This is a genomic window from Cuniculiplasma divulgatum (assembly GCF_900083515.1).
GTDB lineage: Archaea > Thermoplasmatota > Thermoplasmata > Thermoplasmatales > Thermoplasmataceae > Cuniculiplasma > Cuniculiplasma divulgatum.
In genome coordinates, this window is the sequence record NZ_LT671858.1 from 690,867 (window position 1) to 748,537 (window position 57,671).

The following is a 57,671-nucleotide window of genomic DNA, read 5'->3' on the forward strand; positions in this document are numbered from 1 at the left end:
TTCAATTCCCGGACCCGGCCCTTTCTTAGTAGTCTGGTGTGTTTCCGGGATTTATAAAAGTAAATTAAGACATGCTATTATAAAGAGAAAGATGTGAGCATTCACAGGGATAATAAGATTAAAAAGAGAGAGGTTTTGATTGCAATAAAAGGTTGCCTCATCGAATCATATTGAATAATTTATGTTATTTCGTCATTTCCTTCCTCATGGATTAAAGGAGACTTTTCCTACGTCACACTTTCAGACAATAGCTGACGCGTAATCTCAATAAATTTTGATCAAATAAAAGCATTGATAAATAATCGCATAGGTTCTATAATGGAATTAAGATTCCTATTCCTCGAATGCTTTTCACTATCCTCTGTCCATGACATTATAATGATGGAGTGAAGATATTTTAGTTTCTTCTAGTACAAGCATAAACGCATTTTCGAGAACCAGGGTAAAATGCCCAGATCATGGATCAAAGATTGCAAATGTCCTCTGAGAAAAGCGGAATCCAGTTTACACAGATGGATCTAAATTCTGGCATATTAGTTAGAGACAACGAATGCTGGATTAATTCAGTTTAACTCTTCGGAGTTGATATATTCCATTCATTAGAAGAGAATAAGACATTTTATAGATGAAAATGTGACACAGATATTCAATGCGTATTGAGGTACCTTTTAATCGTTTTTTGGTGAGATCAGGAAATGAATAATTTAAACTATATATTTGAAACTATCTTGATGGTTTCCAGAAGTGCAACAATTATGAAAACTGTCCCGAGGAAATAATAAATAGTCTTGTCTTTCATTCCAAGAGCTCTTTTGGCAAAATAAAGTCCAGAAACCAGTGATACCAGACCTATAATTATCCCTCCAATTAGATCAATATCATTGATTATGAAATAAACGGCAGTTCCACTTAATGCCGAGACAAACATGGACAGTGTAGCGGTCCCCACCATGGTTTTCGCATCCAGTGAATAAAGGAGCATCATAACAGCGATAAACATTATGCCACCACTTGTTCCGAGTGTGCCAGTCATAATCCCTATTGGTAAACTGATTAGAAACCCGAGGTAGTTCGGATGGGAAATATCACGATGTCTGATCTTTAACCCCTTTTTTGCCCGTTGGAATGACTGCTCCGCCATTATCAATGCAACTACAGTAAAGATTATCTCAAGTGGTGTGTCACTTATGAAAAGAGCAACATGCGCACCAATTTGTGCACCTATTAATGCTCCCCCTCCGAGAATTAGTCCTATGCGCCACTCAATCTTTTTTCCCTTTGTATAAATATACACTACCGAGGCAGTTGTGATTACATCAATAAACAGACTCGTACCTACTGCAATATGAAAGGAATATCCGAGGAATGTCATGCTAGGAACAACAATTATAACCCCACTTGCACCAGTTATTCCAGTGAGTATACCTGTTATTATCCCTATAAGGGCAAAAACCCCAATGCTTTCTATCATCTTATTCACCTTTTTCCTGAAGCCATAATGATTGAATCTGGGCTTTTCCTCAACTTCAACATGCTTATTATTCCTATAAGCGGTCCAAGACTCAACAATGAAAATGCATATCTCCACCCAACAATAGGGATTATATAACCAATAAGGTTAATTGACCCAACAGTCAGGAGAAATCCGACAGCCATCTGGAAGGTAAGTGCACTACCAACATATTCACTGGGGGCAAGCTCTGTTACGGCAGTTGAAAACTGTGCTGAATCTGATATTACAGTTATCCCCCAAATAAATGCAACCGCAAAGGTAATGATCGGAATATCACCAAATGTAATTCCAATTATCACTGCACACAATCCGCTTATGAGCATTGAGCCTGCTGTCTCAGCAGTTCTTCCAATTTTATCTGCAATATGCCCCCCAATGACAGCACCTATTATTCCAGCAACTCCTATAGATACGAAGGAGGCAATCGTGGAATATTCTAATAGGGATTGACCAGTGAAATAATCATTCCAACTGAGATACAAAAAGGTCGGTAACCATGTCCACATGGCATAAAGTTCCCACATATGACCAAAATATCCGACATTATCATACATCAATGACCTGTTTTTTATAATTTTTGAAACACTACTCAATTTAAACTTTTGTGTTCTGATACTTATTGGCGCATCATGAAATGTTATGATTGAAATTATTGCCGCGATAAATGCTAAACCCGAGCTTATCATAATCAGTGTGTTCCATGTTCCTGCAAAAGCTAGGCCTACGACAAATTCTGGAAGCGCCGATCCGAGTGTCAGTCCACCTATTAAAATGCCTATGGCCAATCCTCTTCTCTTCGGGAACCATAAGGATATAAACTGTACTGCAACCGGATATATTCCCGCGAGGAACATGCCCGTGAGGAATCGAAGTATAAATCCAAGTATAACTATGTGCACTTCGAATACAAAGAGCAAATTAAAAACCGATGCCAGAACCGCAGATGCTGGAAATAAAAAACGAGGATTTACTCTGTCCTGTATTCCGAATATTGCGCTTAACATTGCCCCAACAACGAATCCTATCTGAACAGATGCTGTAATCCAGGGCACCTGAAAAGGAGAAAGTTTCATAACGGTAGCAAGAGTACTCGACACTGCCGAGGCGCTAAACCATAGACTCATTGCAAGAACTTCCGCGATAGTTACCCAGATCAGTATTCCTCCATGTTTGGTTATGTGTTTTTTCATTTTATCCAATCTTGACATTTTGTTAAATGTCGGTAAAAGGGATTAGTAGAAAATATTCTTAGCGGCCTTCTTTTGCTAAACTTCAAACGAGTTATTAGTGGTTCGGATTGAAGAATTTGTCTATTTTTTCTTAAATTAGTCATATACGTCTAAATGTGAATTATTAAAGGACTAATAAATGGGATAGAACGAAATTCTGAACCTAGTTTAACAAATTAAATTAGCACAGGTAAATAATTCCTCATAATAGATTTAACCTATCGTTATAAGTTTGCGTAACAATTGTACTCAATCCATTTAAACAACGGAATGAGATTTTCTCTAAGTTCATTCCCGCTACTTGTTAGTGAATATTTAACAGAAACGGGACGTGAATTCATGACCTTTCTCTTAATAATGCCCGTATATTCCATTTCCTTGAGTCTCATTGAAAGAAGATTTGATCGGGGACAGCCTACTGACTTCTTTATGTCATTAAAACTCATCTCAGTATTATTTCCAAGAATCCCAATAATCAACAATGTATATTTCTTACCAAGAATCTTGAGTACTTCCTCAGACTTTGTTATACAGATTGTTTCACCATTATGCATTATGATGACATTGTTATGGTTCGACATTTGAATTTCTCCCACATGCCATCATGATAGTATACTTCATAAGGTTTGAGAATTCTGAACAATGCCGAAAAATTCTCGAACATAACAATAATACCATAAAAATTGATTAAGCGTGAAGAGTTGGAAAGTACCAGAGCATATCTTCTTCACGCCATGAAGTTCTCAGTGAAAAAAACAGCACAATAAATGAATCAGTTTCTTTAATAATGGAATATAGAAATTAGAAAGCTCCAATTTTAAATTACTTACTTGGCAATATCTCCTTGAAAAGTTTATTCATACTAGAGAATTTGTTAAATCATGTGGCCTATAGCATAATATTTATAATTTTTTAACCTCAATTAACATCTTTATCGTATAAGTTCTTGATTCAGGAGATTAAGTTGTATTACGGTCAACACCAATGTAAGTTTCAGATTTTATTATAGTATTCTCTGGAACATTCATGGGAATTTATGTAAAATCCCTGTCAAACTCGATCTGGTGTAAATTCTCAATATCATTCCGAACTGATAATTTATGGCAAAGTAAGAGATGGTACAGTTATTATCATGTCTTCACGATTGAGCTTGATCCCCTGTGCCGATATGATCGGCTTTACGCTTTTAACTTTCCTAACATTTTCGCTTCTTAAGCATTTCCTTAAAATTTAGTTGGATATCACTTAACTCAAATCAAATTGTTTGACATCTCTTGATTAGAAGGGTCCTGTGATTTATGATAAACTGTACTATCTGTGTTTCCTTGCTAAGCTCAAAGGCCAATCCTTTCCATGACGGGCATTATATACCAATATGGTACATTACTCTGGTCCTCTATAGATTTCCTGACAATTTCAAGCGGCAAGGCCATAACAGTTGATATAAACTTGGAATGTGTCCGCAGTGCTGGAAGTTTTCTCTTCAAAGGAAGAAATTTGTTCATAGGTCGAAAGAGATATATCCATTTGTCCTGCTAATCATATGAAATATACCTATCTTCGGATTAACATCAAATAGAAGATTCACATGATCTCAGACGACCTCCATTTCAGGTATTTTATATCTGTAATCATCTTGTTTTTCAAGAATAAGCCGCTTCAGCTTTTCATTAACTGGCGTATTTAAAGCACTTCGTCTGTAGATAGGCAGAATAACACACAATATTGGCAACTGTATGATGTGTGCAGGTCATCTATTATGCATTAGAAAAATAACAAACCATATAACATATTAAAACACTTAAAAGAAAACTAGAACATTTGGCCTATAATAAATAGATAAACTCCTAGTTTAATAATATAAAGCATCTATGACGGTATATTAACCGTAGTTGTGTTAAACAAAATAAGCGTTGGAGAGTGAAATTTAGGAACCAACTCCAACCTCCAAATTATGATAAATGCATTACATTCCAATTTCATTTGATAGATATTAATTTTATTATAACTATTTCTAAAACTGATGTTTGGATTATTAAGGAAACAGAAATCAGACGATATTGTAAAATATTATTTTACAATATACCAAAATTGGAAAAAATAGATTTTGAAAATGTGGTTCTATCTAAGAGGATTTGGGTCATAACAATCCTCTCTTCAATGGGTGTCTTTATGGATGGATATGCGCTTTCTATATTCTCCAGTGCATATATTTATCTTAAATACAGTTTCTTAAGTGTTTCTATAATTACATCCATAGCAGCATCTTCCATCTATATAGGAATGTTTGTTGGAAGTATAGTATTAGGAAGATTATCAGACCTGCTAGGTAGAAAGAGAATTTATGTGTATGATTTACTCATCACAGCGATTTTTCTCATACTTACGGGTATTTCTCACAATTTCATAGAATTTGTGGCGTTCCAAATTCTGGCAGGATTGGGGATAGGTGCAGACTATCCTATTAGCTCATCTATTCAAGCCGAATTTTCACCAAAGAAAACTAGGGGGAAACTGTTAGTTTTCAACATATTCTCATGGACATTTGGTTCTATTGCATTCTATTTAATTTCAATACCCATCGTTATGTTTTTTGGAGATGTTTCATGGAGAATTATGTACATTACCGGTGCCGTAATTCCATTAATTGTAATCATCTCCAGAAGAAATATACCAGAAAGTCCCTACTGGTTAATGCTGAACAGGTCTGAAGAAGAGGCAGAGACTGTAGTTAATGAAGTTAAGTCAGTGAACACTAAGGAGATAGTTTCACCTCCATCTGTACAAAGGGGGGAGCCAGAAATGAGGGGGAAGAATGGTGTATACCGGCTGATCCTTTTCACATCCGTAGCGTGGTTCTGCTATGACGTGGCAAGTTATGGTGTCTGGAATTATACACCTTCCCTTTTTATTCAGGAAGGTTCGTCTTACGTAGCAACAATTCTCTCAACACTGCTTGAAGAGATTCCAGTTTTCGCTGGTACAATTGTGTGTCTTCTAGCAATTGATAAGGTAGGAAGAAAAAAACTGGAATCTGCGGGATTTCTTCTCGCCGGAATTTCACTTATTGTCTTTGGCGTCATATCATTCCACTCAGTGCTTCCATTCTTTATGATATTCTCAGCATTTGCTTTAATGCATTTCTTCCACAACACAGGGCCAACAAATATAACCTATCTATATCCAGCAGAAATATTTCCAACTAGGATCAGAGGAACAGCCATGGGAGTTTCAACTGCTGCTTCACGATTGGGAGCCATACTTGGAGTGTTTGCCTTTCCAATCCTTATAAGTGGATTGAACATAACCTATGGTCTTCTTTTCTTTGCTATCTTCGAGATAATTGGCTTTGGTTTTACAGTGGTTCTGGCTCCAGAAACCAGAGGTAAATCGCTATCCTGAGCCAATACTACTTGAATCATATCTCGTTTAACAAACACTTTCTAGTAATTTGGCTCTTGAAGCCCGTTTATACCAAATTTAAATAGAAAAACTTTAAAACCTTTTAGCTATGTGGAAAAAAAGGTGAAACATTGGGTCGATTTCAGGGTAGATCATCTAAAAAATTTACAGGTGGAAGATACAAACAATACAGAGCAAAGAGAAGATCGGAGATAGGTAGGGAACCTACATTTACGAGAGTGAATCCAACTCAGAGGAAAGTTCTCAGGATAAGAGGAGGCAATCTTAAGGCAGCTTTGTTGAATGATAATTTTGCAAACGTGTATGATTCAAAACAGAAGAAAACAACAAAATCACAAATCAAAACTGTTAAAGCGAATCCAGCAAACCCACACTATGTACAGAGAAACCTAATGAACAAAGGAACTATTATAGTAACAGAATTAGGCGAAGCAAGGATTACTTCAAGACCAGGACAGGACGGAGTTATTAACGCTGTTCTTCTATGAAAGTAACTTTATATTCCCAATATTTTAACCCAAAAAATAGTAGAAGGCTGGGTAGGAAGATACCCTTAGAAGCAGCCAAGAAGTTCTCTGATCAAAAATTGCAGGATATCCTTAAAACACTTCGTATAGATTATGAAATAAAGGAGGGCTATTATCCAAGGGTACCCTATGAAAAATGCAATATATACAATATTGAGAGTAACCTCAAGAAAGGAACCGTTATAAAGATGATAGAAAGAAAGCTATAATCTATTTTTTTGCCTTTTTCTTCATTTTGTAGTAGGTTAGTGGATGAGTCATAAATTCTTTATGACATAGTTCGTCATTATCCCAGTAGCACAGGTGATTTGACCTAAGTGTAACACATTTTGGTGGGGAATACTTTGTTCCGGATATCTCTCCAATTATGTGTCTAACCTGATATTCAGTAACTTTCTTGCTGAAATCAGGAACTGTTCCAAATGATTCTATTATTCCCTGTTCATTCATTCCTATATTGTTCAGAAATGAAACAACAGTGAACCTTGCAAGATGTGGCAGGTTAACACCCCCTTTGATATCATTTAGAAAATGTATAATGCATGGTGGGAAGCAAGATGAATCAACACCTCCAAGATCAGTGGATTTACTTTGTTCCTTGAGAATGGACCTTATTTCTTCTATTCTATCACTAAATGGTAGAAATAACTCTCTTGCCCTATCTGGGTCTATAGCTGAGGTTTCTTCTCTAAGCTGAACGGCAAAATACTCTCTCAGCATCTTTATAACTGCATTTTTCCCTATTATTACGTCGCCTCCATAGAAGGACTGAAAGGTTAGCCTGTACTCAAATCCTGAGATCCTCGAACAGTATTTCGTGAACTCAAATATTGGTACCTTAAATTGATTGATCTCTCTATCGTATGTAATAGATATACCAAATTCAGCTGATTTTAACTCTATCTCACTATTTTCCATTGAATCTAGATAATGCTCATATGATTCCCTGCATGAATTTATGAACCTGTTGGAAAATACTGGATAATTAATGGACTTCATTACGAACGGCAGAAGTAATTTCCATTCATTGTACTTATTCCATTCCAGTCCTCTGATCTTAAAATTCTTCGATTTTAACTGTTCATCAATGTTATCTAAAATCCTGAATACTATGTCAACATACTCTTCATTCCGGTCGTTAAACTCATTGATCATCCCATTTACTTCGTTATATGGAATGTTTTCAGGGTCTAACATAAATACACTTAAGTTAAAAATGGAATTTAATCTTATTGAAAAAGGAATATCATATCTGGTAATGAAAGCTTATATTTTATTTTGATTTTTTTGAATAAATCTAGTTTCCGGTAAATATGATCAATGTTAAGATGGTCTTTTTCATTTAAAATAATGGGGAAAGTGCAAAACCGTCGCCTCTAGGATCTGCGCCGCCAAACAAAACACCGTTTTCTCCCCGCTTTATTATCTGACAATGTCCATGTGAACTATCAAGAAAACTGGTTTGTCTTATCCTCTTGAAATATTTTGACAGATCATAATTGAACGATGCACCTTCTTCAAATATTAGCAGATCTGGGTCTTCATATATATTTGCAGGTATATTTATTCTGGGAAGGTCAATTGCCTCCTGAGGTGTCATCCCTAAGTCTATCAATTCATGGATCTTGTTTACGTGAACCTGGGGCTGGATATCTCCACCCATAGTGCCAATAGAATATTCAAATTCGCCATTTCTTTCGACCATACCAGCACAGAGTGTGTGAAAAGTTCTCTTTTCAGGTTCAAGGTAATTATGGTGTGCAGGATCAAGTGAAAAATAGGACCCTCTATTCTGCAAGGAAAATCCTGTACCCTCAGGAACAACAGTAGATCCAAATCCAGTGTAATTACTTTGTATAATTGATATTGCATCTCCATCTGTGTTTGCTATGGTGAAGTAGGTAGTATCTCCATCCTTACCCGATGCAGATTTTCCACTCTCTGAACTATCAACCACTTTCCAGTAAAATGCTTCATCAAGATAATTGGAAGGAAGTGGCATTCTATCCGGGTCTCCAATGAATGTTCTCCTGAATTTATTTGCAATGAGGTGGCTTTTCATTATTTTTTCTTCATACGAAAGATCATCATCTTTCATGAATCTTAGAGAATTAAGGTTAAAATTTACCGTAGCTCCCTGACTGTTTGGAGGTAATTCGTAAATAATCCTATCTTCATAGAACGATTTGAGTGGATCCTGAACCTTAGGTTTATGTTTGGAAAGATCGGTTTCATCTATTACAACCTCACTTTTCTGAAACGCCTTTGAAAGCTTATCCGCAAAATTTCCTTTGTAAAAAGAATCCAGCCCATCATTGGATAGCGATTCAATAGTTGAGGCAAGATCTTCCTGAAAGAATACATCACCTTGCAGTGGGGGAAGTCCATTGCTGGAAAAGGTATCCCTGAAATTCCTATCTCTGGTTCTCCTGAGGGTCAATTCAATTGATCTTGCATAATTATGTGTTACAGGAAATCCTTCTCTGGCTATCTTAATGGCATATTTGAGTAAATCCTTTGTATCCATTGAAGAATGCCTTTCAAGTTCTTGCCATAGACCCACCAGTCCTGGTACAGTAATTGCTGCCAAAGGACCCATATATGGTATGGATTTCATGCCCTTTTTTCCATACATCTCAGCATTAATATTTCTAGATGATTTTCCGCTGCTGTTAATTGAAACGATTTTTCCATTCATTCTCAGCAATGCAAATCCATCCCCTCCAAGGCCACAAAGGTTATTCTGTGTCACTGCAAGAACAGCACTGGTTGCTATGGCAGCATCAGCAATATTACCCCCGTCTTCAAGGACTTTAACACCTGTCCTTGAGGCATAAATACTTGACGTGGAAACCATTGCATTAAGAGACATTACATCTGGTCTAGTTCTCATAACTCCTTCAGTTCCTTTGTTGCTCCGTGTGAGATTACCTCACAACCATCTTTCTTCACTATTACATCATCTTCTATTCTTACACCCAGTTTTCCCGGAAGATAAATGCCAGGTTCGTTGGTTATGGCCATATTCTCCTTTAGCGGGAAGTCAAGATTATACGAAAGTGCGCTATGATCATGGACATCTAGACCTATTCCATGACCAAGGGAATGTATGAAGCGTCCTTTGTATTTTGTAGAATCAATGACATTTCTTGCCTTTATATCCACATCCTTACCGTTGGCACCCTCTCTAATTAGTTTCATGGATTCAGATTGAGCTCTATAAACAATGTCATAAACCTCTTTCAGTTCTTCTGAGGCTCTCCCAAAACATACTGTTCTGGTCACATCAGAGCAATAGTCATTGTATAGTGCTCCATAATCTATCAGCACTCCATCGCCTTTTTTCAATTTCCTCAACCCAGGCGAATAATGGGGTTGCGATGCATTTTCTCCAAAGGCTACAATTGTGGAAAAAGAAGGCCCATCTGCACCATTTTTCATCATTTCATACACAACCTTTGAGGCTACTTCCTTTTCTGTCATCCCTTCTTTTAGGGAGAGATGGACCGCCTCTATTGAATCGCTGGCTATCTTTGCAGCCTCTTTCAGGAATTCAATTTCTTCTTTATCCTTTATTATTCTGGCTTCCTTAATTGAAACTGACACATCTACAAAATCCTTATCTGGAATGATCCTGAGCAGATTCTTATAATTTTCAAGCGATAAGGATGCATAGTTTAGTCCAACTGTGTTGTATTTCTTGAGACTATCTCTCATCATGGTTTCATATTCCTGACGGGATTTAAAAATCTTTACCTCAAGCCCCGTTCTTTTCGCTGTTTCTTCTTCAAGAATGGAAGTATAAATTGTTGAACCATCAGGTCTTGCAACTATGAAAGATCCCTCAAAAACTCCTCCAGGTGCCCTCGTTATATACTGGAATGTCTTATCGAGTGAATTTTCTCCACCATTTATAATCAAAATGGCTTCGCTTTCTCTGGCAAAATTAAAAATATCCTTTACAGCCATAATCTAACATTCCTCACTAATATTTATAATGTTCTCAGAGGTCGTGAATGGCTTTGTCAGTCATTATCTGCTTAACTCTACTCAATTTACTTAACTAAGAAAAATATAGTTCTCTGAGTAAATGGTAACCAGGAATAAAATCACACTCTTTCAGCCAGCCTGCAAGCGTGCACAGTTATTTTTGTATAGATGTCATGAAAAAAGTTCTTTTTGCCACCTTGTCATGTGATGTTAGGGGAGAGTCGGAGAGGCAGTATAAAAATAACTTGACCCATGAAGTCGCAACTTAGATTTGCTCCCCTTCGCCTCCTCATATTACAATGAAACAAAGGTGAATAGAAGACTGTCGAGTTATCTCCCTTCTTAAACAGTCACCAATCACGGAAATGATCAGAATACTGATAGGAATGGATGTACATGAATGTAACATATACATAACTGAAATGGAACATAATGCAAATGTGAATGAACAGTATGAAATTAGAAATGATGAATCTTCATGGGGTGATTTCAGGGAAATATATCTGTCAAAGTATCCTGAAATATCACTTGAAGTATCCACATCTGGAAAATATGTTGCAGGAAAAGTGAGAGATATGGGGTTTTCAATTCATCTTGCATATCCTTAAAAGATATTACTCATATTCAATACAGGAAAAAACAACCACATAATAAATCATTGAATGAATTTTCATAACAAATCCATATTCAAGGAAATCAAAAAAAGATACCCGTCTTTAGTATATTGACCCCCTGGGTTCTCACCCCTGCTAAGTCTAACTAAAACATGAAGAATGGAGAAATGTGGAGCATGTACAGAATTCAGGAGTAAGATTTGCTTTAATCAGTGACCACCCAGTAATATTGCAAAGAGCATTGTTTTTAAAAACAATGCGATTCATCATATTCGGAGTCACAAAAGAGCAATGCATATCTTATGTGACTGCCGGATCTGCAGAAATGCTCGGATCTGATAATCTTGGAACCATAGAGTGATGAAAGTGCGCATCTATGATATTCTGGAACAGGGACTCATTCCAGTATGACTCCTGTGAAAAAATGATAATGGGAGAGGAAAAAACTCTGGTTAACGAATGTTATTAAGCAATGAGTGTAAAAATATAAATTTACAAACCTTAATTTTTTCCTTATTGAACTAGTTCTAGGAATGTCCTTCTTTATAAGTATTTCTATACCGACTGGAACTATACTTTTTGAAGATGACAAATTTAATATATTCCCTACTACATGTAATTTTATATGAATAAAATAAGTAAGGGAGATTTAAAAGCGTTTTGGAGAAAATGCTTTATTTTCAGAGAGAGAGTCGAACAAAATTGTCATTTTGCTTTCCATTTTTGCATGTCTACTCATGACAGTCCCTATGACCACGTCATCCAGTTCTTGGAATAGTCAGAGTGTGGATGTTGGAGATTTTAGTGCTTCTCCATTTGTTATAGGGAGTGGCAGCAGTTCTTCCGTTTTTGGACTTCATGGTCCTATATCATGCGCATGTACAGGAGGAGGTGGAGGATCTGGAGGGGGTGGTAGTGGAAGTTCAGGACAACCACCCTCTTTATCCTCATATATGGATTGCTATAGTTCATATTTTATCCATGGAGGAACCATAAGCATTCAGGTGTCCATTAGCTCCATGGGTTCAACATCCTGCGACAGAGTATATTTGTGTTTTTCAGCATGTCGTAGTTCACTGGGTTCTACCAGTTCAGATTATTACTTTTATAAAAGTTCGCCAATCTGTGTATATTCCACGGGATCTTATAAAATGACCTTTACACCAGAAACCGGAAATTATAAAAATGTGTTATTCAACACTGAAGTGGCAAACAGCTATGGATCATCAGAATATGCCCCTAGCATAACCTATCAACATGATTTCACAGTGTTTCCTAAGGTGTCTAATCCTTCCATTGGATACGATGGGAATAATGTGATTTATCTTGCAAGTATTAATGACTCTTGTTCTGAACATGAATTTAACGCTATTAATCAGAGCAAAACCTCAGATACTGTGAAATACAGTGGTACATTGTATAACGAGGAAATATGCAACATATTAGGGCAGGGGTTTAAAATGGAAGAAGATGGACCTTATTCAAATGGAAAACAACTTCTTCACATTTGCATCTGGGATTCTATGATAGGCCTTGGTGAGATAGAACACCAACGACTTGCAAAATGTGGAAGGTTAACGTGTGAGCCGTCATCAATAACCACAAGGGTTAGCACGGTTAATGCAGAAAGTAACATGAGTAAAACAATTTGTGACTTTCCCGCTGCAAATTGCCCTAATGGGTTGGCAATTAACGTTAGCAACGCTCATATTCTATCTGAGTCCAGGGAATTGGCAGAAGCTTCCGTTGAATTCGGTGCCATGTCTTTGGCTGCCCTAGCTATTCCTGTAGCAGGCGACGCAATTTCCCCAATTCTTGGAGCTACATCCTTAGCTCTAGGCATTGGCTCACTCTTGGAATCCTTTACTTCATCTACCATTACGAATGGTAAAGGCAATTCGCCCATAGAGTTGACCCACTGTATAGATGGGGGGAACGGTAGAACAAATCTGTTTGGTTCAACCGATTACATTTCTTTGTTAGTCCCATTGTCCTCAACAACTCCTACATTCCAAGTGTTTATGAATACATCAGACAAATACAGCTTAAATTACCCTTGCGCCTCTGGCCTTGGTACCCATAGTGAAGCATCTGTAAATCTCTCCGTAAGTTCAGTCCATGCAAATTATATAACATGCGAAAGTTTCAAACTGTGTTCAGGCAATGAGAAATATATCTACATTTGTAATCCCAGCAACGGAGTTGTGTATATGGAACCATTGAAAATGGAAGGTACTTATGGTGGTTTTGGATTCTTTGCTGACCCTGGAAATCCTTATAACATATTTGCCGAAGTAGGTAACAGGCTTATCCCCATAGGAAATGTAGGATCAGGAATACTTGCCCAGAATGGTGATGATATTCTGCACCTAAAATAGAAAATAATGAGGAGGGATCTTTAGATGAATAAAGAAAAATTAAAAGGAAAAATGTGGAAAATACTGTCCATCTTTGTCGCTTTGCTCCTATTATCTTCTGTATTAATCTATTTGGATTTAGAAAGAAATAAGCCTTCATACAAGGAATATGGATCAAGTGTTATTTTGAAAGACCCGGAAGAACATCGTAGTTTGAACGGTGTTAATTCCGTATACAGGGGAGTTAACAGCTCCTCTCAGTGCTCGATCCATGGGCAAACATATTACCTAAACAGTTCTCTTTCAGACCAGTACAGCTTTTTTGGTCGGCAAGACGGAGTAACTGGTCTTTATTTTCAAGGTACTTATGATAAACCAATTCAGTTAATCGAGGTTTGCGTCTACAATAATTCTAGTATTCATAATACAATATATAGCCTATCGAGGTCTTTTTACGTTTATAAGGGAGTAAAATGTTCTTGGTTTTCCAGTACAGAAAACCGCAGGGGAATTAATAGTTGTGATCGTGCAAACATGCAAACTATAAATAACAAAACATTTTGCTTGTCCATATATCTTTATTGTTTGGAACGTTATGATATTATAATAAAAATTGAATCAACTCCTAACCTGTACAATACATACCACATTCAAGAAATACGTGAGTATGATGTTCTATTTTTTAAGGCTAATCTCGTTTGTAATAATCATAATCTTAGTAGAGAAGACTATTTGAACGAAAGTGCTAATGTAAAGAGAACAAGTCTTGAGGACTTAACAACGCATAGGTTTGTTAATATCTGTCCCATTACTCCACAGGTATCCATTCATTGCTTTAGACTTATTTCTTATTTGAACCCTGAGAATAATTATGAACTGTATTTTCAGAATGGAATTAACTTGACTCCGGTGTATTACTTTTCTTCTGCTACCCTGGAGAACTCGCTTATTAAAGGTATTACTATATTTCCCTACCTAACATATACTTTAAATGGAACAAAAACGGAATTAACTGTATCAAACTGTATCAGTTAGAGGTTATTTATGTGAATGTTATTGAACCTCTAAATCAAAATTTTAGAAAGTGATTTTACAAAGAAAATTTAGCATTAAGCGGTTCTTAATGATCCTTGTAATTTTTAATGCTCATGCTAACTATTATTCTATAGTGACCACCAGTACTTAGAATTTCTACCTCCTATATCATTTCATTGATTTTATCCCTGACTATTTTGAATTCAGACTAGGTGATTACACCCCTTGATCCGATCAAAATAAATGAGCATATCTATGGATAAACTGAATAAGTGTTATAGAGTAAAATAAACATAAAGGATCAAACCCAGACCATACGGGAAATGTTAAAACGATGTATGAGAAAACGGTAACACCATTTGGGAATTCAGGTAAGGTTGATGTTGTCAAGAAGTATATTGGAAAGAGAGTCTACTTTATAGTGCTAAAGGAATAAGAACTTCTGTTACAGAGCCATCCTATAGACGGGATATATATTTAAGTTATACATATAACTACAATATGGAAAAGAAGACAACATTTGGACCCCAGGGACAGGTAATCATTCCAAAAGATATCAGAGATAAGATCGGCATAAAGGAATATTCTGAAGTTATTGTTGATGTATTGGATGACTCAGTTATAATAAAGAAGATCAAACATGAATCAGTATAGTAAGTTGACTATTATTGTACAACTTATTCAAAAAAGCTCACCAAGAAAATAGATATCAAAAAAATTATAGAGGAACAATATGAAAGGGACATTTTACATTGATTCCAATGTTTTCCTGTACTCTGTTCTCTACAATGATCTCATAGAGTCTGAAAAAGCAAGAGAAATTTTATCACAAATAGAAGGGAAAAATATCCAAGCATATACTTCAACCTTAACTTGAGACGAGGTCTCATATGTCGTTGAAAGAACACTAGGAAAAACAGATGCTATTGAGGTGGGCAAGAAGTTTATTAATTTCCCATTCTTAAGATTCATACCAGTGGACGAAGAGATAATCCGGAGAAGCCGAGTTATCCGAGAAAAATATAATCTGAAACCACGGGATTCGATACACCTGTCTTGTGCAATCGAACGAAATATTTCTGATATTATCTCTGATGACGCAGATTTTGAAGGTATAAAAGAGATCAATAGATTGCCTATCAATGGATTGGTTTGACCTTAACACCATAGCACCAAGCTAGTGACAAGACCTTTTAATTATCTTGTATTCTATTTCGAAAGTTTCTTATCTTACCTTTCCCTGTAAAATTTACACTCTATCCCATTCTTGTCCCGATGTAGTTTTTTAATCCAGGTCCTCAAATCTTGTTTAGGGTTATTGTAACTTTTGAATCTTCTGTCTGTAAATTCCATGTCCATAGCATTGATCTCTATCTCTGCAATGCTCATCCACCTTGCATTCCTGAATGTATAATGGAATTCAACCCTCGAAAGCAGTGTATCGCTTTTTTACTTTCCAATTTCTTCTTCAAAAGAGCTCCTGAAATAGGTGTTAAGATTGTCCATTACAATGTGAATCTTCTTTCCATCTTTGTACATATTCAGAACGTCCACCAGCTTCCCAAATCTTTTAACCAATCTCATCTTTGAACACGAAAAAAGGATCAAAAAGATCAATCATGAACAATTTATGAGTAAAATTAAAGTTGTTTTTTTTTGTTTGAAAGTAATTTGCAAAGAATTATGGCAATTCTTTTTTAAACGCAAGTCATCACCTGCAGTGATAAAATCTCAGTCATTTTTTGCATATTCAAGATGCGGTTATTTAAATATAAATGGGCAGGAGATAGAATTTCCATTGGTACTGGACAGTGATAGTATACAAATAAAGGAGGATCAAATTTCACTCATGGGAGAAAGTGCAACAAAAAGAGACGTAAGTATAGGAAAAAGAACCATAACCATCGCTGAAACAGAGAATTTCATAGTTCCTATAATCAATCCACATTTTCTCAAAAGAAGCAGGCAGACAGTTAATTTCATCATGGATTTAAAGAAAATCATAGGTTATGACAAGCTCCTCTACATTCCAGGGATCTCGGATCCTTATTTGTTACCACAACTGTTCATGCTTGGAGTTGACATATTTGATGACATTAATGCAGATATGGAAGGCTCCCATGGGACACTATATACTATGATGGGCAGAATCCATAATGGGGAAGAAAATAGTAGAGAAAACGGAAAATTCCTTCAAGATCTGGTGTCCTTATTAAAAAAAGGTGTCGAATCGATGACTCTGATGGAAATGGTTGAAAGATGGAATATAAGTTCAAAGGCAAGGGAGATAATCAGGATGCTGATGGATGAAAAATCAGAAGAATTTGAAAAGGTTTATCCACGAACCACAGGATCGGTTATAGCTGGTGGCTTAGAATCACTTGAGAGGCCAGATATAGTGAGGTTTAACAGATATGTGCTGGAAGATTATAAAAAACCAAACAATCTTGAAACAATTCTTTTCTTGCCTTGCTCTGCGAGAAAGCCCTATTCTACGTCTAAATCACATCGTGAAATATTTGAGGCACTGGGTTCTCTTAGAAGGTACATTAACGAAGTGATCGTTACTTCTCCCATAACTCTCGTTCCAAGAGAGCTAGAAGAAACATATCCTGCTGGATTCTATGATATTCCTGTAACTGGTAACTGGTTCCTGGAAGAAAAGGAGAATATAATAAGATCAATTAGATCGTTCATATCAAAAAATCAGTATAAGAATACGATTTTCTTCCTTCCGGAAGATATGTTATTTGTTAAGGAAAGACTGAATCTTGGTGAAGATTTTATTCTATGGAAAAAGGGAACTGATAACCAGTTTGACGAATTAAAGGCGAGAATATCTCAAATTAGATCAGAAGAAGATGTAAGGGGGAGAAGAGATTTCATGAAGGAGAAACTTCTTTCCATAGCAAGATATCAGTTCGGCGAATGGATTATACCACACATTGAAGGTCTGAGGATAAACCGTATGTTCAATCAGTTCATGCTGGTTGATGGAAATAAGCCATTTTTTGTGTTCAATGAAAGATTGGGTAAGCTCACAATACATAAGAATGCAGCAGAGTTATTCGTAAAAACTCGTAAATTCTTAGTTGAAATTGATGACTTCAAGCCAACAGCCAGTATTTATGCAATGGGGGTGAAGGACTGCACAGAGGATGTGAGACAGGAGGACGAGGTTGTTATACATCATAGTGGATCAGTGAGAGGAACCGGAATTGCAAAAATGAGCAAGGAGGTCATGATGAATACACATAAGGGAGTTGCAGTAAAGGTGAGGAATTAAAATTTAATATTTAGTGGTCGAATAAAATTGAGGTCATCAATCAACCTTTGAAAGTAAAGATTTAATTTTATTAATATAATACTACCGGAAGGTGGTTCGATCGATTTTTCTAAAAAAGAGAAGGGGCTTTCCGAAATAGTTCTGTCAACTGTTATCTGGGGTTCTATACCTGTAATGGCAGTGTGGTCATATCTACCCTCCCCAATTTTTGTATTTTTCAGGGTTATTATTTCAACCGCAGTTCTCTATACAATCTTAAGAAAGAAACTTAGTTTGAGTTATAGATATTTCTCTAATCCATTTGTTATTATATCAGGACTGCTGCTTGCTGCCAATTGGGTTTTCCTGTTTTATGCTGTGAGCCTAATTCCAATATCAGAGGCTATAATATTCTACTACTTTGGGCCTGTTATTGCTATTTTACTTTCACCACTGGTAAAGGAAAGAATAAACAGTTTCAATCTGATAAATGTGATCCTATCATTCGCAGGAATATTGATAATGTCAGCTGGTACAATTTATTTAAATCCACTGGGTTTAATTTCAGCAATACTTTCAGGAATAACATATGGGTTGCTGTCAATAACAAGTAAACATTCTTCAAAATATTTAAGCCCCATCAATCTTGTGTTCTTTCAGGTTTTAATTTCATCCATAGTTCTATTTCCTTTCGTTCTCTTTATAAAATATTCATTTAGCGTTAATGATGTATTTATAGCCATATTTTCATCTGTTGTTCAGACAGTACTTGCCTTATTCCTTTGGTACGATTCCATGAAAAATCTCAATGTTCAGATAGTATCCATCATAAGCTATCTCGATCCTGTATTTGCAATCATATTTGCTCTGGCATTCCTGAGGCAAATACCAACAATCTATACTCTTATAGGAGGTACATTGCTTATAGGAAGTGGTCTGCTAACCACTATTATAGCACTGAAGGACAAAGATCGTGAACCAGATATCAATATAGAATGAATTAACTGAAAAATGCTGTATAGACATTCCAAGTTCAATTGAAGTCGTAGTGAACAATTTGTTAGATTTCTATCAGATATTACAAGTCAAACCAGAGAATAAAATTTTGGAGTATTATCTTGCAGAACTTAATGCCTAGACGACAATGCAAAGCTAAACAAAACAATAAAAACTAAGTCATTAGATAATGGAAGAAAGTTGAAATTAAAGGCTCAGATTTTTATTTAAAAATAAGTGTCTTTCCTTGTTCCAAAAACTTAATTAAGATAGGGACTTTATGCATATTAATGCCTGAAATAAACGCCAAATTCATCGCTGTTATAATAGTGGCAGCTATAATACTTGGTACAGGCCTTTCCCTATTCCACGAAACATATAACGCAAAGCCCTACGAAAAGATCAAGATTCCTCAGATATTTGAGAACGAGCAAAAGATGCTGGCCTTTAGCACAAAAGGTTCGAGCATGAGCCCTGTACAAAACGGGACAATACAACTGCATGGGTATATAAAAAACAAATCTGGAAACCCGGTTACAGGAAGAATATCAATTTATGATTTTCCATGGGTAGTTTACACGGATCTTAATAGTCAGGGATATTACAATGTAACATTGCTACAGTATGGTTCATTTACCATAGGCTACAAGGTAAGCGGATATAATACTGGCTTTAGTAAATTTACCATACTCTCAGGTAATTCAAAATGGGAAAATTTAACATTGCAAAAGGCGACCTTTTATAATGTATCAGGAAAAACATTTAACCTTACGGGAGCAAATGTTCCAAATGTAAATCTTTCATTTATTTCATTTTTTGGTTTTTATAACAGTAGCTCCAATTCAAACGCTGTTTACCATACTGTTCTACAGAACGGTACTTACGCAGCCCTAACAATTAAAAGGAATTACAATGAAACTCCAAAACCTCTTTTCTTCAACGTCACCGGAAAAGAAATAACAAATCTGAATTTTAAAATGAGGAATTTGAAAAACGAAACCTATCTAATTTCAGGTTATGTACGGAATAAATTAAACCTGCCGGTTCCCCTGATTAAAGTTAGCTCAGTATCACTAAGTCGTAATTCAACAGTGCGAAGCCTCAGTACTCCATCATTTTTTGCAAGTACACTCACAAATAAATCAGGGTACTATCAGGTGAGTGCACCCGTGGGTATAGACTATATTTATGTGAGTGCAAATTATGAATATCTTCATAACTTTTCTTCCCTATTCTTCGTAAATAGAAGTGTAAGTCATATAAATATTTCAGTCGAGGCCAGGGACCCGTTTGTATCTCCCACGGTAGTAAATAAAATTAATTCCTCGGGAATAAAACCTATCCCGTCTTTCATGGAGTCAAATGTTTCTAGTTACCTTAAAAGCAAACTCTCCGATGTATCATACAATCTTGCATTTTCAGATTTCAACAAGGGCTTTATCAAAAATAGGAATATTACTATTCAGCTAAATAACATATTCTACCCGAACTCGCCACAAAACAGAACGCTCCTCCATTCGCTGAATGTTTTGATAATGGGTAACTTTGAAGGGACCATATACTATACACAGACTAATATAAGCACAAGTGGCGTTGCAACTTTTCCAGCATACTATTTTGGATCATACAGTCTTGTAGTTTATGCACCCGGCTTCCTTTACTCCACAGTCTCCATATCCATAAAAAACCAAAGTGGTCAAACTGTTGTTCCATATATCTCGCTGAAACCACTCCCAGGACAATTTTTTGAGGTAAGTGGATTTACCTTCAACCTTATAAATCAACAAAGATTACTGTTTCCAGATATTACTTTGAATGAAAATGGTCTTCTGGTAAATAGCAGTATAGAGCAATCTTCAGGAGGTTCCTTTAAATTTTATTATTTCATAGATACTCACCAAAATTATGAAATAAATCTAACAATAAATGTGTTCCAGGCCGGATTCTATAATAGCAGCAAGTCTTTCGTAATTAAGTCTATATCCGGCCAGAAAAATTTTACATCTATTCAGATAGGTTCAAGACCACTCAACTCCATTGGAAGTGGTTTCACTCAGTCATTACTGAGAGTTCCTGGCTATAACAAGACCCACCTGGAGAATATATTAAAAGGGTCTGTTTCCTCTAACATTTATAACAAGGGTCCCCAAAAGATCAGTGTAAGAGTGAGCAATTTTTCCAAAAACAAGGGGAATGAATTCGTTGTCTATTCTAATATAAACGGACTAATATATTCGAAGAAAGTGTTTATAAACAGTACAGTAAATCCAACATTCAACATAAGCACCACATTTTCACTATTTATGAATATTTCATTATTTGGTCAGTATTATAAAACTATAAATAATCCAGTCTCAGATGGAATTAGCCAAACTGTAAGCACACACTTTGCTGGCAGGCAAACCAGTGTTGTGAATATAAGTCTGGTCAACATGTTAAATTTCACAGTCAATAAGGACTTTGGACTGGAATATGGGAGAGAATTCAATGAACAGCTACCTGTTTCGGATCTTTCCTTAAATATTTCTTCCTCATCCATACCAATCATTACAAATAGTGTAAATGAAAAATTCAATGGAACGTTCATAACATACAAGCTTCCACAGGGTTCATATAATTTCACCTACAGAGGGCAGGATTACGTGTCTGCTAATCTCAAATTTAATCATAATAACAAAACGGGACAGTTTAAAAAACTTAATGTTTCTTCCTACGGACTGGTTATACCAATTGAAAGTAAGGTTAAGGTCTCATTCTTTCTTACAGAAATAACATTTCAAAATAATTCATTGCTTCAATATACCGTACCTCCTGGGAACAACGGTAAAATGTTAATTCTCAATCAAATAAACAACCTGACTGGAGTTAAAATGGATTACCACATCAATGTGGAGGGAAGCAACTTCACGAGTAAAAGTTTCTCCCTTAATTTCAAGACACCATACAATGTGCAGTATATAAACGTAACAAATACAAGAGAAAGGGCAATATTCAACGAAACTGGTAGCAGGTTTGCAAACAAAACCTATCTATGGAATAATTCAGTAAACCTTGGAAGCATATCGGGAATTATAAAGAATGTAACTGTTGAGTTAAATAATCAGGAAGCCTATTACATGCAGAAGTATTCTAGACTGGAAATAGATGGAAAAAATATAAGCATTCTATCTATTGGAGGCTCTGAGTTCAATAATCTTAGTTATTCTTACATTGGAGGTCAAAAACTTGGAATTGATATTTACCTCGGAGGTTCAATATACTCTATATATGCATATTTCTATGTATACTTTGGAATATTGAATGTTAATTATGCGAACATGAATGGAGTGGAGTAATTTATGGAAAAAGAAAGTAGTGATCAGGAAGCAATAAAGCAAATACAGAATATACTGAACGGTGAAAAAGGAGAGGGAAAGAAACGGGGATTCTTTAACAGGAAAAAGAAAGTTGTTAGAGAAGAAACACAGATCAGGGTAAAAACCATACTTGATATTCCACCACTTGTCAATGCAAGAAGAAATGTTGGAAATAAAGAAATCCTAAAGGCAGCCATGGAGGGAAAGAGAGACGTACAGAAGGATATTGAAAGGTACTTTAATATAAACTTAGGAGGCAATCTTCCAAACATGGAGAGGATTTATAAGATTCTAAAAGAGTCTAACAAGGATCTTTCTGAAGAAATAACAGTAGATCCTGTATCACTTGCTCTGGGTACATCATTGATAGGAACAAAGACCACTGGAGATACTCAGATGAAGGAAATGGCATTAAAGAAATACGCCTCGTTCCTGATGGAAATATATTTTCCAGCTGTCTATTCACAGGATAATGAAATAGACGGTGAAAGAATCGTATCACAGTTAACAGACATTTACAACTACATGGATATAAAAAGACTCTATTTTGTGGATGAGTAAGTAAATGTCAGTAAGTGCTTTACCTTTTTCCTCATTATCTATTTCGGTCCCACCTTTTTCATTCACAGAAGTTCTTTACGAGCTGAGTACAGATCCGCTATTATTTCTCGTGTTTCTTATACCGGTCCTGATGGTTGTTATCTATTTCATCATTCTAAAGATAAATGCGCTGAGAAGGAAGGTAGATTCAGAACCGACCCTAATTCAGGAAAAGGAAACTTTTAAATTACCGGAAGATTACATAAATGAGGAGATGTTGTACGTGCAGAACAGGGATTATGATCATTTTGAGTTGAATCTTGAAGAAAGTTCCAGAAAGATCAAGGCATTATCGAAATATCTTACTAGGAAGGCCAGAAAATACAGGAGAATGAAATACCGCATAACATACACTGCAAGCGAGAGAATGAAGAAAAAACTTGCGGAAAAAATGCAGAAGGAATTCAAGGAGATTATGAGTGTGTATGCTACTATCCAGAAGGTAACCATAGATCTGGATCTTAGCAGAATAAAGGAGGAATAAATATATGGCTGAATTAACACAAACAGACCTTAACAAGGTCAGGAACTCAATAGAATTGATAGGTAATGAGATAGACTCCAGGGTGGTAGGTTCTAAGGAAATAGTGAAATTCATGTTTATTTCACTGATAAGTAACAATCATATACTGATGGAGGGTGTACCCGGTCTTGCAAAGACAATGCTGGCAAGTGAATTCTCATCTCACCTTAAGGCACAGTTTAAGAGGATACAATTCACTCCAGATATGCTACCCTCAGACATTACCGGAAATATAATATTCAATCTTGAATCGAGAAAACTAGAATTCAGGGAAGGGCCAGCTTTCACCAACGTATTACTTGCGGATGAGATAAACAGGACCCCTGCAAAGGTACAATCTGCACTTCTTGAAGCAATGGAAGAAAAACAGGTGTCTGTGGGTGGAGTCACTCACAAACTACCAGTTCCCTTCATTGTCATTGCGACACAGAACCCCATTGAACAAGAAGGAACATTTCCAATAGCAGAAGCGCTAATGGACAGATTCCTTTTCAGATTAATTCTTACCTATCCATCAAGGGAGGCAGAAGTGCAGATACTTAACAGATCATTGAGAGGTGCCAGCACTCAAACATATATGGACGTTGATACTATTTTGAAGCTGAGAGATGAAGTTTATGATGTATTTGTTTCCCAGAGTATTAAGGAATACATGGTAGACATCATGAGGAAGACAAGAGAAAGCAAGAAGGTTTATGTGGGTGCAAGTCCACGTACCACCGCTAAACTTCTAATGGCCTCAAAAGCATGCGCACTGGTTCATGGTAGGAACTACGTGGTTCCAGAGGATGTGTATTACATAAGTAAGTATCTGTTGAACCATAGGTTGATACTGAGACCAGAAGCCATGCTGGATGAATCTGATGTAGGGACTGAAGTTGCTTTTAGAGTCATAGAAGAAATACTTTCTGAGGTGCCTTCTCCTTAATGATAAAGAAAAGGGCTTACAGCATCCTGGCCATACTTACAATAGGTCTTCTAGAATCATACATCTATAATTTATATGGTTACCAGATGCTAACCTTTTTTTTCCTAAGTGGGATTTTCATTGTAAGTGCTGATCTGTGGGCACTAAACCATGGAACTTTTAAGGCGATGAACCAGCTAGAGGTAAGGAGGATACTGGAAAGAGAAGAAATGAAGAAGGGGGACATGGTAAGGGCAGAACTTACCATAAGAAATCCTTCAAAACGCAATCTACATTTCCAATATTTTGACACACTGGCTGATGTATTTGACCTGAAGGGCGATTACACAGACAGCGTATATCTTAAGAAGGGAGAAACGGTGAAAAAAACCTATTATCTGAGCCCTGAAGCAATAGGTAAATATTCCATTGGTCCTTTGAAAGTTATATGTTCTGATGCTCTCGGATTGGGTTTTATAGAGTATGTAGCAGATCTGATCAGTACTGCAAGGATAGGGCCATCATCCAAAGATACCTTTATGCAAAGAAGCGAGAGATTGAGCAATGTAATATTCACCAATGGACTGCATATTTCAAGAAAAGCTGGTCAGGGCTATAACTTCTTTGGCATCAGGTCATATAATGATTCAGACGATATGAGGCACGTTGCATGGAACAGATATAATCTTACAGGAAATGATGAACTGTTTGTAAAGGAGTGGGAGGAAGAAAGGCAGATAGATGCCATTATACTAATTGATTACAGCATTGGGTCAAATCTGGGGTATGGAAAGCTAAGAATGTTTGATTTTATGGTTACAAGCGCAATAAATGCCTCATATACGATGCTGAAGAATCAGGACAGGGTTGGCTATATAATATTCTCATCTGACCATCAAATATACATAAAACCATCTTCCAGGAGCGAATCAATTGAAAATCTCCAGAAGAAGGTTGCTGAGATCAGACCTTCAGGTACCTTCAATATAGGTGCTGCTAACAGGTATATTAGAAAAACGGTAAAGAAAAACGCAATGATCTTTATGATTATTTCACCCTACTCCGGTAAAAATACAGAAGAAGTTCTACCTCAGGACCTCAGGATGGAAAAGCAAGAATATATGTACATAATCAACCCAAGAGGCTTTTATGAAACACATGATACAGAAATTATAGGTGTTTTTGGAAACGCTCTCATAATTAATGAAAATAAGATCCTTGATACCAATGTTAAATTTTATAGAAAATTTGGCATTGTTGCAAGAAATGTAATAAAGGAGAGAATACTGGTATCACTCATTTCGGATTATATTAACGGAAGGGAGAGTAACAGAGGTGCGTGATGAGGAAAAATGATATATCTATATACATATCTAACGTGCTTATACTTACACCAGCCATAGCATCTTTCATCTACATATTCCCGGTTGAGAGAATTTACTGGGAAGCGTGGGTCATCCTGCTTTTTGTAATACCATTTGTGAAGTATTTCTCACCCAAGGATTACAGATCAAAGGTATATCCACTTACCATGATTGTTATACTTGTATACATCCTCGTATCTGATCTCGTTTTACTAACACATGATTCATTTATTGGTTCAGGTCTTTTCAAATATCCAATTACTAGGGGAAACTTTACACCCTTTATGTTCACCCTTTCCACTGGTATAGTGTTTCCATTACTTTTTGAAGGGGTATTATCCAAAAAAACCTCAAAAACAGTTTCATACATGGTCGTTTCCACAACTTCCACCATATATATGCTCGCAACACTCACATTTGCATTGAATGTTTTCAAAGGATACAATTTTTATGACGTATATGAACTAACAGGAATTCTAATTTATCTAAATGTGTACCTGCTTATATATAAGGGATATGAATTCATAACCCTTCTATTACAGCCAAATCCATTTGTAATTGATCTATTAACAACAACCTTTATTGTTTCCATAGTGGGTTTCATCTTGAACCTTTATTTTTCCGAGGAAAACAGGGTAAAAAAATCACTTGAATATCTTGGTTACCCAATATTAACGGGGTCAATAGCCTCATTTATTCTGACATTTCTACTAATTTATTTGCCATATAGTATTTATTCTATATTTGTTACAACTTTAATTGCCATAATGGTTATGTTTTCCGTAAAACACTCTGATAGAAAAGGAAATTACCATCTAAAGATTATGGAAGATGATGGAAACAAGCAAAACAATTGAAGACGTTTATTATTACGACACTTCCCTGAACAGATTCATCCATGGATCGGTAAAAATTCAAAATGGAATAATTGCAGGAGTTGAAGAAACTCAAAATTCGGGTGATTGTAGCAGGTTCCTGATACCGGGCTTTATAAATACTCATTCTCATATTGCAATGAGCAGATTCAGGGGAAGATTGGATGATGTAAATCTTGAAAAGTTTCTGGAAAAGACGTTCAAGCTTGACAGTGAAAGAACTAAAGATGATATATTCCATTCCACTATTTGTGGAATTTATGAGTTACTTTCTAATGGTATAACTTCTTTCTTTGATCTTTACTACGATGAGGATATTATATGGGACGCATGCAACAAGATGGATATAAGATCTTTTTTATCATGGAATACGCTGGACAGAGAAATAACAACACAAAAGGGAGACCCTGTTGATAATGCAGAGAGCTTCATTAGGGAATATAATGGGAAAAGCAGTATTATATACCCTTCCATCGGAATTCAGGGAGTATACGTTGCATCTCTCGATACAATGAGGGCTGCAAACAATGTTTCTAAGAAATTTGATACAGTTCTTCACATGCATTTATCAGAAACAAGGAAGGAGGTTTATGAATTCTTGGACAAAACAGGGAAGCGTCCTGTGGAATTTCTTTCGGATAACGATCTTTTAAGTAAAAGACTTAATGCTGCCCACTGCGTATGGCTGAACGACCACGAGATCAAGGCACTGGGAAAGAACGAAGTCAATGTTTCATGGAATTCCGAAAGCAATCTTAAACTTGGCACTGGAGGATTTCCACCAGTACCAGAATTAATGAATAATGGGGTTAATATTACCATAGGAACAGACAGCAATGGTAGTAACAATTCCCTGAATATTCTTGAAACTGCAAAAACGGGAACTATTTCAATAAAGAATGGCAGATGGGATGCCGGAATACTAAACGCAACGGATGTTTTCAGGATGCTTACAGTCAATGGAGGGAGGGCATCTCACATCCCATATCTGGGCGAAATTAAGATTGGAGCTCCTGCCGATTTTAACATAATTGATGGCAACCACTTTTCATTGCAGTCATCTGATCCAGATGTCATGATTAACCAGATAGTTTACAGCATGAATCCTGCTGCAATAACAGATACTGTGATCAATGGAAAATATATAAAGAAAGATGGAAAAATGAATCTAGATATTGAGAATAATTACAGGGAATCTTTAAGATTCCTGAAAGCAGCATTCAAAGTTTGAGTCTATATTTCTGCAACCATCCAAGATCGCTCTCATAGAGCTTTCTTAAATCGTTGAGTCCATAATAAAGAAGTGCCAGACGTTCAAGACCTAGACCCCACGCTATGACATTATATTTAAGACCCAGTGCCTTCGTCACCTCTGGTCGTATTAATCCAGAACCACCCATTTCAAGTTCTTTTCCATCTATCTGTACTACCACATCAAGGCTTGGTTCTGTGTATGGATAATAGGAAGGGATCAACTCTATATGATCAAAACCCAGGGCAGAATAGAACTTTCTTAAATACCATTTTAGCGTTCCCAGGTTTGCATTTCTGGCATGTATCGCCCCTTCAACCTGATGAAATTCTGCAAGATGTTTCCAATCGACGCTTTCGTGCCTGAATACTTTATCAACAGAGAATACAGCTTTCTCCATTTTTGGAGTTCTGTGAAGTGATCTCATTGTACTGGCAGTCGTATGAGTCCTTAGCATAAGTTTCTCAGCTTCTTCAGGCTTCCACTTATATCCCCAGCCAGAATATCCTCTTATACCATTTTCATGGATTTTGCCAGCTCTCTTGAATAGAAGTCTGTCATCCTCATCAGGTTCTACTTTTTTCGTGGTTGATAGGAAGAAAGTATCCTGCATATCCCTGGCAGGGTGATCCTGTGGAATGAAAAGAGCATCCATGTTCCATCCTGTAAATTCAACATAGGGATCTTTTAATTCCTCAAATCCCATAGATAAAAAGATTTCTCTCACGTCGTTGATAAGAACAGTTAATGGGTGAAGTCCATGTCTCGGTGTAACTTTCCCTGGCATGTTCAAGTCATAGGTTCTGAACCTTCTATTCTTCCATGTTCCATCCCTGATCATCTCAGCTGTAAGCTCCCCAATAGAATCTTCAGCATCTCGAATTGTTGATAATATTTCCTTACCTTCTTCGCTGATCTTTACTATTCGTGTGCTTCTAGTTCTTCTCTCAACGATACCACTCCGTTTTAAAATTGCATCCTTCTCCTCAGGATATTTCTCTAAAATTTCTTTATTGCCGGAATCTATTGATTTAAGTACCTCCATTCTTTTCAATAATTTATCTTCTATCTCTTTAAAATTGTTTATCTCAATCTCTCCCTTATTGGGTTTTATTCCAAATTTTGCAAGCTGAGCAATTGCAATTTTAGATTCTTCCGGGCCAAGTATTGTCCTAACATCAGATAAACTTATTCTTTTCTTTGATTTAAGAACGGACAGTATTCTATACTCAGGAAACCCTTCCTCTAAGTATTTTCTTCCCTCGCGCGTAAGCTCCAATTCCTCACTATTTACTACCCTAGCGGAGACTAACCCTTTTTTTTCCAGCCATGAAATGGCTCCCCTTATATTTTCATTTGATAGTTTATCTATTACAATATCCTTCTCATTTATCTCTTTAATATCTTTTAGGTAAAGAAGAACAGCTGATTCCTGAGGACTGAGTTCCACAACCCAAAATGTAAATAAGCGTTAATAATTTTGCTACTATCATGAGATCCTTTACTATGAACAATTCATGGCAAAATTATGTAATCAAGGAATGCATTTAGTTAACATTGAAAGACCTGGAAATAAGGGAGAATGTTTATATCTCAGACCTTTTCTGCATTTATTTATCTGATATATCCGCCGCAGTTATATCGGATCTTCATCTCGGGTTTGAAGAAGAAATGAATCTCAATGGCCTGTTCCTCCCAAAATTACAGAGAAATCATGTTGAGGACAAAGTCTCTCAGATAATTGAAAGATATAACCCTGAAAAGTTGATAATCAATGGGGATTTCAAACAGGAATTCAGGAGGAATCTGCCACAGGAATGGGATGATGTCATTCACTTCATAGATCGTTTTACTGCAAAGACAGAGCTTATATTTGTCAGGGGAAATCATGATAACTATCTTCAATCTATTCTGAGTAAGAGGGGTATTCTGGAAGTAGATACATACGAGACGGAAAATTACTACATCTATCATGGTGATAAGGATCTATCCTATAGAAAATTCACCATACTGGGGCACGAACACCCATCAATAGTTTTAAGAGACAAAATAGGAGGTGTATATAAGATACCTGCCTTTGTGTACGATGATAAAAATCAGATAGCAATCACGCCAGCAATGAGTTTCTTTTCATCAGGAACTGATGTCACTCAATCACTCTTGAGTGACGAGCATTTCACTCCTGTTCTAAAGAATATAAAAGATAAAAACTTCAGGGTTTTTGGTATAACTGATGATTTTGGACTTGTTGACTTTGGTTTTCTTTATGATCTTCAGACGAAGAATAGAGTTCCCTATCGGTAAACTTCATGGCCGAATCCAGAAACTCCCTTACGCTTTCAGTTTTTCCTTCTCTAACCATCTTTTTGAGGGTGAGTGTTTCAGGAGCAAGAACCTTATTCACTATGGAATTTCCCAGTAGTTCAAGTGCCTCTCTTTCTTCTGTGCCGTTTTCGATAGCCCTGCTGAATTTTTCAATTTCATCACTCAGTATATCCTTCGATCTACTGTAAATGCTGGCAATATAGCCTTCAATTTCACCTTCTGCAAGCTTAGAGTAGATCTTTCTCAGTTCCCTATCAATAATGGTCTCGGCAACCTCTATATCCTTTTCTTTTCTTTTTCTGTTCTCCTGAAGAATCTGATTTGCCATCTCTAAATTGATCAGTTCAACATTTGGATTACTGTAACTTTCCTCAATATTTTTTGGGTTTGAAATATCTATAAACAGTAATTTTCTTGGAATTTTTTCAATGAGTTCCCTCGTGATCAATGGGGTCTTGGAGCTTGTGGCTGTCACAATTACGTGACACTCTTCAACTATATTTCCTATATCCAGAGTTTTCTTGAAATTTACCTTGAAAAGATGTGATAGCTCCGAACCTGCTTCCTCATTCCTTCCATATATTGTGATCTTGACTGAAGGTTTCTTCTTTAAATATTTTACAACTGTGGCAGCCATTTTTCCAGTCCCAATTACACCGATAGTGCTACTATTCAGAAGACCTTTCTTTTCGATTTGCTCTATCATGATCGAAGGAATCGATACTTTTCCATGTGATATTTCTGTAGTCTCCCTTACTTCCTTACCTACCTTCAACGCTTTTTGAAAAATCATGGAAAGGAATTTATCGGTTCTACCCTGTTTGTGGGCCAGGTCAAATGCCTCCTTTATTTGTCTTAATATTTCCTGCTCTCCTATGGACATGGACTCCAGTCCAGAAGAAACCCGCAGAAGATGTCTTATTGCATGTTCATCTTTCAATAATTCTGCATTTTCCAATTCATTCTCTGAAAATTTTGCATCATCATGAAAATAGATTTCCAGCCTATTACAGGTCCTGAGAATCACTCTCTTCTCAATGCCCTTAGAAGACAGCATTTTCTGAAGTTTGTCATCGTCTTCCTGTAACTTTATTTCTAATATATTATCTGCCATTCTGTAGTCCCATCTTATAACTTTGAGTTCAGAATTCAAAAGCATCACTCCCGGAGTTATTCATCGATATCCGTAAGTGATTTCTAACACGCAATTAAGTTTTATTTTATAATGGAACTACCATATTATATATACGGTCTCCGCTTATCAAAAAAAGTATGTTGTCATTAAATGAATGAAATATATTCATCAATTAGAATCTCAATAGCTTAAAAAAAGTGGAACATCATGAATTTGGATAAATCATGGTTTATCTATAAGAGTTCAATTAGAGTGAATGAGTGATAAAGGACCTTCCTTTAGAACATTTACCAATCGCAGGGAACTACTGGAGAATATCCTGAAGGATGATGAGATGGAAAAGGTAATTAATAAGAAAATTAATGATATCTCCAGCCTCCTGGCGCGTGGTTATCAGCTAAGAACAATATCTAAGAAACTGGGATTGGGGAAGAATGAACTGGGCATTCTTTATGACTTTGCAAAGACAAGGAATAGCATAAGGCATAAGTATTCAAAATATGACCAGGTATATATGGATACATATTCAGCTTCCTATTCTACACCAGAGAATGTTGCAATGTACAGGGCTGAGAGATTGAAAGATAAAAGCATACTGGATATTGGTTGCGGTGCCGGTATGGCTTCAATTTTTTTATCAATGTATTCTACAGTTAAGGGATTTGATACGAATGAAGAAAGGGTTCTAATGGCAAGGATAAACAACAAAAAATATGCTGGCAGGGCAATTTTTGAGAATGGTGATGGAACAAAACTGCAGCTAATGGAAAAAGAGTATGATACAATCTACTCAGACCCACTGAGGTCATCCAGTTCCAGGGAAAGGTCTTTGGAGGAATTGCAGCCAAATCCTGATCATATCATGGATATTTACAGGGAAAAGGTGAGAGAATTTGTATTCGATCTACCCCCTTTTCTTCATCCAGAAAGGATTAAAAATATTCCTGGTACACTGGAGTACCTATCTGTGGATGGAGATATATCAAGGTTAACTCTTTACAGTAATAATGATAATAGAAGAATTTTTCAAGCCACTAGTCTGACACGTAACTTTTCATACATGTCCGACCAGAGGATGAAACCACAACTTGGAGACAGAGTAATGAACTATCTTTTTGTCCCAGACGCTTCACTTTTTTACTCAGGACTCCATGGAAACTACTGCAATGAGCTAGATCTTAAAATCATAAGTGAAGAGAAGAGAAAGGCATTATACACTGGAGATGAGTTAATCCAAAATTTTACCGGTGATATATATGAGGTGATTTCTGTCGTAGATCCAGATACGCTGGTAGAAACGCTGAAAACAAAGAATATTGGAAGGGTAATTCTCCGTTATGACTCACCAGATTATTATGAGGAGCAGAGTAAAATACAGAGTAACTTAAATGGTGATGATATATCATATATCTTCTCATTTAAGGAAAGAAGAATAGTATGCAGAAAAATCAATTGAATAGCTAGATAATAATTCTTAATAAGAGTGGAATTAATCTGGAACAAATGAATGGAAAGCGCTTGATCTCATCTCTTATCCTCATATTGCTCATATCATCTCTATCTATGGTAGGTGCTTCCGAGGAGCATAATGTAACTGCAACAGACAGACCCACGACAGCAATACACAATTATGTTGTTTTTCAATCTTGCTGTCTTCCTTCGAACATTAATTTTACTGTTCAGATCAATAATAAATCCTATGAGTCATCAAATTATTACCTGAATATATCATTACCCGATGGAACTTATCATTATACCATATCTCTTCCCTATGACTACACTTCAAATATCACCACAGGTAATATAATTCTAAAGCAATCAAATGTATATGTTCATTTCAAGGTCAGTTACAGATCCTACGATCTCGGCGAGATTGTATTAGTGAGTATTGTACTTAGCCTTGTTTCAATTCTGGTTTTCATAGTTTATTACATAAGGGTAACAAGGAAGTGATAAAGCTAGATATTGCCAAAAAATAAATAGAGTTTAGAGATTACCATCAAGATTGGGATGAAAACATATTTAAACGTAACATTTTCCAGCGAAGGAGCGAAACCATCTGAGATAATAAACAGACTGAGATCGCTGGGATTTAAACCGGTAATGGGGGACCATGATATGGTCTATGAATGGGCAAACAGTGCAACAGAAGAAGATTCTCTATGGTTCGCTGATAAAATACAGGCAACTCTGGAAGGATTTAAGGTACTGTTCCATATTGAAACACTCAGTGACTGATGTCAAATCTCCTAATATTGTTGCAATTCAAACAGGTTACGAGAACCTTACCTTTCTTTATTCTTAGCCTATAGTTGTGCTCATAAGGATATTTACAGTTTTTGCAATAGCTTCTTTTAATATTCTTTGATAATGTTATATCAAATCTGACCGAAAGTTTCTCTATCTGTTTCACTATTTCTGATTTAGGAACAACTGATTCACTATTCATCAGGTTATACAGGTAATCTATTCTTTTCAGGGCAACATTTCTAGTCTCATTTTTATTGGGTTTCAATAAATACGTATAAATTGTAAGTTTATATTATTAATGCAAATGATCAAACTTTTGATTCTTGACATCGATGGAACCATTACACAGAAGGATCAGAGCATATTACCGGAAACTCTAGTTGCACTCAGGAAGGTTGTTTTCTCAAATCCAGAAATGCACATATGTCTTGCAAGTGGAAACGTGCTTCCAGTAATGTTCGGAGTTAGAACTATTCTTGGGGTAGGGGAATCACTGGCAGGAGAAAATGGAGGGATTTTACTTTATAAACAGAGGATAACCTCATACTTTCAAAAGCAAAAAACAGTAGATGCTTATAAAGAAATTGAGAAAGACTTGGGTGCAGTTGAATTCATCACCAATCGATGGAGAGAGACTTCCATAAGTTTCATACTCGATGGGAGTTATGATTTTACAAAATATGAGAAGAAATATGATGTTGTGATTCAGGACAGTGGATTTGCAAAGCATATTCTGAACAAAGGTCAAAATAAGGGATTTATAGCAAGGGAGTTAATGAAGATTTACGCTGTTTCAAAAGATGAAACACTTGCCTGTGGTGATGGTGATAACGATGCCGATCTATTCGAAGTTGTCGGAATGAGCGGAACAATATCAAACGGAAGTAGGTCTGTTAAGGAAAGGGCTGAATACGTTTCAGAAAAAGCCTATGGAGACGGATTGATAGACATAATGAAACACTTCAGGCTACTTGAGGAGTGATCATATTGCCAAGACAATCCTCAATTATTTCCCTGTTTGATATGACTTTTTCTCCTCTAACGAAAACATTTCTTGGAAATACAACATCAAACCCATTAAACGGTGAGATTGTCAGTTTAGAATGAAGCCTATTCTCATTCAATTTCTCCATATCTGAAAAGTTAACGGACACAAAATCAGCTGAATACCCTTTCTCTATTTTCCCTTTTTTTATACCAAATAATTCTGCAGGCCTAGATGCACCTGTTTTTAAAAGAGTATCTAAAGATAGAATTTTCTTATGAACAAGGGCGAGCATGAGAGGTACCCTCGTCTCAACCCCTATGATCCCTGATTTTCCAAATTGTATACTTTCTTTATCCTTCTCAAGGTGGGGTGCATGATCAGATGATAGCAAATCAAATTTACCATCAAGATACGCCTCTCTAGTTTTTTCCATTACAGCCTTTTCTCTTAAAGGTGGATTTACCTTCCCGTAGGCTCCAAGCTGCATTTCCTCATTAAGAAGAATATGGTGTGGTGTAACCTCCATGAAAAACTTTTCTGGAAAACTTTGGGCATTCCCATAATCACTTATATGGGCTGCAATTTTGACACTGGTTTTTAGTTTTGATATGGTTCTAAGTGCCTCCATTTCGCATGAACTTGGCCTTGATAAATCGTGATCTATGAGAGTTTTAACCTCCCTTGCACTATTCTTTCTCAGGCATTCAGCGGATTCTCCATGGAAAACAACTGGTCTGCTATATTTTTCTAAAAATTGATCATGTTCATAATCTCCAGTGAATGCGGTACTGTTTGTGCTTTCACCCATAAAAATTTTTAAACCAATGCTCTCCTTTGAAATCACGTCTCCATTGGTTCCATCATACAGTGAAAACAATCCATAGTCGGTGAAGGATCTGCCCTTCACAACAGCTTTCTTTCTGTCGAATTGATTGTAATCTCTTATGGGTATTATGTTATTTGGCATATCCAGTACGGTCGTTGTACCTCCAAAAACGGAGGACATACTACCGGTATAAAAGTCCTCTTTATCAGTTTCCCCTGGATCCCTGAAGTGTACGTGGGCATCAAAGAAACCTGGAAGAATTGCTCCTTCAATTCTTTCAGTTTTTACAGATTTCTCAAATTTCCTCACATCTGTAATTACTCCGTTCTTAACATATACAAAAAGGTCCTGGAAAGTTCCGAAATAATAAAATTTTCCACTAAAAATCTTATCCTCCATCATACACCTCTTTTTTCACCATATATTATTTTATGCATCTGAAGCATAACTCTCACGTTTAACCTATTCTCTATGACTCTGTTAACAAGCCAGTCTGGTGGAGTTCCCCATGCAGGTTGAAGAATAACTTCACATTTCACAAGGTTGTTTTTTAGAAATTCCAGAGCAAATGAAAAATCAATTTCATTCTGTATTACCATTTTTATATAATCAAATTCCCTCAGCTTTTCAAGGTTTTCCTTTTTAAGGCTCCTTTCCTCACCAGATGAAGGTGTCTTCACATCCATATCAATTACAGTGCCATCATACTTGGTGAAAGGCTCAATATCTAGCGATCCACCAGTTTCAATGAGTATCTTCTTTCCCATTCCTGTAAGAGAAGAAACAAATTCTTTCGCATCTCTTTGAAGCAGTGGTTCTCCGCCAGTAAGGCATATCCAGTCTTCCCATACTTTGGAACATTCCTCAATAAGTGATCTAACTGGTTCTTCAGTCCCACCAGTAAAAGAATAAGTTGTGTCACACCATTTACACCTTAGATTACAAAGATTTGTCCTTACGAAATACATTGGCACTCCCGTTAGGGTCCCTTCTCCCTGAATACTGTGAAATTTCTCTGTGATTAACATTTTTTCCTCAAATTTTTACTCTCTTCCCAGATGAAAGCAATCTGGTTGTCCCAAACTCAGTCATACCATTCAATTGCTTCATATTAAAAACAGGACCATCCACACAAACCTGAAAACCATCTACTGAGCAGGAGTCACATAATCCAATTCCACATTTCATACTTCTTTCCATTGAGAATTCTGCGTTGACATTCAATTTTTTAATTTTATCATATACTGCCTTCAGCATTTTTTCAGGTCCACACACATAGATCATGGAAAAATCTTCTGGATTCACGACTTCAATTCCATCAGTGACTATTCCTTTTATTCCCTTTTTTCCATCCTCTGTTACTTCAATCCTGTGATCCTCATCAAATTCATCAGAAAACAGAAGTTCATCGAATGTTCTAGAGGCAATGATTCCAGTTGCATTTCTATCGATAAGTGGTTTTAGCGAGGCCATACCTGAACCTCCTCCGATCAGCAACTTGTTTCCAGATGTACTGGAGAATGGTTTTCCGTAGGGTCCACGGAGAAATACCCACTCTCCTGCTTCAGTTTCTATTAATTTCTTGGTGCTATCCCCATATGCTTTTACCGTTATACATTTCTCATCTTCAGTTTGGGACAAGGACATAGGCACTTCTCCATAACCCGGAACCCAGACCATAACAAACTGACCGGGAAGAACCTTGACATTCCACTTAAAGTAAAGTGAAACGACTGTTGGTGTATTTTTCACCCTTTTTGTTATACGAATATGTTCCATCATCTCACAGCCACCCCAACAAGCTCCTCCAGGTTATTAATTCCATTGGATATCATATATTTCTCCAGATCCCCCGTAATTCTCATGAATATACTTCTACCGTACTTCATAAGAGCAGTTCCTATCTGGAACACAGATGCCCCGGCCATTATGTATTCAAGTGCATCAATGTAACTGGATATCCCACCAACGCCTATTATGTCAATCTCTGTTTCTTTCCTTACTTCGTAAACACATCTTAGTCCTACAGGTTTAATTGCTGTGCCGGACATTCCCCCATAACTGTTTGTGAGAACAGGTCTTCTTGCTTCAATATCAATGGCCATAGCCCTGACTGTATTAATCAAGACAAGGGCATCCGAGTCAGAAGCGGCTCTTGAAATCTCTGATATGGAGGTAACATTTGGACTGAGTTTGCTCCAGACCGGTATTTTAATGGTACCCTTCAGGGTTTTTACAATTTCCTTGACCAGAACCGGATCACTTCCAACTTCAGATCCGAACCCCTGAACGTGCGGGCAGGAAAGATTAAGTTCTACAGCACTAACTCCAAAGTCCTGCATTTTTAGGGCCAATTTAAGGAAATCATCTGTATTTGAAGCAAAAATACTACCGATCACAGGTTTTTTTGCCGTAAGGGCAATCTTAATCTCCTCCTCAAACGAATCAATTCCTGGGTTAGGGAGACCCATTGCATTAATCAGATAGGTATCTTCAGGAACCACTACTGGTGAAAAATAGCCGTTTCTTTCTTCAGTACCTATGGATTTGGTAACTACTGCCCCGGCTCCATCCTCCAGAACTCTTTTCATTGTATATCCATTCTCATCAAGAATTCCAGATGCAAGTATGGCAGGTGATTCAAAACTAACTCCTCCTGTTTTAACGGCTAAGGAAACCATCTATCTCAGGACTTCATCATATTAGATTATTTTATTGTTTCATAAATTCTACGGAAAATATGTGTCATCACCTTATTTCAACGCTTAACCGAGAACTCTCGTTTTCTAAGAATAAATATTGAGTAATCTACCCGCGATTTTTCAGCAGTCTATTCTTAATTCTTCTGGAAAATTTTCAAGGGGAATAATATTTGGTCCCCTATTGAGAAATGGGCCATAATAGAAAAAGACTCCTGGAACATTGAATATTTTACATGATAGATACATATTTCCAGTCAGGCTATGAAACATGTGAGCCTTTTCACTATCTGAACATCGCATTACAAGTTCGTCTGTAACATCAAGGAATTTTTTTATAGTGTCTATTTCCAGAGTATCGTTTATAACCACTCTCGACGCGCCTGACACTATTATATCCATTAAATCATTTTCTTTATACGGATATGCCATCAAAGTAAATTCAATATATTTGGAAAGTTCATTATACATTTTGAAGTTAAAACGGTAATGTGTTATTGCATCAAGATCAACAACAAAAGCTTCGTCGTAAGGGACCTTTGCCAGTTCTTCCATGTCTTCCATGCCTTCGATTTTACCTCTGTTTATGATCAAACAATGCATGTTAAGTGTAATTTTCTCCATAAGAAAATGTTTTCTATAAATTTTGAATGCCATCATCTCAGGAAACAGTTGTATTCACTTTTAAAGTGTGGAGATATTCCTGTCAAAGGAGATGATCTCTCAACCCTTACTTTACTCATACTCCTGTCAGTAAAGATGGCTGAAAGTTAAAATAATATGCATAATCTTTTCTAACAATAATGCTTCACATTTTTATTTTTTCCAAAACAATTGTAAAAATAGTAGTACTGTTATCACTTATCATGATACTGTTTAACAGTAATAAATCTAAAATTTTTTCTGCCATATCCTTTATTCATCGTTTTAATTCAGATATTATAAATATTTCCTATTTAAATACAAAACAAAACTATTTATTATGCTAATGTAATACATTATCAATGATGGATTTAGTTTCCTCCTATTATGCAAAGGCTGATAGAATTCTTGTGCCAATGGCAAAAGGGGAAAGTTCTAGAAGAGCTTTTGAGTTTGCCAGCGACTTTGCAAAGGTCTTTGGTTCAGAAATAACAGCACTTACAATAAAGGACGAATCCAAGGAAGTTACATGGAGTGACAAGGTTGCTGTAGTTATGCAGGCATACAAGGAATCAAGTCAAAAAGGACTAAAGGTTATTCCAAAGATCCAGAGCGCAAGAAATGTTAGGGAAGGTATAATTAGAGAAGCAAATTCGAAGAATTATGATCTTGTTCTGTTCAGTTCCAGATCAAGATCGGGGGTCTCAACTTCTCTATTTGGAGGTATAGGAGATTATCTAATCAAGCATTCAAAGAACACAACAGCATCTCTTTCTATTAAAAGGAGTACATATCCATACAGGAAAATTCTGGTACCAATGAGCGAGAGACTCAATACACGTAAATCAGTATACCTTGCTGCTATCATGGCAAAGGTTCTAAACGCTAAATTTTACCTCTGTGATATGAGATCGTTCGATAAAAAGAAAATTCATGGTTTTAAAACGCTGATGAACGCGGAGGTATGGAAGGAGCTTAAACTTGATTACGAAATTTCTGACATATACGGAAGCGATCTGAGAGATTCAGTTCTTCAAAGGATTTACTCCACATCTTCAGATTTTGTGGTACTTGGCGTAAGACCTGATAGTTATTCAAATGTAAGAATAAATTCAGATATTAAAAAAATAATAAAGGATGCACCAATAGATTCAGTTTTAATTAAGAGATGAGCTTTGTAAGACATTATTATTCATAAGGAATATTATGATCTGTACATCAATGTACATTATGTTAACATAATATGAACCAAATATTGGGAAATTCTGCCTTTCAGTTGAATTGATTGTGTTGTTTAAGAAACTGCTCACGGGTTTTAATTTCAGGGTTACATTTACTGAACTTGCAAACGATACAATTGAATTTGCAACCCTCGGCTCTTCCAGTAATGCAGCTGATAGTGGGATATTAGGATCTAACCCAGAATCAGAATCCATTATTACTTCTCCTGGGATTTTAGAAACTGAAACGTTCTTGTTCATCTGCTCAAATTCCTGTAAATTTTTCTCCAACTGCAGTAGAGATGCATTTGTATTTGGTGAGCAGCAGAGAGCACCTGAGGATGATTGGTTAAAGTCTATGGCAGAAGGCCTGGGCTGGAAAAAGTATGATCTGTTAAAAGCCTGAGCAAGATAATAACTGCCGAAAACCTTTCCATTAATCTTTATTTGATTACCATTCCCGGTTCCTGGATCAACCTTTTCAGTTATTAGTGCAGTGGCTGTTGGGATCACCAGTCCGAGAAGTACAAATATGATCACTGCAATTACAAGAGACCCTCTAAATATCCTCAATATTTCTTTCCAGTTTACCATAAAATACCCACCCCCAGAAGCAAATGATAGATCAGGCCGATGGCTATAAACGGCAGGACAACTCCCCCGAAACCGTAAATTGTGATATTTCTTTTTAAAAGCTCATCTACAGTTGAGGGCTTAAATCTTACCCCTCTTATGGCCAGTGGAATTAAAAGTGGAATTATTATTGTATTGAAAATTAAAGCAGAGGTTATGGCAAGCAGAGGATCAGTAAATCCAAGTATGTTTATGAATGAAAGTACCGGAAAAGCATAAAAAATTGCTGGTATTATTACAAAATATTTTGATATATCATTTGCAATACTAAATGTTGTTAGTGAACCTCTCGTTATGAGAATCTGCTTTCCTAAGAATATTACATCCATCAATTTCGTTGGATCATTATCAAGATCTATCATGTTTGCAGCGTCCTTTGCGGCCTGTGTTCCATTATTCATAGCAAGTCCCACATCTGCCAGAGCAAGTGCCGGAGCATCATTTGTGCCATCTCCAACCATGGCCACCATTCTCTGCTGATTTTTTTCCGCTTCAACCTTCATGTATTTATCCTGAGGCTTACTATTTGCAACAAATTCATCGAGTCCCGCCTCTCTTGATATGTACTCTGCAGTAAGTTCGTTATCCCCAGTACACATAACGGTTTTGATATTCATCGTTTTCATGGTTTTAATTCTCTCATTTATCCATGGCTTTATGATATCATTGAATTCTATTGCTCCAATTACCTGGCTGTCCAGTACAAGTACCATTGCTGTCCCCCCTCTACTTGAAATTTCGGCACATATGGCATCTATGAAATTGTCCTTTTGTCCCAGTATATCCCATATAGCATGGGGCGAACCTTTGTACAGCTTATGTCCCTCATAACTTATTCCACTGAACTTCGTTTCTGATGAGAAGGGAACGAATTCAGCATTATTTATCCTGTACTTTTCAAGTTCTCCATAACGTTCTGACACATATTTTACAAGGGAAATTCCCTCTCTCGTTTCATCTAAATATGAGCTCTGATAGCAGATCTTTGCCATTTCTTCTTCTGATATTCCTTTATTCGGATATATCTTGGAGGCGTCACGTTCGCCCATTGTAATAGTACCGGTTTTATCGAGAATTATTGTATCAATATCACCAGCATTTTCTACTGCTCTTCCACTTTTGGCTATGATATTGAACTGAGAGACCTTATTAATGGCTGCCACACCCAAAGCAGGGAGTAGTGCACCAATAGTTGTTGGAATCAGTGTGATCAGAAGTACTACGAGAATGATCAGATTTACATGATCTGATAGAAAATCCCCAAGGGGAAATATTGATGATGTAACAACGATGAATACCAGGGTTAGTCCAGCCAGTAATATTGAAAGTGCTATTTCGTTTGGAGTCTTCTTTCTAACAGATCCTTCGACCATTTCAATCATCTTGTCCAGAAATGTTTCTCCCGGGTCTGCCGTAATTCTTATCTTAATACTGTCATCAAGAAAGGTTGTTGAACCGGTTACACTGTCGCCATTTACCTTGAATACGGCCTTCGATTCACCTGTAATTGCGGATTCATTGAAATATCCTCTGCCTTCGGCTATCTCACCATCAGTTGGTACCATTTCATTCTTCCTGACCTCTACAATCATGCCTTTCCTCAGTTCAGAAGAATCCACAATTTTCTCCGTTGTGCCATCTATTATTCTTCCGGTGGTTTCTTTCTTCATTTTTTTAAGTGTTGCCGTTATATTTCTGCTCTTTCCCTCTGCAAGTGCTTCCCCAAGAGTTGAAAAGAATATGGTAAGAAATAAGAGTACAACGACTGAAATATAGAAAGGTACATACAGCCCACTCATCTCGAGGTGATATGCCTGATGGAAGACAATGAGATATAATGAAAAAAGGAGGGCTATTTCTGTTATGAACATCACAGGATTCTTATATAGCTTCCGGGGATCAAATTCCTTAAGAGCATTTATAACTGCTTCAGCGTAACTGTTCATAAAACACCTCTAATAATAAGGGAAAACGTTCTTCCCCAGCTCAATAGTGGTCCAACTGCAAGAATTGGGAAGAAAGAAAGTAATCCTAAAAGCAACATGGTGAAAAACAGCATCATACCAAACCAGAATGACCCAATATCAAACGTCCTCCCATACAGCACTTTCGGTTTTTTAGATGCAAAGGATTGAGCTATTACAAGCTGAAAAGCCATAATTGGGAATCTCCCCATCAGCATAATTATACCATCTATTATGTTAAAAAATGCAGTATTGGTAGCAAATCCACCTACCTCGGATCCATTATTTGAAGCAGCTGAGGCAAATTCATAAAGAAGCTGCGTTATTTGATCCGGTCTTGTGTTTACAAAGGAACTCATCAATATGGGTGACAAAAGCAGTACTATCCCCAATGGTACAATAATAATTAATGGATGGGTGATAAGACTGTAAGTTGAATACTTCATTTCCTTCGCACTAACTTTGAGACTCATAATTTCTGGAAGTTTTCCTACCATTAGGGAAACTATGAACACTGTAAAAATAACGTACGAAAAAATATTCAAGATGCCCGTCCCAACTCCTCCAAGGGGATCGTTGAGGAGAAGAGGAAACAATATACCCAGAATACCAGCAGGTGTATAATCAATAAGAGCAGAATTAGCAGCACCCGTAGATGTAAGCGTAGCTCCTGTCGAAAATATGGAACTCTGGGAAATTCCAATGGCAGTTTCCTTTCCTATGAAGTTGCCTCCATAGTTAAATCCGAGATTGGCCATTGCTGGAATTCCTGATATTTCTCCAAAGAAAGTCAGTAAGGCACTGAATATGAACAATGCAACTATAACTCCATATATTACTCTTCCAAATTTTCTATTATTAAGTGCCTGACCCAGAGCAAATATTGAGCCAATTGGGATGATCGTAAATGAGACAACTTCAATTAGGTTGGAGATCCAATCTGGATTTTCAAATGGATACCCTGCATTGGCCCCGTAAAAACCTCCTCCGTTTGTTCCAATGTTTTTAACACCTTCTAAAGAGGCTACAGGTCCAATCGGTATATTCACCGTCATCTTTCCGAAAAATGGGTGGATTATGATGCTTGAATAGGTGGTGTCTGGAACTCCAACTATTATTAGTAATACGGTGGCAAGGAGTGAGAGTGGTAGGATTAAATCAAATATGGCGACTAAAAAGTCATGAAAGAAATTTCCAAGTTTTTTATCGTCATTCATGATTCCCCTAACGAAGGCCATTGAAGCTGCAAATCCTGTACCTGCAGAAAGAAACATCAGGCCAATTATAACCACAGTTAAATCCAAATATGTGAGTGTGGTTGGTGATGAGTAATGCTGCAGATTTGTATTCGTAAGAAAGCTTATAATCGTATTAAAGGTAAGACTTGGGGACATGACATCCTGACCAGGGGCTTTAAAAAAGTACCCCTGAAAAATTAAAAAAAGAAATGAAATAGTTCCTGCAACAAAATTAAAAATTATAAGTGATATAAAGTAACCCTTAAAGGAATATGTCTTGTTTCTATCTACACCTGCTACCTTTTCAATGAAACCTATAATCGGATCAGTATACTTCCGCAGTTTTGTATTTTCTCCTGTATAGAGTTTCTTGATATATGGTGCAATCATATAACCAAAGAAGCTTATGATTATGAGGTAGAGGGCAATAATTATAACACCCGAAACTATTCTATTATTAACAAAAAATGCCGACCAGAAATTTCCAGTCGCTGTAATGCCAGTACTCATATTTTCTCAGCTCGAATTATACTATAGAGCAAATATGCACAGCTAATCGCAACGACCAAAATAGGCACAATCAACCACTCTGTCTCTATGTACATTTCTATCTTCAATTAACGGGCTTATAATAAGTTTTTCAGAAAAACTTATGTAGTTAAATTGTAAAAACTGCAACTTAAAATTTGGGAATATTAACTATGGGCTTCAATATATATTATAAAGGTTTTACATTTTATAATCAACATTGTTTATTGTTGAGATAAAAATCAAAACCATCTTTTAAACCCCTGTTTAGGTCAAATCAAATCGTTGGTGCATATGGAAAAAGGAAAAATGTTCAATGGTAATATTTTAAAAATAAGGAATAGGGCCTTCAAGGATTCACTTTATAAACTGACCTCTAACCTACCTATTACAGAAAAAGAAAATACAATAATGGTTGACAAAAATTCTAAAAGTCATAGCTTCAGTTAAGGAAGTTACTCCTTTAGAGCAAATCTAAATTATCCCAGGACTCTACACCAAACAGTTTTTTAAATTCAAATATTTTAATTGCATCTTTAAATTTTAATTTGTTCAGGCTATCTTTTTTCCCATATAATAGGAATCTCTTTCATAACCAAGTTTCCTGAAGTATTCTCTTACACCAACTCCACTTATGACAAGAATCTTTGATTCATTAAACTCTTCCCTTGTTATTCTTTCGGCTTCCTGAACCAGAGACTTCCCTAAACCTTTGTGCTGATAGTTGGAATTCTCGTGAGTGCCAATGGGAACAATGTTTCCCACTACCCTAAGTTCACGTATCATACCTGTATTTTTGGTCTCATCAAGAAATGAGTCGTCCTTAATATGTCTCAGTCTGAGATACCCTGCAATGTCTTGCTTGCTATCCTCAATAGAAAGGAATATTTCTTTGGAATTACCGGCATCGTAATCTACCCTTTTCATTGAAAGTTCAAGACCTTTTTCAGAAATGAATCCCACTTCTCTGCCCCTAATCTCCATGCTTTTTACATTATTCTCTTTCAACTTCCTATCTACTATATTTCTCAGGTCGCTCCTCATAACTCCTGCATCAATGAATTTTACCGGTATATCTCTTTGCATTCTTTGAACTCTTATCCATGGTGGCATTTCCTTCATAAAATTAAAAATGAGTTCTGCAGCCTCTTCTGTTTCCATTGGTTTATATTCTCCATTTTTCCACATGTTGTAAAGTTTTGTTCCCTTAACAACCAGCGTTGGATATATTTTGAACATATCTGGTTTGAAATCACCTTCACCAATTATCTTTCTGAAGCTATTCAAATCATCTTCATAACTTGAACCATACATGCCAGGCATAAGATGATATACTATCTTTAGGCCAGCATCCCGTGAGAGTTTTGTTGATTGAATTATCTCACTGACTCCGTGTCCTCTATGATTAACCTTCAGCACTTCCTCATTTATTATCTGGACACCCAATTCTACCTTTGTTGTCCCATATGAAAGGGCCAATCTTATATCCTTTTCAAGAAACCAATCTGGTTTAGTCTCCACAGTTAAACCAATGCATCTCCTTTTGGCTTTTTCATTGAATTTAATACTTTCTTCAAGGGTTTGTGACTGGAATCCGTTCATTCCATCAAAGCATCCCTTTACGAAATACTCCTGGTATTCCTTTGATCTTGCTGTGAAAGTTCCACCCATTACAATAAGATCAACCTTGCTGGTATCATGCCCTATGGTTTCAAGTTGCTTCAATCTGCCAAACGTGATGCTGAAAGGATCATAATTGTTCATTCTGCCTCTTAGTGCCGATGGTTCATAACCTGTATACGCCTGTGGAGAATTATTTTCCATTCCACCCGGGCAGAAGATGCATCTTCCATGAGGGCAGATCTCTGGAGAAGTCATTGCTGCTACAACTGCCACCCCTGAAATGGTTCTGGTTGGTTTCAGTCGCAAGAGATTTAAGTAATCTCCTTTCGCATAGCCTGAATTTAGAATTTCTGAATTAGATGGAACATGGTCTAGACCATATTTTTTAGAAAGCTTAACCTTCTGGTGTTGCAGGTCATCTCTGGTTTTTATTTCACCACTATCTATCTTCCCCAGAATGTCTTCGTAAATATTCATGTCTTAAAGAGATATAACAGAAAGGGATTTAAATTATTTTTTTTAAAAATTGACTAAAATGATTCTATTTTTAATCCCTTATCTCCTTCTCAGCAAGATAGGCTGTTAGAAGCAATAGTCCAAGTGCAAGAATCGCCAGAGCACCAAGCCACTGTCCAACCTGTATCCACTGGGACCCTGTTAAATTACCATTTATAATAACCATTCTCATCGCCTCGGCAGACCATGAGACAGGGTTATAAGCAGCTACGCTTGAGAGCCATGAAGCCATCATCGATGAAGAGAACATTGCATAGCTAACGAACAGAAGTGGTAAGTTTACAAGATTTACTATTCCAAATATTGAATTCATGTTGGTCATTCTGATAGCAATAACACTGAATATGGATGAGAAGATGAATGATACAAGGATTATGGCTGCAATAATAACGAGGGCGTCGAGAACTGTGAATCCATGCACAAATTTCAAGCCATTTGGTATTACGAGAGCTGCTAAAATTAAGATCAGTGCCTGAGGCATTACCCTTATTGTCGATGACAGAATCTTAGAGAAAACGATGGAACTTCTTCTTATTGGTGAAGAGAGAAATCTGCCCATCGGTCCTAATCTTCGGTCAAATATGATATTTGTTCCTGCGAACATAGCGGTAAAAAGTGAAGAAATTGTCAGTACACCTCCAACTATATATGTGATATAATTTGGGGCCCCATCAAGAATAAGTTCGCTTGCACCCGGGAAGAATTTAGTTATATCAAACGCACTGCCGAAAAGTGCAATCCAGAAGAATGGCTGTAATAGACCTGTAATAAAGAAGACTGGATTTCTGTACCACTTCTTCAATTCCCTAACTGTTAATGGTCCAAGCCCACTCATCTTCTCAGCCTCCTCATATTCATCATCATCTTTCGTGCATCTTCAGGATCTTCCTTTCTTATGTCTTTTCCGGTATATTCCAGGAAAACCTCATCAAGCGTCGGCTTTTGAACCGTTAGTTTCATTGTAGACAACTTGTTGGAAGATATGAAATTTATTATATCTGGAAGTGAATCATCTGAATTTGCTACTTTAATTCTTACCGTATTTATCCCAGAATCTGATGTATCAATAACACCGGGTATTGTTTTCATCTTCTCAGCCTCTTCTTTTTCCTTGAAAGTTATAGTTACAATATCTCCATTGAGCGAAGACTTGAGTTCTGCTGGAGATCCCGTGACGAGAACCTTACCGTGATCGATTATAGAAACTCTGTCAGCAAGAGCATCAATTTCCTCCAGATAGTGAGATGTAAGAATTATGGTTACGTCCATTTCTTTCTGAATTTGCCTTACATAATCCCACATCTGTGTCCTTGTCTGGATATCAAGACCCAGTGTTGGTTCGTCGAGAAACAGTATCTTTGGGTTATGAACAAGCCCTACTATGAGTTCCAGCCTCTTCCTCATTCCTCCGGAGTAGGTTCTAACATACCTATTTGCGGCTTCTGTCATATCAACAAGTTCAAGTAGTTTTGGAATTCGTTCTTCATATTCTTCTTTGGGTACATCATAAAACTGAGAAACCATCACTAAATTTTCTCTTCCTGTTAGGTCTTCATCTGCAGTAAGGTCCTGTGGAACGACACCAATAGTCTTTCTTACCATAAGGGAGTCTTTCCTTATATTATACCCTGCCACTATGGCAGTTCCTTTTGTGCAGGAAATCCTCGTTGTAAGCATATTGATTGTCGTTGTTTTTCCTGCTCCATTTGGTCCTAGAAGACCATATATTTCCCCATCTCCAATCTCAATGTTCAAGTCATCAACAGCCTTGATTTTCCCATTATATATCTTGCTCAGGTTATGAGTTTCAATTATGGATTTCATTCATTTTTCACTCTCCTTTATTTTTTCAAGAACAGCCATTAACTTAGTTTTCATATCATTAATTTTTGAAGGATCAAAATGGGAATAATCAAAAGTTTCAATAATATATGTTAAGTTTGCAGTTGTCTCTTCCAGAATATCATTTACATTTTCTGTGCCTATGAGATTTTTTACCATGTCATCGTACTTCTTCATCTCATTCCTTCCTTCTTCGGTAATGCTGTATCTTCCATCATTGTCCCTTTTCACGAAGCCTTTTTCTTCCATATGTGATAGGGCGGGATATACGCTACCAGGACTTGGTCGCCATCTTCCATTTGATTTTCTGGACATTTCTTTAATAATATCAGCACCCTTCAAAGGGCCCTCCGAAATATTCCTCATTATCCAGTAATTTAACATTCCACCTTTCATGTCTTTATCAGTATCGATTTACGATATATAAAACATTTTGAAAGTTTTAAGCTTATTATAATATTTAAAAAATAAATTGAAAAAACCTTCCACACTATTAGAATTTCTATGCATAAACATTCTTTTAGAGAAATTTCCCTATAGGAGTTACTTTTTAGTATGAGTCAGATTCACCTTTTAAGTAGGTTTACATTTCGTGGAAGAGTAAAAACAATAAGATTTATCTAGTTACAATCATATTACCAACCAAATAAATGAAACTAACTAAGCTGATATTCATCGCTGCCTTTTCGATCATATGTGTTTTTCTTATTGTTTCAGCGTCTAGCATATATGTATCTGCTGAAAATGATTTGAAAGACATAGAACTTTCATTTGTCAAACTTGAGATGACAAACGGAAAATTGACAGCAAGCATGGACGTTTCAGCCAGGAACACAAATGCTCTTCCCTCAACAGTTTCAATATTCAACAACAATCTCACAATAAACCCCTATAGCAGTTCAAATTCATTTTTCAACGTTCCCATAAACATTACCTCCCTTACCGCTAAAGGATGGCCAACAGATTCTATTATCTATTATGCCAACGCAGTTATATCAGAGTTTCTAAATGGCGTAGGAGTTGCAACCCTTTCCAGGAATATCAGCACTCAGTTACCGTTCCTTTTCACAAACGTTTCCCTCGTTAAGAGTTCAAATAATAACACCTATACTTTATTCATCAACGATATGATTCCAATTGGGTTATCAGTTATCAAAGTAGGAATGTATATGGGAGAAAATTTTCTCGGCAATCTTTCCTTCGCCAATCAATCAGGCAACGTAAGTGGCAATCTTTCTCTTTCAGGGGTTCTAGATAACTCAAACTTACTGGGAAATCTAAGTTCTGTATTCTTTGATTTTCTTGGTGTAAAATTAAATTTAGCGCAATTCATGGGTAAAAATTGAACATCAGAATATCTGCCTGCCAAGAAATTTAGTATCATTCAATTTATCAAAGATTAACTCTGAGCAAACTCTGCATTCTTTCACTTTGTTTACCTTTATTTTTTGCAATTCCATCAGTGTGGCAGAATAGAAATAGAAGTTTTCATCCTTAATACGATCCTGAAAATATCGTAACAGTAAAGAGGTTCCCATAACTGATACTGTACTTGGAACTGGAGGAGAAATCTGGTCCGCATGGCAGTTTAGAGGAATCATTCTCTTTCCACCTGTAAGGCAATTAAGGCAGGCAGTCTCATCCGGCACAATGAGCATGAATTCGCCAAAATATCCATAACTATTGGTCATTATCCATGGAATTTTCTTCATCACGGCATATTCATTTATCAATTCTCTGGTCAGAAATGAGTCGGTAGCTTCAAAGATCAGGTCACTATTTCCAAGTATGGCATTAATATTTGATGAATCTACATATTCTCTAACAAAGCTTAACTTCTTATTGATTGAACGATTTTTGATTTTATTGTATACGGTTTCTGCTTTATTCATACCTAAATCATCCTCATCAAAGAGGGGCTGTCGTTGCAGGTTTGATTGTTCAACAGTGTCACCATCAATCAGTCTTATCTGTGCACCTAAAGATGATAACAGCGTAGATGCAAGCTGTCCATTACCCCCAAGCCCTATTATAGAAATATTGACACCATTTAAGATTTCTTTCACTTAAAGAACATAGAAAAGTAATAAATATAGATTATTTCTAATGCAACAATGAAAGTAGCAGTAGTCAATAAGGTAGGCCAAAATTTGGATATCGAGGAAAGGGGTACGCCAGAGCCTGGTGCAAATGAAGTAGTTCTGAGACAGGATCTGACTGGTATTTGCTACAGGGATATTCTAACCCGGGATGGGTTCTTTCCCAGGCTTCACACTCCTATAGTTCCAGGTCATGAAGTTTCAGGAATAATCGAGAAAGTTGGTTCAGGTGTGGAATATTTTCAGGTTGGTGACAGGGTCACAAGTCTGATTTATGTTCCCTGTGGTCACTGTTATAACTGTGTTTCTGGAAACGAGAATCTGTGCACAAATAAGAAGACACTTGGAGAGAACATAGATGGTGCATACTCAAAATATGTTAGGTTAAATCAGAGAAGTCTAGTAAAGGTTCCCAAAGAGGTAACTTCAGAACTGGCAGCAATTTCAGCTTGCGTAACAGGAATGCTTGTAAATGCCCTGAAGAGGGTTGGTGGAATAACAGAAGGGAGCAGAGTCGTAATAACTGGAGCAGGAGGTGGAGTGGGGACACACGCCATCCAGATAGCAAAGGCATTTGGAGCAGAAGTTACTGCGGTTACAAGTTCGCAATGGAAAGTTGACTCTCTTTACAAGCTAGGTGCAGATCACGTCATATCTTCAGAGGGGGAGTTCAATAAGAAAGTAAAGGAAATATGGGCCGATGGGGCCAATATATCCCTGGAGAACACTGGAGATGCAACATTCAACGAAGCATTCAGATCACTTGGATTTGGAGGTAAAATGGTCGTTGTCGGCAATCTGAAACCATCCTCACCACCGCTACAGCTTGGAGTGCTTATACTGAAAGGAAACACAATTTCCGGTAATATATCGTCAACAAGAAAGGATATAATGGATGCACTTGAAATGTCGGCTAAGAAAAAGATCAAAGCTGTGGTTTCAGAAGAGATTTCAATAGACCAGATCAATGAAGCATATGAAAGGATAAAAGAGAAGAAAAATGTTGGCAGGGTATTTATAAAGTTCTAAATCAGTCAAAAATTAAGGGGAAACTATCAGGCAGGTGAGTTTATTTATACTCAACTGTTTTCCATTTCCATCTTTAGCATCTTCTGAAATTCAATGAAAACATTAGATTCGGTGTTCCTTACACTAAGGATGTCTCGAATCATTGAATCGACCGACAATTTATAATTAACAAATTTTTCAACGGTCTTCTTTACATCTTCTAATGCTCTCATCTCAATGGTTGGATCGATTCTATCCCATCTTTTTTCTATCCTGTTTATATTCACCTTGGTATCTCTCAGACTCAAATATGCAATTTCTGACTCTATCTGTTCCATATCTATTTTATTTTCAAGAGAAAATAGCTTTGCGTAAAGTGATAGCTGGTTCACATAGTCCCTGTTAACTTTTTTGGAAGTTTTAAAGTCCACAATAACTGTTTTCTCTGTATTTCCTTCAATGTACTTATACAATCCATCGATCCTGCCCTCAACAGTAATATTTGTCATAATATCCGGGAAAACGTTACTAACCTTTTGCTTGAATTTCATTTCAGATCCTAACCATTTACCCTTCTGTATTTCCCTTACGTATTTATCATAGGAAATGAAATTGCTCCACGTTCTGGTAAGCTTTTCGTCATTCATAATTGGTGGTGTCTCATGACTTTTTATATAATTTTCTATGTAGCTGTGAATATCACTTCCAAAGGTTAAGGCTGAAGATTTAGTCTGTATTCCTAGCACATATGACTCAACAAATTTATCCAGTTCCTTGACCCTCTCGAGCATGGTAAAACTCAGGTTATTCAATTTTTCCATTTTCTTTTTCAAATAATCCCTTATCCATGGTTTGAAATTAAGCTTCAATTTTTCTCTATCGGAAATATCCTTCATACTTACAAATTCATTATTTACTATCTTAGTTGTAAAGTCAATTTTTTTGCATGGTTCTAAATCATATCTCGTTGAAGATTTTTTCTCAGTTATAATATCAAGAGAATTCTTTGTTCTAGTAAGTGCAACAAAATCTATCCTGTTTTCCTCCTTTATTCTTTCATCCCTACTGTAACTCAGATTATTGCTTTTCAGTATGGAATCTACGATAAGATCAATGGCACTTGTATTCTTCTTCTCTGTGTATTTTGGAATGTATATAACGTGATCAAATTCAAGCCCCTTTGCCTTATGTACGGTAATTATACAGACCTTCTCTGAGATCTCATCAACACTATCCCTTGAATTCTCCTGAAGTATATACTTCTGGAGACTGGCGAGGGAGTATTCTTCTCCTGTTCCGAATCTATCAAGGAACATGGGAAGAGAGTCAAATACATCCTTGGCAGCCTCAAAGGCTGATTCGCCCAGAGCAATAGAATTTGGAATTATATAATCATTGAATAGCTGAAGAAGTTGATTCTTATGATTTCCATATTTTTCCCTTATATCTATCAACTCTCTGGGAAGAACCTTCTTCAGATCGTTTTCAAATCTCATTCTCTCTGCTATCTGAATACCATCGTATAATGGTATCCTGGAGTAAATTGAATAGATCATTCCAATTATGCTGTCAGAGGTTCCGTAAATCCCACCGATGAATTTTGAAATTTCCTCTCTCCACAGCTTCTCACCTTTCGTACCAGAAATCTTTTGATGTGAAATATTCTTTAATGTGAGAGAATCTGAAAGATCATTTGCCTGTTCATTAGTTCTAACAATAATACCTACGGATTCATCATTATTCTGCTTATTCAGAATTTCTGTTACTGCATCTATCAATTCACCCTTATCTTTCAGCCTGATAAGTGTAACCACCCCATCCTTTTCATTCATGCTCCTGAAATGGTCCAGCTCAGGTGACAGTTCTTCTGGTTCGTGAGTTCTGTAGAAGTTAATGCAATATTCAACAACATTTTTTGGCAATCTTCTGGTTCCATCTATGACCCTTTTTTCAAAATCTTTCCCGGACATCATATCTCTTAAAGCACGAATGTTACCACCCTGGAAACCGAAAATTGCCTGTTTCATGTCTCCAACAGCATACACATTCTCCCCAACCTGCTTTACCAGTTCATATTCTATTTCACTCATATCCTGAACTTCGTCAACAAAAACATACTGATATTTATTGAAGTGGGCCTTGGAATAATTTACAGCTCTTAAGAGAATATCGTTATAATCCATCTGAGATAAATTCTTTGAAGATTCGTAGTCACGGAATATATCTAGAAATCCCTCACATAAGATTTCCATTTCTTCCAGAGTGTAACCATTCACTCCATTACCATTGTTATACTCCATCCTTACATTTTTCTTAAGTTCCTCTATATGGACTTTATCTGGTAAAATAGCAAAACTTTTGAGGAACTTTATCGCATTCACAATTTGACCTACGTTTACTATTGCCGGATAATCTTTCGATAAAACTTCTCCATCATAATTCATTATCTGTCTTGTTTCAAGAGATTTTAATATCTGATATCTGAGGAATCTTTCAGGTATCAAGTCCCCACCTTCCATTCTATGATTTATTATACTTTGAGATAGGCTATGGAATGTATGAATGTCCGGCACCTTATACTTTGTATCCTTCATCTTAAGTATAATCCTTCTTTCCATCTCATCTCTTGCCTTATTTGTGAACGTGAGGCATAAAATATTATCTGAATCTACTCCTTCTTGAAGAAGTTTTGAAACCTGATTTGAAAGGTCTTCAGTCTTACCAGACCCAGGATTTGCAGAAACAAGTATCCGTGATTTGCTCATCATATTTCATGATAGTAAGAATAACATTAAGGTTTTTGCCTGTAATATCCCTTCATTATCCACTATAATTTCTGATTTAGAAACAAGTACAGAGCTTAATTAATCAGATACTTTAACACGTTCAATTACGCATCATGAGTTGATTCAAAAGTTATAAATTAAACCTTTTATGATATTCATTTTCGCATTTTACATCTAATTCGTTGTAAAGATTAATTAAGATCGAGAATATAAGAATTTAATGAAGTTAGAATTCTCTAAATTTTTGAGTGGAAAAAATAAGGAGAAATTAGTCAAAAGGCCATATTCGATCTGTATGTTTTACCAAACAAATCATTCGGTTAACCAGAGATTTTCCAGTAATAGTTTTATCTATTAATTGGTGGAACAATGGTCGAATCGAGGAAAGGAATTAGAGAAAGGATTCACAACATAAGGATCAAGAAATATGAATCCTATGAACCATCAATAGAAATTCGTGAAGTGGAATATAACAAGGATGACGGTACCCTTAATGTCTTTGTAACTCCGAAGCATAGAAAATATATTAAGAGCATGGAGGTCACAATAAGGGATTATAAACTTCGGGATAGAGTAGTAAAACTCAAAAAAATTAGAGACGAATTCAGATTATCATACAGACTGGACAATGAGAAAAAGTATAGTTTCTCCTTTTATTCGATTGCCAAAGATGGTAAATTCACTCGAATGGACATTGATATGGAAAAACTAAAAGAAAATATGAGAATAATAGGTATAGAAGAAAGTCATGCTCCTGAAGAAAATCAATCCATAAATAATGTAGTTAAGGAAAAGACCCTATCGTCTATGTCTACGGGATCTATATTCACACCTGTGAAAAGATCCTGGCCAACCTCATCACAGTATGCTCAGTCTTTGCAGAACCCAAACTTTTCTTTATCTAAAAATTATGATGAACTTAAAGGAATAACATTTGAGAAAAACCAGAATGTGAAGTATTCAAGTATTATTCAGGGAGCAGGTAATTTTGGTGTGGTCTTCAAATACAGGAGTAATGCTGGAGACTTTGCACTGAAATGCTTCACAAGAGGAAGTCCAAATATTCAACTCAGATATTATGAAGTTTCCAAAAAAATAAATGATTCACAAATTTCATTCCTTCTTGATTTTAAGTTCTACCAGGATGCATTAAGGGTGACACAACGACCGAAGGAGTATTTTCCAGCGGTGACTATGAAGTGGATCGAAGGAAAAACTCTTCATACTTTTATAAAAGAGAATTTAGCGAACCATGAAACATTTAAGGCAATCGGAAACAATCTCGTAAACTGTATCACGGAAATGCAGAACAATTTCATAGCACACGGTGACCTCTCGTGTGATAATATATTGATAGATACAGGTAATAATGTAAAACTTATTGACTATGACGGAATGTTTGTTCCAGCCCTTAAAAAACTTGGTTCAGAAGAGCTTGGACATGAATCATTCCAGCATCCAAGGAGGGGCAAATACTACGGAGAAAGACTTGATAATTTCTCTATACTCATAATATATACCTCATTGATCGCACTTTCAAAAAATCCGAAGTTATGGAAATATAATGGGGACGACCCCGATAAGCTTCTTTTTGATATTACTGATTTCGAATCTCCAGATCGCTCAAAAGCGTTAAGGGACGTTCAATCTGAAAGTCCAAAATTAAAGAAGCTGGTAAAACTAATAAATGAATACCTGGGGCAGCCTCCAGACTGGTCAGGTTTTGATCCTTCAACTCTTCTCAGAATGAGATAAGTATGGCTGAAAGGTCATCATTTTTTATGGTATTTTCGTTTCTCATATCATCAAAAAAAGTTCTGTCATTATAATGATCCCATAATAGTCCGAAACTATCTTCGCCTGCCTCCATTATAAATTTTGACATGGCATCAGTCGCGAGTATTATCTCATTGCCTTTAACAATCTTAAATTTCTCCTGCTTAATATTTAATTTCTGTTCAAAGGGTTTATTGTTTAGGGGGAAACCATATCCAGACCAGACGAGACTTGGATGAATACCAAATTGATCTGGGGAATTAAGTGGAAAACTTTTCATCTTGCCCTCGTCAAAGATGAAAATACATGAATCTCCTATAGCATGAACAATTAAGCTTTCCATAGAACCAAATTCTGTACTAATACCCAAAAAAGTTGAATAGGCTCCTCGAACAGCCTTGTTTTTAACATTCCATTTGAGTCCTTTCCAGTTTATGCTCTCATACCACATCTTTCTGGAATCTCGAATAAATTGCCTTATATCGTTTTTTATTTTCTCATCCCCATTGTTATTAACGAACTCGTTTGTCAGGGCAAAAGCCCACTGTCCTGAAAATATAGAATCACTTGCACCATCAGCTATGGCGAACTTTAGTTTTTCAAGATTTATACTCAGGGAATCCTCTGTCTCCTCAGGATTGTTTCCAGATTTAGAAAAATTAAAGGAGTGAACCTCCATCATTCTACCTTGTTATATACCACTCTTGTTCCAATGTCCAGAAGCTTTATCAATTCTTCAAGATTTGCGTTAAAAACATATGCTTTGGAACCACTTTCAACGTTTGAGAATTCCTCCCTTGCTATAGCAACCATTGGCTCTGGAACAACGCTTGTCATTGAAAACATTGTTCTTGCGTTCTTATCCTCAGGTATTTCTGTTTCATCCTTTGGAAAACTTATTGGTTTTTCATCCTTTTCGGAGAGATGGCAGTTCCACAATAGAACCTTCCCATCAGAAGTTTCCATGTTCATTATCTCTTCAGCAATGTCAGATGGATTCCCATCCGTTGCCCCACCATCACTAATATTTATGATAACCGGGGGAAAAGAATTCCCATGCTCTCCAATCCACTTCTCTGTCCATTCCTTAGCAATCGTTAGAGCTTTTACCATGGGAGTATCGTATGATGCGACAGGTTCAAACCAAACTGGAAACTCCGTTTCAATTGTTTCACCATCTATTTCCTCAGAATGTTTCTCCATTTTCAAAATATGACTCTCAAGTTCTGAAATTGATACAGGACTATCTCCAATCAAGCCCCGTGCATCTCCACTCTTGAATCCGTAACCAATTACTCCAACATCAAAATAAGGTCTTATTCCATCTGACTTTGTACATCTACTTATAACCTCATTCAACTGCCTGTTAATTGCATCTGAGGCCTCTTGGGCTTTTGATCTCTGTCCTCCTGCAATCTTTCTACTCATAGATCTTGACTGATCTAGGAGAAAAATGAAGAGCCCAGGATTTCTTCTGCTTATTTCTGCGTCATATGCCATTTACATTCATCCCTTCATTAAATATAAAATTTATCAATGCTTCTTTTCAAATAATCCAAGAAACACTGCTACTAGAATTACTATATAACCTATAATGAAAATTCCGGGATATGCTATTATTCCTGCAACGGAAATTACAGCCATAGTTGTTAGACCAATTTCTTTCTTTCTTCTGCTAAGTTCGACGCCTATTATTCCAATAACACTGAAGAGTAAGTTATCAACTACAGCAGCCCCTGCACTCACC

At 36.6% G+C, this 57,671-nt stretch carries 54 protein-coding genes, 1 tRNA gene and 4 pseudogenes (2 of these 59 cut by a window edge); 30 read left to right on the forward strand and 29 right to left on the reverse strand.

The window, feature by feature from the left end:
- Positions 1-20 (forward strand) — tRNA-His (locus tag CSP5_RS03410); it begins 52 nt to the left of the window's first position.
- Between the two features lie 689 nt (positions 21-709).
- Here the strand turns inward: CSP5_RS03410 and CSP5_RS03415 are convergent.
- The 4 genes and pseudogenes from CSP5_RS03415 to tnpA all read right to left on the reverse strand — a co-directional run bounded on the left by CSP5_RS03415 (position 710) and on the right by tnpA (position 4,503).
- Positions 710-1,471, reverse strand: coding sequence for a sulfite exporter TauE/SafE family protein (locus CSP5_RS03415; RefSeq protein WP_021789565.1), 762 nt, complete (start codon positions 1,469-1,471; stop codon positions 710-712).
- Positions 1,472-1,476: 5 nt separating this feature from the next.
- Complete coding sequence (locus CSP5_RS03420) at positions 1,477-2,721, reverse strand: MFS transporter (protein WP_021789566.1); 1,245 nt, start codon at positions 2,719-2,721, stop codon at positions 1,477-1,479.
- A gap of 245 nt (positions 2,722-2,966) precedes the next feature.
- Positions 2,967-3,338 carry a winged helix-turn-helix transcriptional regulator gene (locus CSP5_RS03425; RefSeq protein WP_148689636.1) on the reverse strand — a complete coding sequence of 124 codons (372 nt, stop codon included), beginning with the start codon at positions 3,336-3,338 and terminating at the stop codon, positions 2,967-2,969.
- A gap of 738 nt (positions 3,339-4,076) precedes the next feature.
- Positions 4,077-4,503, reverse strand: a pseudogene (gene tnpA, locus CSP5_RS03430) (IS200/IS605 family transposase).
- A gap of 330 nt (positions 4,504-4,833) precedes the next feature.
- Between tnpA and CSP5_RS03435 the strand changes: the two are divergent.
- The 3 genes from CSP5_RS03435 to CSP5_RS03445 all read left to right on the forward strand — a co-directional run bounded on the left by CSP5_RS03435 (position 4,834) and on the right by CSP5_RS03445 (position 6,901).
- Positions 4,834-6,144, forward strand: a complete 1,311-nt coding sequence (locus CSP5_RS03435; protein WP_241869832.1) for an MFS transporter — start codon at positions 4,834-4,836, stop codon at positions 6,142-6,144.
- A 131-nt stretch (positions 6,145-6,275) separates the two neighbouring features.
- Entirely contained in the window at positions 6,276-6,653 is a 378-nt protein-coding gene (locus tag CSP5_RS03440) for a 30S ribosomal protein S8e (RefSeq protein ID WP_021788775.1), read from the forward strand.
- Positions 6,650-6,901 carry a signal recognition particle subunit SRP19/SEC65 family protein gene (locus tag CSP5_RS03445; protein ID WP_021788776.1) on the forward strand — a complete coding sequence of 84 codons (252 nt, stop codon included), beginning with the start codon at positions 6,650-6,652 and terminating at the stop codon, positions 6,899-6,901. The genes CSP5_RS03440 and CSP5_RS03445 overlap by 4 nt, the downstream gene beginning before the upstream one ends.
- 1 nt (position 6,902) lies before the next feature.
- Here the strand turns inward: CSP5_RS03445 and CSP5_RS03450 are convergent, their stop codons facing one another.
- The 3 genes from CSP5_RS03450 to CSP5_RS03460 all read right to left on the reverse strand — a co-directional run bounded on the left by CSP5_RS03450 (position 6,903) and on the right by CSP5_RS03460 (position 10,661).
- A complete protein-coding gene (locus CSP5_RS03450) occupies positions 6,903-7,889 on the reverse strand; it encodes a hypothetical protein (RefSeq protein WP_148689637.1) in 987 nt (328 codons plus the stop codon).
- A 145-nt stretch (positions 7,890-8,034) separates the two neighbouring features.
- The gene (locus CSP5_RS03455) at positions 8,035-9,585 is read right to left on the reverse strand and encodes a gamma-glutamyltransferase family protein (RefSeq protein WP_148689638.1); all 1,551 of its coding nucleotides are present in this window, start codon (positions 9,583-9,585) and stop codon (positions 8,035-8,037) included.
- Positions 9,582-10,661 carry an aminopeptidase P family protein gene (locus CSP5_RS03460; RefSeq protein ID WP_148689639.1) on the reverse strand — a complete coding sequence of 360 codons (1,080 nt, stop codon included), beginning with the start codon at positions 10,659-10,661 and terminating at the stop codon, positions 9,582-9,584. Before CSP5_RS03460 ends, CSP5_RS03455 begins: the two co-directional genes overlap by 4 nt.
- Before the next feature lie 386 nt (positions 10,662-11,047).
- Here CSP5_RS03460 and CSP5_RS03465 point away from each other — a divergent pair, with 386 nt between their 5' ends.
- The 7 genes and pseudogenes from CSP5_RS03465 to CSP5_RS10045 form a co-directional block, all read left to right on the forward strand.
- Positions 11,048-11,290 (forward strand): hypothetical protein, encoded by a 243-nt coding sequence (locus CSP5_RS03465; RefSeq protein WP_021788780.1) that lies wholly within the window; start codon positions 11,048-11,050, stop codon positions 11,288-11,290.
- Between the two features lie 743 nt (positions 11,291-12,033).
- Complete coding sequence (locus tag CSP5_RS03475) at positions 12,034-13,674, forward strand: hypothetical protein (RefSeq protein WP_021788781.1); 1,641 nt, start codon at positions 12,034-12,036, stop codon at positions 13,672-13,674.
- 24 nt (positions 13,675-13,698) lie between these two features.
- Positions 13,699-14,688 carry a hypothetical protein gene (locus CSP5_RS03480; RefSeq protein WP_021788782.1) on the forward strand — a complete coding sequence of 330 codons (990 nt, stop codon included), beginning with the start codon at positions 13,699-13,701 and terminating at the stop codon, positions 14,686-14,688.
- Between the two features lie 331 nt (positions 14,689-15,019).
- Positions 15,020-15,124, forward strand: a pseudogene (locus CSP5_RS03485) (DUF2080 family transposase-associated protein); the annotation flags it as partial.
- A 65-nt stretch (positions 15,125-15,189) separates the two neighbouring features.
- On the forward strand, positions 15,190-15,342 hold the full coding sequence (locus CSP5_RS03490) for an AbrB/MazE/SpoVT family DNA-binding domain-containing protein (RefSeq protein WP_021788783.1): 153 nt from the start codon (positions 15,190-15,192) through the stop codon (positions 15,340-15,342).
- Positions 15,343-15,421: 79 nt separating this feature from the next.
- Positions 15,422-15,565, forward strand: coding sequence for a hypothetical protein (locus tag CSP5_RS09700; protein WP_171970429.1), 144 nt, complete (start codon positions 15,422-15,424; stop codon positions 15,563-15,565).
- A gap of 15 nt (positions 15,566-15,580) precedes the next feature.
- Positions 15,581-15,844 (forward strand): annotated as a pseudogene (locus CSP5_RS10045) (type II toxin-antitoxin system VapC family toxin); the annotation flags it as partial.
- Positions 15,845-15,918: 74 nt separating this feature from the next.
- Here CSP5_RS10045 and CSP5_RS09705 read toward each other — a convergent pair.
- Complete coding sequence (locus CSP5_RS09705) at positions 15,919-16,077, reverse strand: hypothetical protein (RefSeq protein ID WP_172399387.1); 159 nt, start codon at positions 16,075-16,077, stop codon at positions 15,919-15,921.
- Positions 16,078-16,137: 60 nt separating this feature from the next.
- Positions 16,138-16,272, reverse strand: coding sequence for a hypothetical protein (locus tag CSP5_RS09960; RefSeq protein ID WP_277868669.1), 135 nt, complete (start codon positions 16,270-16,272; stop codon positions 16,138-16,140).
- Positions 16,273-16,408: 136 nt separating this feature from the next.
- Between CSP5_RS09960 and CSP5_RS03500 the strand changes: the two genes are divergently transcribed.
- From CSP5_RS03500 to CSP5_RS03540, 9 genes are all read left to right on the forward strand, one after another.
- Positions 16,409-17,974 carry a DUF5591 domain-containing protein gene (locus CSP5_RS03500; RefSeq protein ID WP_172399388.1) on the forward strand — a complete coding sequence of 522 codons (1,566 nt, stop codon included), beginning with the start codon at positions 16,409-16,411 and terminating at the stop codon, positions 17,972-17,974.
- Between the two features lie 135 nt (positions 17,975-18,109).
- Positions 18,110-18,952, forward strand: a complete 843-nt coding sequence (locus CSP5_RS03505; protein WP_338417459.1) for a DMT family transporter — start codon at positions 18,110-18,112, stop codon at positions 18,950-18,952.
- Between the two features lie 287 nt (positions 18,953-19,239).
- The gene (locus CSP5_RS03510; RefSeq protein ID WP_077076102.1) at positions 19,240-22,284 is read left to right on the forward strand and encodes a hypothetical protein; all 3,045 of its coding nucleotides are present in this window, start codon (positions 19,240-19,242) and stop codon (positions 22,282-22,284) included.
- A 3-nt stretch (positions 22,285-22,287) separates the two neighbouring features.
- Entirely contained in the window at positions 22,288-22,866 is a 579-nt protein-coding gene (locus tag CSP5_RS03515; RefSeq protein ID WP_077076103.1) for a hypothetical protein, read from the forward strand.
- A gap of 4 nt (positions 22,867-22,870) precedes the next feature.
- Positions 22,871-23,389: a hypothetical protein gene (locus tag CSP5_RS03520; protein WP_077076104.1), complete on the forward strand. Its 519-nt coding sequence runs from the start codon at positions 22,871-22,873 to the stop codon at positions 23,387-23,389.
- Between the two features lie 4 nt (positions 23,390-23,393).
- Positions 23,394-24,356 (forward strand): AAA family ATPase, encoded by a 963-nt coding sequence (locus CSP5_RS03525; RefSeq protein WP_021788791.1) that lies wholly within the window; start codon positions 23,394-23,396, stop codon positions 24,354-24,356.
- Positions 24,356-25,678 (forward strand): DUF58 domain-containing protein, encoded by a 1,323-nt coding sequence (locus CSP5_RS03530; protein ID WP_077076105.1) that lies wholly within the window; start codon positions 24,356-24,358, stop codon positions 25,676-25,678. The genes CSP5_RS03525 and CSP5_RS03530 overlap by 1 nt, the downstream gene beginning before the upstream one ends.
- Complete coding sequence (locus CSP5_RS03535; RefSeq protein ID WP_148689643.1) at positions 25,678-26,556, forward strand: hypothetical protein; 879 nt, start codon at positions 25,678-25,680, stop codon at positions 26,554-26,556. Before CSP5_RS03530 ends, CSP5_RS03535 begins: the two co-directional genes overlap by 1 nt.
- Entirely contained in the window at positions 26,531-27,805 is a 1,275-nt protein-coding gene (locus CSP5_RS03540) for an amidohydrolase family protein (protein WP_148689644.1), read from the forward strand. The genes CSP5_RS03535 and CSP5_RS03540 overlap by 26 nt, the downstream gene beginning before the upstream one ends.
- On the opposite strand, the gene pheS is transcribed toward CSP5_RS03540, so the two are convergent.
- The gene (pheS, locus tag CSP5_RS03545; RefSeq protein WP_148689645.1) at positions 27,795-29,276 is read right to left on the reverse strand and encodes a phenylalanine--tRNA ligase subunit alpha; all 1,482 of its coding nucleotides are present in this window, start codon (positions 29,274-29,276) and stop codon (positions 27,795-27,797) included. The two genes, CSP5_RS03540 and pheS, sit on opposite strands and share 11 nt — an antisense overlap.
- A gap of 107 nt (positions 29,277-29,383) precedes the next feature.
- Between pheS and CSP5_RS03550 the strand changes: the two genes are divergently transcribed.
- The gene (locus CSP5_RS03550; RefSeq protein ID WP_077076108.1) at positions 29,384-30,130 is read left to right on the forward strand and encodes a metallophosphoesterase; all 747 of its coding nucleotides are present in this window, start codon (positions 29,384-29,386) and stop codon (positions 30,128-30,130) included.
- On the opposite strand, the gene hemA is transcribed toward CSP5_RS03550, so the two are convergent.
- The gene (gene hemA, locus CSP5_RS03555) at positions 30,039-31,304 is read right to left on the reverse strand and encodes a glutamyl-tRNA reductase (RefSeq protein WP_172399389.1); all 1,266 of its coding nucleotides are present in this window, start codon (positions 31,302-31,304) and stop codon (positions 30,039-30,041) included. The two genes, CSP5_RS03550 and hemA, sit on opposite strands and share 92 nt — an antisense overlap.
- A gap of 541 nt (positions 31,305-31,845) precedes the next feature.
- On the opposite strand from hemA, the pseudogene CSP5_RS10050 reads away from it, so the two are divergent.
- The 3 genes and pseudogenes from CSP5_RS10050 to CSP5_RS03570 all read left to right on the forward strand — a co-directional run.
- Positions 31,846-32,136, forward strand: a pseudogene (locus CSP5_RS10050) (class I SAM-dependent methyltransferase); the annotation flags it as partial.
- A 653-nt stretch (positions 32,137-32,789) separates the two neighbouring features.
- Positions 32,790-33,239, forward strand: a complete 450-nt coding sequence (locus tag CSP5_RS03565; RefSeq protein ID WP_145983933.1) for a hypothetical protein — start codon at positions 32,790-32,792, stop codon at positions 33,237-33,239.
- 57 nt (positions 33,240-33,296) lie between these two features.
- A complete protein-coding gene (locus CSP5_RS03570; protein ID WP_077076112.1) occupies positions 33,297-33,524 on the forward strand; it encodes a hypothetical protein in 228 nt (75 codons plus the stop codon).
- On the opposite strand, the gene CSP5_RS10055 is transcribed toward CSP5_RS03570, so the two are convergent.
- On the reverse strand, positions 33,514-33,801 hold the full coding sequence (locus CSP5_RS10055; protein ID WP_077076113.1) for a ribonuclease P Rpr2/Rpp21/SNM1 subunit family protein: 288 nt from the start codon (positions 33,799-33,801) through the stop codon (positions 33,514-33,516). The genes CSP5_RS03570 and CSP5_RS10055 overlap by 11 nt on opposite strands.
- Positions 33,802-33,852: 51 nt before the next feature.
- Here CSP5_RS10055 and CSP5_RS03575 point away from each other — a divergent pair, with 51 nt between their 5' ends.
- Complete coding sequence (locus CSP5_RS03575; protein ID WP_172399390.1) at positions 33,853-34,518, forward strand: phosphoglycolate phosphatase; 666 nt, start codon at positions 33,853-33,855, stop codon at positions 34,516-34,518.
- Here the strand turns inward: CSP5_RS03575 and CSP5_RS03580 are convergent.
- The 5 genes from CSP5_RS03580 to CSP5_RS03600 form a co-directional block, all read right to left on the reverse strand.
- On the reverse strand, positions 34,499-35,752 hold the full coding sequence (locus CSP5_RS03580; protein ID WP_241869833.1) for a dihydroorotase: 1,254 nt from the start codon (positions 35,750-35,752) through the stop codon (positions 34,499-34,501). The genes CSP5_RS03575 and CSP5_RS03580 overlap by 20 nt on opposite strands.
- Entirely contained in the window at positions 35,749-36,318 is a 570-nt protein-coding gene (locus CSP5_RS03585; protein WP_241869834.1) for a 7-carboxy-7-deazaguanine synthase QueE, read from the reverse strand. Before CSP5_RS03585 ends, CSP5_RS03580 begins: the two co-directional genes overlap by 4 nt.
- 67 nt (positions 36,319-36,385) lie before the next feature.
- On the reverse strand, positions 36,386-37,132 hold the full coding sequence (locus CSP5_RS03590) for a dihydroorotate dehydrogenase electron transfer subunit (RefSeq protein WP_241869835.1): 747 nt from the start codon (positions 37,130-37,132) through the stop codon (positions 36,386-36,388).
- On the reverse strand, positions 37,129-38,031 hold the full coding sequence (locus tag CSP5_RS03595) for a dihydroorotate dehydrogenase (protein ID WP_077076116.1): 903 nt from the start codon (positions 38,029-38,031) through the stop codon (positions 37,129-37,131). Before CSP5_RS03595 ends, CSP5_RS03590 begins: the two co-directional genes overlap by 4 nt.
- 141 nt (positions 38,032-38,172) lie before the next feature.
- On the reverse strand, positions 38,173-38,613 hold the full coding sequence (locus CSP5_RS03600) for a hypothetical protein (protein WP_148689650.1): 441 nt from the start codon (positions 38,611-38,613) through the stop codon (positions 38,173-38,175).
- Between the two features lie 440 nt (positions 38,614-39,053).
- Between CSP5_RS03600 and CSP5_RS03605 the strand changes: the two genes are divergently transcribed.
- Positions 39,054-39,863, forward strand: a complete 810-nt coding sequence (locus CSP5_RS03605; RefSeq protein ID WP_077076118.1) for a universal stress protein — start codon at positions 39,054-39,056, stop codon at positions 39,861-39,863.
- Here the strand turns inward: CSP5_RS03605 and CSP5_RS03610 are convergent.
- Genes CSP5_RS03610 through CSP5_RS03620 form a run of 3 tightly spaced genes read right to left on the reverse strand, consistent with a single transcriptional unit; the run spans position 39,849 to position 44,256 of the window.
- Positions 39,849-40,505: a potassium-transporting ATPase subunit C gene (locus tag CSP5_RS03610; protein WP_021788812.1), complete on the reverse strand. Its 657-nt coding sequence runs from the start codon at positions 40,503-40,505 to the stop codon at positions 39,849-39,851. The two genes, CSP5_RS03605 and CSP5_RS03610, sit on opposite strands and share 15 nt — an antisense overlap.
- Positions 40,499-42,490 carry a potassium-transporting ATPase subunit KdpB gene (kdpB, locus tag CSP5_RS03615; RefSeq protein ID WP_021788813.1) on the reverse strand — a complete coding sequence of 664 codons (1,992 nt, stop codon included), beginning with the start codon at positions 42,488-42,490 and terminating at the stop codon, positions 40,499-40,501. The genes CSP5_RS03610 and kdpB overlap by 7 nt, the downstream gene beginning before the upstream one ends.
- The gene (locus CSP5_RS03620) at positions 42,487-44,256 is read right to left on the reverse strand and encodes a potassium-transporting ATPase subunit KdpA (RefSeq protein WP_148689651.1); all 1,770 of its coding nucleotides are present in this window, start codon (positions 44,254-44,256) and stop codon (positions 42,487-42,489) included. Before CSP5_RS03620 ends, kdpB begins: the two co-directional genes overlap by 4 nt.
- Before the next feature lie 312 nt (positions 44,257-44,568).
- On the opposite strand from CSP5_RS03620, the gene CSP5_RS09710 reads away from it, so the two are divergent.
- Positions 44,569-44,724: a hypothetical protein gene (locus tag CSP5_RS09710; protein WP_172399391.1), complete on the forward strand. Its 156-nt coding sequence runs from the start codon at positions 44,569-44,571 to the stop codon at positions 44,722-44,724.
- A 102-nt stretch (positions 44,725-44,826) separates the two neighbouring features.
- Here the strand turns inward: CSP5_RS09710 and CSP5_RS03625 are convergent, their stop codons facing one another.
- From CSP5_RS03625 to CSP5_RS03640, 4 genes are all read right to left on the reverse strand, one after another.
- Positions 44,827-46,374, reverse strand: coding sequence for a tRNA uridine(34) 5-carboxymethylaminomethyl modification radical SAM/GNAT enzyme Elp3 (locus CSP5_RS03625; RefSeq protein ID WP_148689652.1), 1,548 nt, complete (start codon positions 46,372-46,374; stop codon positions 44,827-44,829).
- Between the two features lie 70 nt (positions 46,375-46,444).
- Complete coding sequence (locus CSP5_RS03630; RefSeq protein ID WP_077076120.1) at positions 46,445-47,248, reverse strand: ABC transporter permease; 804 nt, start codon at positions 47,246-47,248, stop codon at positions 46,445-46,447.
- A complete protein-coding gene (locus CSP5_RS03635; protein ID WP_148689653.1) occupies positions 47,245-48,237 on the reverse strand; it encodes an ATP-binding cassette domain-containing protein in 993 nt (330 codons plus the stop codon). Before CSP5_RS03635 ends, CSP5_RS03630 begins: the two co-directional genes overlap by 4 nt.
- Positions 48,238-48,651: a PadR family transcriptional regulator gene (locus CSP5_RS03640; protein ID WP_021788577.1), complete on the reverse strand. Its 414-nt coding sequence runs from the start codon at positions 48,649-48,651 to the stop codon at positions 48,238-48,240.
- Between the two features lie 254 nt (positions 48,652-48,905).
- Between CSP5_RS03640 and CSP5_RS03645 the strand changes: the two genes are divergently transcribed.
- Positions 48,906-49,601: a hypothetical protein gene (locus CSP5_RS03645; protein WP_145983935.1), complete on the forward strand. Its 696-nt coding sequence runs from the start codon at positions 48,906-48,908 to the stop codon at positions 49,599-49,601.
- 3 nt (positions 49,602-49,604) lie between these two features.
- Here CSP5_RS03645 and CSP5_RS03650 read toward each other — a convergent pair whose 3' ends face one another.
- On the reverse strand, positions 49,605-50,321 hold the full coding sequence (locus CSP5_RS03650) for a HesA/MoeB/ThiF family protein (RefSeq protein WP_148689654.1): 717 nt from the start codon (positions 50,319-50,321) through the stop codon (positions 49,605-49,607).
- Between the two features lie 48 nt (positions 50,322-50,369).
- Here CSP5_RS03650 and CSP5_RS03655 point away from each other — a divergent pair, with 48 nt between their 5' ends.
- A complete protein-coding gene (locus CSP5_RS03655; RefSeq protein WP_021788580.1) occupies positions 50,370-51,383 on the forward strand; it encodes a zinc-binding dehydrogenase in 1,014 nt (337 codons plus the stop codon).
- Positions 51,384-51,433: 50 nt separating this feature from the next.
- Here CSP5_RS03655 and CSP5_RS03660 read toward each other — a convergent pair whose 3' ends face one another.
- Entirely contained in the window at positions 51,434-54,130 is a 2,697-nt protein-coding gene (locus CSP5_RS03660; protein WP_148689655.1) for an ATP-dependent helicase, read from the reverse strand.
- A gap of 387 nt (positions 54,131-54,517) precedes the next feature.
- Between CSP5_RS03660 and CSP5_RS03665 the strand changes: the two genes are divergently transcribed.
- The gene (locus tag CSP5_RS03665) at positions 54,518-55,903 is read left to right on the forward strand and encodes a protein kinase domain-containing protein (RefSeq protein WP_148689656.1); all 1,386 of its coding nucleotides are present in this window, start codon (positions 54,518-54,520) and stop codon (positions 55,901-55,903) included.
- On the opposite strand, the gene CSP5_RS03670 is transcribed toward CSP5_RS03665, so the two are convergent.
- The 3 genes in view from CSP5_RS03670 to CSP5_RS03680 are tightly spaced (at most 33 nt apart) and all read right to left on the reverse strand, a layout consistent with a single transcriptional unit that may run on beyond the window.
- Positions 55,890-56,606 carry a hypothetical protein gene (locus tag CSP5_RS03670; RefSeq protein WP_148689657.1) on the reverse strand — a complete coding sequence of 239 codons (717 nt, stop codon included), beginning with the start codon at positions 56,604-56,606 and terminating at the stop codon, positions 55,890-55,892. The genes CSP5_RS03665 and CSP5_RS03670 overlap by 14 nt on opposite strands.
- On the reverse strand, positions 56,603-57,424 hold the full coding sequence (locus tag CSP5_RS03675; protein ID WP_148689658.1) for a vWA domain-containing protein: 822 nt from the start codon (positions 57,422-57,424) through the stop codon (positions 56,603-56,605). Before CSP5_RS03675 ends, CSP5_RS03670 begins: the two co-directional genes overlap by 4 nt.
- Before the next feature lie 33 nt (positions 57,425-57,457).
- Positions 57,458-57,671, reverse strand: the 3' portion of a protein-coding gene (locus CSP5_RS03680; RefSeq protein WP_021788585.1) for a hypothetical protein. It continues 119 nt past the right edge of the window; 214 of the gene's 333 nt are visible here — the last part of the coding sequence; the start codon falls outside the window, past its right edge — the gene reads right to left on this strand; its stop codon occupies positions 57,458-57,460.

Excerpts from the sequence above, each read along its gene's own strand:
- CSP5_RS09960 (WP_277868669.1), bottom strand. The coding sequence starts at position 16,272 with ATGAGATTGGTTAAAAGATTTGGGAAGCTGGTGGACGTTCTGAATATG.
- CSP5_RS09705 (WP_172399387.1), bottom strand. The coding sequence starts at position 16,077 with ATGAGCATTGCAGAGATAGAGATCAATGCTATGGACATGGAATTTACA.
- CSP5_RS03445 (WP_021788776.1), top strand. The coding sequence starts at position 6,650 with ATGAAAGTAACTTTATATTCCCAATATTTTAACCCAAAAAATAGTAGA.
- CSP5_RS03630 (WP_077076120.1), bottom strand. The coding sequence starts at position 47,248 with ATGAGTGGGCTTGGACCATTAACAGTTAGGGAATTGAAGAAGTGGTAC.
- CSP5_RS03520 (WP_077076104.1), top strand. The coding sequence starts at position 22,871 with ATGTCAGTAAGTGCTTTACCTTTTTCCTCATTATCTATTTCGGTCCCA.
- CSP5_RS03465 (WP_021788780.1), top strand. The coding sequence starts at position 11,048 with ATGATCAGAATACTGATAGGAATGGATGTACATGAATGTAACATATAC.
- CSP5_RS03625 (WP_148689652.1), bottom strand. The coding sequence starts at position 46,374 with ATGAATATTTACGAAGACATTCTGGGGAAGATAGATAGTGGTGAAATA.
- CSP5_RS03460 (WP_148689639.1), bottom strand. The coding sequence starts at position 10,661 with ATGGCTGTAAAGGATATTTTTAATTTTGCCAGAGAAAGCGAAGCCATT.
- CSP5_RS03490 (WP_021788783.1), top strand. The coding sequence starts at position 15,190 with ATGGAAAAGAAGACAACATTTGGACCCCAGGGACAGGTAATCATTCCA.
- CSP5_RS03540 (WP_148689644.1), top strand. The coding sequence starts at position 26,531 with ATGATGGAAACAAGCAAAACAATTGAAGACGTTTATTATTACGACACT.
- CSP5_RS03415 (WP_021789565.1), bottom strand. The coding sequence starts at position 1,471 with ATGATAGAAAGCATTGGGGTTTTTGCCCTTATAGGGATAATAACAGGT.
- CSP5_RS03620 (WP_148689651.1), bottom strand. The coding sequence starts at position 44,256 with ATGAGTACTGGCATTACAGCGACTGGAAATTTCTGGTCGGCATTTTTT.
- CSP5_RS03655 (WP_021788580.1), top strand. The coding sequence starts at position 50,370 with ATGAAAGTAGCAGTAGTCAATAAGGTAGGCCAAAATTTGGATATCGAG.
- CSP5_RS03670 (WP_148689657.1), bottom strand. The coding sequence starts at position 56,606 with ATGATGGAGGTTCACTCCTTTAATTTTTCTAAATCTGGAAACAATCCT.
- CSP5_RS03530 (WP_077076105.1), top strand. The coding sequence starts at position 24,356 with ATGATAAAGAAAAGGGCTTACAGCATCCTGGCCATACTTACAATAGGT.
- kdpB (WP_021788813.1), bottom strand. The coding sequence starts at position 42,490 with ATGAACAGTTACGCTGAAGCAGTTATAAATGCTCTTAAGGAATTTGAT.
- CSP5_RS09700 (WP_171970429.1), top strand. The coding sequence starts at position 15,422 with ATGAAAGGGACATTTTACATTGATTCCAATGTTTTCCTGTACTCTGTT.
- CSP5_RS03605 (WP_077076118.1), top strand. The coding sequence starts at position 39,054 with ATGATGGATTTAGTTTCCTCCTATTATGCAAAGGCTGATAGAATTCTT.
- CSP5_RS03535 (WP_148689643.1), top strand. The coding sequence starts at position 25,678 with ATGAGGAAAAATGATATATCTATATACATATCTAACGTGCTTATACTT.
- CSP5_RS03525 (WP_021788791.1), top strand. The coding sequence starts at position 23,394 with ATGGCTGAATTAACACAAACAGACCTTAACAAGGTCAGGAACTCAATA.
- CSP5_RS03475 (WP_021788781.1), top strand. The coding sequence starts at position 12,034 with ATGACAGTCCCTATGACCACGTCATCCAGTTCTTGGAATAGTCAGAGT.
- CSP5_RS09710 (WP_172399391.1), top strand. The coding sequence starts at position 44,569 with ATGGAAAAAGGAAAAATGTTCAATGGTAATATTTTAAAAATAAGGAAT.
- CSP5_RS03565 (WP_145983933.1), top strand. The coding sequence starts at position 32,790 with ATGAATGGAAAGCGCTTGATCTCATCTCTTATCCTCATATTGCTCATA.
- CSP5_RS03640 (WP_021788577.1), bottom strand. The coding sequence starts at position 48,651 with ATGAAAGGTGGAATGTTAAATTACTGGATAATGAGGAATATTTCGGAG.
- CSP5_RS03595 (WP_077076116.1), bottom strand. The coding sequence starts at position 38,031 with ATGGTTTCCTTAGCCGTTAAAACAGGAGGAGTTAGTTTTGAATCACCT.
- CSP5_RS03645 (WP_145983935.1), top strand. The coding sequence starts at position 48,906 with ATGAAACTAACTAAGCTGATATTCATCGCTGCCTTTTCGATCATATGT.
- CSP5_RS03455 (WP_148689638.1), bottom strand. The coding sequence starts at position 9,585 with ATGAGAACTAGACCAGATGTAATGTCTCTTAATGCAATGGTTTCCACG.
- CSP5_RS03450 (WP_148689637.1), bottom strand. The coding sequence starts at position 7,889 with ATGTTAGACCCTGAAAACATTCCATATAACGAAGTAAATGGGATGATC.
- CSP5_RS03585 (WP_241869834.1), bottom strand. The coding sequence starts at position 36,318 with ATGTATTTCGTAAGGACAAATCTTTGTAATCTAAGGTGTAAATGGTGT.
- CSP5_RS03675 (WP_148689658.1), bottom strand. The coding sequence starts at position 57,424 with ATGGCATATGACGCAGAAATAAGCAGAAGAAATCCTGGGCTCTTCATT.
- CSP5_RS03580 (WP_241869833.1), bottom strand. The coding sequence starts at position 35,752 with ATGATGGAGGATAAGATTTTTAGTGGAAAATTTTATTATTTCGGAACT.
- CSP5_RS03600 (WP_148689650.1), bottom strand. The coding sequence starts at position 38,613 with ATGGAAGACATGGAAGAACTGGCAAAGGTCCCTTACGACGAAGCTTTT.
- CSP5_RS03610 (WP_021788812.1), bottom strand. The coding sequence starts at position 40,505 with ATGGTAAACTGGAAAGAAATATTGAGGATATTTAGAGGGTCTCTTGTA.
- CSP5_RS03570 (WP_077076112.1), top strand. The coding sequence starts at position 33,297 with ATGAAAACATATTTAAACGTAACATTTTCCAGCGAAGGAGCGAAACCA.
- CSP5_RS03590 (WP_241869835.1), bottom strand. The coding sequence starts at position 37,132 with ATGATGGAACATATTCGTATAACAAAAAGGGTGAAAAATACACCAACA.
- CSP5_RS03635 (WP_148689653.1), bottom strand. The coding sequence starts at position 48,237 with ATGAAATCCATAATTGAAACTCATAACCTGAGCAAGATATATAATGGG.
- CSP5_RS03665 (WP_148689656.1), top strand. The coding sequence starts at position 54,518 with ATGGTCGAATCGAGGAAAGGAATTAGAGAAAGGATTCACAACATAAGG.
- CSP5_RS03480 (WP_021788782.1), top strand. The coding sequence starts at position 13,699 with ATGAATAAAGAAAAATTAAAAGGAAAAATGTGGAAAATACTGTCCATC.
- CSP5_RS03660 (WP_148689655.1), bottom strand. The coding sequence starts at position 54,130 with ATGATGAGCAAATCACGGATACTTGTTTCTGCAAATCCTGGGTCTGGT.
- CSP5_RS03515 (WP_077076103.1), top strand. The coding sequence starts at position 22,288 with ATGGAAAAAGAAAGTAGTGATCAGGAAGCAATAAAGCAAATACAGAAT.
- CSP5_RS03510 (WP_077076102.1), top strand. The coding sequence starts at position 19,240 with ATGCCTGAAATAAACGCCAAATTCATCGCTGTTATAATAGTGGCAGCT.
- CSP5_RS03420 (WP_021789566.1), bottom strand. The coding sequence starts at position 2,721 with ATGTCAAGATTGGATAAAATGAAAAAACACATAACCAAACATGGAGGA.